Below are 57671 nucleotides of genomic sequence, written 5' to 3'. Positions count from 1 at the left end.
GCGGTTGTAGAGGCCTCATCGGGCGATGATGCGCTGGAAAAATGTCGTCATTGTGTACCCGACATGGTGCTGAGCGATTGGATGATGCCCGGTATTTCGGGGTTGGAGTTTTGCCGGGCTTTTCGCGCTCTGTCTCGGGACGAATACGGATATTTCATCCTGCTGACTTCCAAACAGGAAAAAGCCGAGGTTGCGAAGGGGTTGGACAGCGGCGCGGATGATTTTTTGACCAAACCTGTAGATCAGGATGAACTGCGTGCAAGACTCGCCGCGGGCGAGCGTATACTGGAGATGCAGCGGGAGCTTACTGAGAAAAACGAAATTATCTGGGACACGCTTGGAGAATTACAGCGTATTTATGATTCATTGGACCGGGACCTTATTGCGGCGGAAAAGTTGCAAAAATCCCTGATTAGTGACACTACCCGACAGTTCGCTACCGGGCGCTTGTCGTTGATGTTACAATCAAGCGGCCATGTCGGTGGCGATTTGGTCGGATTCTTTCCAGTAGGCGCAGATAAGCTTGGTTTGTTTGCGATGGACGTTTCCGGACACGGCATCAGCTCCGCCCTAATGACAGCACGTCTAGCAGGGTATCTATCCGCTTCGGCTCCAGATCAGAATATAGCGCTGCACCGGAGTGACGATGGCAGCTATCGAATGAATCCCCCCGATGAGGTTATCGTAAAGATAAACGAACTGTTGCTGAGCGAAATGGAAACGGAGCATTACCTGACGCTGTTGCTGGCGCAGATTGACCTCAACACCGGTAAAGCCATCATTTCGCAAGCTGGACACCCGCACCCGGTCGTGCAGCGAAAGGATGGCCGGATTGAACACTGCGGCACGGGTGGGTACCCGGTTGGACTGCTCGAAAACGCGACGTATGAGCAGTTTACAGTGCAGCTACACCCCGGTGACCGTTTGCTGATTCTGTCTGACGGCGTGACGGAATGTCCTGATAGTGACGGGAATATGTTGGTTGAAATCGGGTTAGATGACATGTTGTACGATCTTCATGACGTTGAAGGCCCTCGGATGTTTGATGTCATGTTGGAAAAGCTTGCCGATTTTTCGCGGAGCGAGAGTTTCCCGGACGATGTGTCGGGCATATTATTAGAGTTTCAAGGAGCACGGGAAATATAGCGCTTCAGAAAAAGCTTATCGCCGTCATTGCCAAGGCTTGCAAGCGCCTCTTGGGCCGAAAGCACAACGGTTGCATGGTCTGGTTCGGTTGGGTCAGCGATTTGGCGCACCGGGTGTGCGACGTAGACATGGCATAGTTTCTCGGCCCACAGGTCATATTCAGGCATATATACAAAACGCCGGAAGGCACCCAACCTTCGAGGGCGCGAAATCGACCACCCAATTTCTTCACGGACTTCTCTGAACAGGGCCTGTTGAGGGGATTCACCGGGATCGATCCCGCCTCCGGGAAGTTGGACGTCAACCCGTGGTGACAATTGCGCAGTCATCAAAAACCGCTGTTTCAGCGGTAGGATAGCATAGGCCCCAGGGCGCAAGACATAAGCTTTGCCTCGCAACGGTGGCTTCCCAATTCGCTGCAACATCTCTTACCCCCTTTTCGCGCGGCTTGTTGACCTTATATAGACGCGGTATGCCAACCGTCTGCCGGTAAGGAAAGTCCAATGACTCAAGGAACCAAAATCGCGTGGGACGACACCGTCCTTCCCTTTCAACTTGACGCTGCCGATATTCGCGGCCGCGTTGCTCGTCTTGACGGCGTGTTGGAGGGCATCTTGCGTCAGCATGATTACCCCGAAAAGGTTGAGGCACTGGTCGCAGAAATGGCGTTGTTGACCGCCTTGATCGGCCAAACAATAAAGTTGCGCTGGAAATTGCAGCTACAGGTGCAATCGAAGGGACCGGTGCGAATGATTGCCACCGACTACTATGGCCCGTCAAAGGAAGGTGAGCCGGCGCGTATCCGTGCCTATGCCAGCTATGACGCGGATCGCATCACCGATGGTTCTGCGTTTGATCAGGTCGGCGAAGGCTATTTTGCTGTAATGATCGATCAGGGTGAAGGTATGACGCCATATCAGGGGATAACTCCGCTTACCGGCAAATCGCTTTCCGCGTGTGCCGAAGCGTATTTTGCGCAGTCTGAACAGCTGCCGACCCGGTTCCAACTGAGCTTTGGGAAATCCACCATGTCGGATGAGCAAGAGCATTGGCGTGCAGGTGGTATCATGCTTCAGCACATGCCCAAAGCATCGCCCCTGGCCGCCAACACCGAAGGAAGCGGAGACCTCGTCAGTGCCGACGATTTGCTGAACGGTGACGATGGTGAAAACTGGCGTCGCGTCAACCTGTTGCTCGACACGGTTGATGAGCTTGAATTGATCGGACCAACATTGCCGCCGACCGGCTTGTTGACGCGATTGTTTCACGAAGAATCGCCTCGGGTTTTCGACGCGCAGGCAATCCGTTTTGGCTGCACCTGTTCAGAGGACCGGGTAAGACAGAGTCTTTCGATCTATTCGGCGAAGGATATTAAAACGATGACCACAGATGATGGTCGCGTTACGGCAGACTGTCAGTACTGTAGTGCGCACTATGATCTGGACCCCGAAACCGTCGGTTTTGAGGCCAAAACCTCTGACGAAGATTGATAGTGGAGCCTGAACATCTAGCGAATTTTCGGTCGGCATTGGCACAAACCGGTGTCACGTCTTCCGATTTCGATCTTAACAAGGGTATCGAACCCCCGGCTAATCGCAAATTGCGCCCTGCTGGGGTTCTTGCCCCGATCATATATAAAAATGGCCGATTGGAGCTAATCCTTACCAAACGGTCTTCGGCGCTACGACATCATCCGGGGCAGATTGCCTTTCCGGGGGGGAAGCAAGATGGTGATGATGTTGATGTGATCGCCGCCGCCCTACGCGAAGCCCGCGAGGAAATTGGACTGCCGACCGAATTGGTCGAGGTGCTGGGCACGCTGCCCGCGCACGAAACCGTGACGAATTTCAAGGTCACGCCCGTTATCGCCTTTGTGAAAGACAAATTCGATATCATTCCCGAGCCCGGTGAGGTTGACGAAGTGTTTACCGTGCCTTTGGACCACGTGTTGAATGCTGACAATTATCTGATTCAATCGCGGCGCTGGCAGGGACAGATGCGGCATTATTACGTTGTCCCTTACGGTCCCTATTACATTTGGGGCGCAACCGCGCGTATGCTGCGGGCATGGACCGAACGAATGAACTGACCCTTCCCGCCAGTACAAGCTGGCTTGCCGATGCAGATGCCCAAGCTGTTTGCGATGCGATTCGGCAGGGAGGGCATAACATCTACTTTGTCGGTGGGTGTGTTAGGAATGCGATCCTGGGGCTACCCGACAGTGACGTCGACATGTCCACTGACGCTATACCTGAAAAGGTAATGGACCTAGCAAAGGACGCTGGGCTCAAGGCCGTGCCCACAGGTATTGAACACGGCACTGTGACGATCGTGAGCGGTGGTAAGGGGTTCGAGGTCACGACCTTTCGCCGCGATGTGGAAACCGATGGTCGTCGTGCGGTTGTCGCATTTTCTGACAGTATGCGTGAAGATGCATTGCGGCGCGATTTTACAATGAACGCGCTTTACGCTGATGCCAGGGGTCGCGTTATCGACCCACTAGGTGGGTTACCCGATCTACTTGCGCGTCATGTGCGGTTCATTGACGATCCCCAGGCACGTATCCGCGAGGACTATTTACGGATACTGCGGTATTTTCGATTTTCTGCTTGGTACGCAGACCCCCATGCCGGTTTTGAACCAGAGGCATTGGCGGCGATCGCGTCAAATATAACCGGGTTAGAGACACTTTCCGCAGAGCGTATCGGTGCCGAGGTGAAAAAGCTGCTGGCAGCGCCTGATCCAGCCCCCGCACTCGCCGTCATGCGCCAGATCGGGGTACTGAACACCATACTTCCTGGATCGGATGACACGTGGTCAAGCATGGTGGTACATTTTGAAACACTGCTGGACGCCCCCCCGGATTGGCGGCTACGGTTGGCAGCCATAGGCGGGGCGGATGTCGCGCACCGTCTTCGCTTAGCCAAAGTAGACGCAAAGCATCTTGAGCTGCTGAAAGAATCCGCTTTTGGGTCACAAGCCATTGCCGAGGTGGCCTACCGCCATGGTTCCGATGTCGCGAGGGCAGTGGTGATATTGCGGGCATGTATGTCAGAGCAACCGCCCAGTTTAGCCGTGTTAGAGAGTATTCGTGAGGGAGCGGAAGCGCGGTTTCCTATTCGTGCTGTCGATCTGATGCCGCAGTATAGCGGTGCGGATCTTGGTCAACGACTGGCCTATCTAGAAAGGTTTTGGATAGATTCCGGGTTTAAGGCCGCACGCGACGCGCTACTAAGGCTGCCTGAACCCTAAACCGTAAGTTGTTATCCGGGTGTAAAGCTCTCTATAATGGCGCTTTCAATCCTTTACACTAGGTGCTTATGTTTCGATTTTTCGAAAATCTAGTAGATCCGTATGTGGAATACACCCAGCAAGACGCGCCGCCTAAGAAGCTTTGGCCGTTTTTTCGCGTGTATAGTGCACCATTTAAAAAGGTATTCATTCTGACAGCAATTATGTCAGTTGCCGTAGCCGCGATTGAAATCGGGTTAATCTATTACATGGGTCGGCTGGTCGATTTGCTTAACGGTTCCCCCGCAGAGGTGTGGCGGCTATATGGCATGGAGTTCACTCTCGTGGCGTTTGGGGTCTTGTTCCTGCGACCGGTTGTGCTCGCGCTGGATGTACTGCTGTTGAATAACGCGGTGTTGCCAAACTATGGAGCGTTGTTTCGGTGGCGGACGCATCGGCAGGTTTTGCGTCAGTCAGTTGGGTGGTTCGAGGATGATTTTGCCGGACGTATTGCAAACCGTATCATGCAGACTCCTCCCGCTGCGGGGGATGTGGTGTTTCAGGTTTTCGATGCCATTTCCTATTCCTTGGCATATTTGATCGGGGCCGCGATACTGCTCGCTACTGCTGATTGGCAGCTTATGCTGCCTCTTTTGCTATGGTTTGGATTATATGCCGCGTTGACCCGCTGGACCGTGCTGAAGGTAGCCGTCGCCTCAAAAGCGTCTTCCGACGCGCGGTCGCTGGTCACGGGTCGGGTGGTAGATACCTACACCAATATCCATTCGGTCAAGATGTTTGCCCACCATGATCGCGAAATGGAACACGCAAAGTCGGCGATCGAAAATGCCAGAGTGACATTTCAAAATGAAATGCGGATTTTCACGGTGATGGACGTGTGCCTGGTGACGCTGAATGGTTTCCTGATTGTCGGTATCGTAGGGTGGGCGTTCTTTTTGTGGTCCACCGGATTGGTGACGGTCGGTGCCGTGACAGCCGCGACAGCGCTGGCGTTGCGGTTAAATTCAATGACGGCCTGGATCATGTGGGCGCTGTCGACCTTCTTTCAGCAGCTTGGTGTCGTTGCCGAGGGGCTGGAAACCATTGCACAGCCGATAACCCTTGTGGATCCGCACGATGCCAAGCCATTGAAGCTGACGGACGGGCGTATTGAATTACGCGGGCTTACCCACCACTACGGGCGCGGTTCCGGCGGGCTGGACAATGTCGACATCACCGTTCAGCCGGGCGAGAAAATCGGTTTGATCGGGCGATCAGGCGCGGGAAAATCGACCCTAGTCAAGCTGCTTTTGCGGTTTTACGATCCTGAAGGCGGGTGTATCATGATTGATGGGCAGGATATCACCAAGGTTCGCCAGGACAGTTTGCGTAAAACCATCGGAATGGTTCAACAAGACAATTCATTGTTGCACCGTTCAATCCTTGAAAACATCCTTTATGGACGCCCATCCGCTTCCTTGGCAGAGGTAATTGCGGCTGCGAGACAGGCGCAAGCACATGATTTCATCACCGAACTGGCTGATGATGAAGGGCGGTCCGGCTATAATGCCCAGGTGGGGGAACGTGGTGTCAAACTTTCGGGTGGGCAGCGCCAGCGCATCGCATTGGCGCGCGTAATCCTCAAGGACGCGCCGATATTGGTTCTGGACGAGGCCACCAGTGCGTTGGACAGCGAGGTCGAAGCCGCAATCCAGCAAACTCTGTATGGGATGATGGAGGGCAAGACCGTAATTGCCATTGCACACCGCTTGTCCACCATCGCTGCGATGGACCGCATTTTGGTGATGGACAACGGGCGCATCGTCGAACAAGGCACCCACGAAGTGCTTTTGGCTAAGGGCGGGCTATATGCTGATCTTTGGGGTCGCCAATCTGGCGGATTTTTAAAGACTGACGAGGCGTGAATATGAGGCATATCCGATGGATCGATCCGTTTGCACCTGCGCACGGTGCCCCTCCGCGCACTGTCATGCCGTTCTTTCGCTGGGCGCTGAAAGGGTGCGGATGGGCTTTGGCAGTCGGCAGCGTCCTTTCGATCGGTGCCGGCGTGATCGAGGTAATGGCGGCGCTGGTTCTAGGCTGGGTCGTGGATGCCGCGCTATCGACGCAGCCCCAATCGGTATTCGACGACAATGTGGGTCTAATGCTGGCCAGTCTCGGGTTTTTCCTGATCTTGCGGCCGCTGCTGTTCGGGATCAGTTCCTATATGCAATCGGTCGTGGTGGTCCCGAACGTGTTCAATATCGTTCTGTCGCGTCTGCATCGGTATACCCTGGGACAGGCCGTCACATTTTTTGACAATGATTTCGCAGGGCGTATTTCACAAAAAGAAATGCAGACCAGCCGTGCCCTGACGGACGTCGTGGCAGAGATGATCCATACGGTGTTGTTTGCAGCGGCGTCGTTTGTCGGGGCCGTAATGCTGTTGGGAACAGTGAACTGGCGCATCGCCATCGGTCTATTGCTATGGATGGTCGGATACATCGTTCTGATCCGTCATTTCATGCCTCGCGTCCGAAAGCATTCTCGGGTGCGGGCAGGGGCACGCGCGATGGTAACGGGACAGGTCGTTGATACGATCACGAATATCAAGACTGTTAAACTGTTCGCACATTCTGAATTTGAGGACCGGGCCGCACTGGGTGCCATGCAGAAATTTTTGGATGCAAGCCTGGATTTTGGCCGGGTTAGTGTCTTGTTTCGGTTTTGGCTGATGGCCATCGCCGGGTTATTACCGGTGTTGTTAGTAGGGGGCGCGCTTTGGTATTGGTCGCTTGGTTCGGTGACCGCGGGCGACATTGCTGCCACGGGGGCGGTGTCTTTGCGTTTGGCGCAGATGACAGGTTGGGTCAGTTTTACACTCATGGCGCTCTACGCGAACATGGGCGAGGTCGAAGACGGTATCCGGACGCTGACTCCGCCACAACAGCTTCGCGATGTGGAAGGAGCGCAGGATCTTGTTGTCGATCGCGGGGCGGTTGCAATGGATGGTTTGCAGTTTACCTATGGGCATGAGAGCGGGGGGGTCGAAGACGTTTCCCTATCTATAAAACCCGGTGAAAAGCTGGGTATCGTAGGTGCGTCGGGGGCGGGTAAATCCACGCTCGTATCCTTGCTTTTGCGTCTCTATACCTTGGAAAAGGGACAGATTTTAATTGATGGCCAAGACATCTCGGACATCACCCAAGAAAGCTTGCGGCGTCAGATCGGCATGGTGACCCAGGAAACCGCGATGTTCAATCGGTCGGCGCTCGACAACATCCGTTATGGCAAGCCTGATGCCAGCGTAGACGAGGTGATTGAGGCCGCCATGCAAGCCGAAGCACACGAATTTATTCAAAACATGCACGACCACAAGGGTCGCCAGGGATACGATGCACATCTGGGAGAGCGTGGCGTCAAGCTTTCGGGTGGGCAACGTCAGCGCATTGCCTTGGCCCGCGCGATCCTGAAAGATGCCCCGATTTTAATCTTGGACGAAGCGACAAGCGCCCTGGACAGTGAGGTTGAGGCGGCCATCCAGACTGCTCTTGACCGTGTGATGGAGGGAAAGACAGTATTAGCCATTGCGCACCGACTATCGACATTGACCCAGATGGACCGGATCGCGGTAATGGATGCCGGGCGTATCGTCGAGATCGGTACTCATGAGGCTTTACTGTCCCAGGACGGGCTATATGCGCGGTATTGGCAAAGGCAATCAGGCGGATTCCTGGATCTGGAGGCCGCAGAATAGGGGCTTTTGCTGCTTCTAACTTCGCGGTATGCGCAAGGCATGACAGAATATAAAATCCTGCGACTTGGACATCTGGGCGACGGCATTGCCGCGGGCCCGTTTTTTGCACCTATGACCCTTCCGGGCGAAACGGTGACCGGCACACCTGAGGGTCAAACACTGACCGATATTCGTATCGTTACGCCATCAGCCGACCGCGTTACTGCGCCCTGTCGACATTTCAAAGCGTGCGGCGGCTGTCAGCTGCAACACGGATCAGATGGTTTGGTCGCTGACTTCAAGCTTGATGTGGTCAAATCATCGCTTGATGCACACGGCATAGAGACTGTTTTCCGACCTATCCAGACTTCACCCGCACAATCACGCCGCCGCGCGACATTCGCCGCAAAACGGACGAAAAAAGGTGCAATGGCCGGTTTTCATGCGCGCGGATCGGATACCGTACTGGAAATACCGGGCTGCCAACTTCTTGACCCCACAGTGATGAGCGCATTGCCCATTGCCGAAAAGCTGGCCGTTATGGGGACAAGCCGCAAAGCTGCGTTGGCCGTGACTGTAACCGCTTCGCCTGCGGGGCTGGATATCTCGGTTCAAAACGGGAAATCATTGGATGGTCCCCTGCGGCAGGAATTGGCGATCCTGTGCGACACGCTTGGCCTGGCACGCCTGACCTGGGACGGCGAAGTCGTCGCGGTGCGTACACCACCGATACAACGTTTCGGGACCGCAAAGGTGACGCCGCCGCCGGGTGCGTTCTTGCAAGCGACACCCCATGGCGAAGCGTCGTTGGTGGAGGCCGTAAACGAAGCAGTTGGTGAAGCGCGGCATGTCATGGATCTTTTCGCGGGCTGTGGCACGTTCAGCCTGCCGCTGGCCCAGAAATCCGAGGTACACGCGATTGAAGGTGACGCCGCAATGACCGCGGCGCTGGATCAGGGATGGCGCATGTCCAAAGGCCTCAAGCCTGTCACCACCGAAACGCGCGATCTTTTTCGCCGCCCTTTGCTGCCGGATGAAATGAGCAAGATCGATGCTGTCGTGCTAGACCCGCCGCGTGCCGGAGCCGAAGCGCAGGTGGCCGAGATTGCCAAAGCCATGCCGCCGGTCGTCGCTTATGTATCGTGCAACCCGGTGACATTTTCCCGCGACGCTGCGACCCTTGTCTCGGCTGGGTATTCATTGGACTGGATACAGGTGGTGGATCAGTTCCGTTGGTCTTCACACGTTGAACTTGTCGCCCGGTTTACCGCGCCCGAAGTTGCGCGAAAACGCCGATAAGCTTTCAGCGGCCCCTATGATCTTCTGCGCAGGACGGGTTGTCGGTATGCAATAGGTCGATAATTTTTCCTGGTAACACGTTTTTGACCACAGGATTTTATGGTACATGTTAGGGCATCTAATAACGGCCAAAAGGCCAGGGGCACTGGGGCAGTCATAGCATGAAGCGTAGAAATCTTATTTTGGGGGGAACGGCGCTCGTTGCACTTGGCGCTTGTAGCTCCAGTAAATTCAAACGGTATAACGGGCCGGAAGTCACTTACGTGGTGGTGAACAAGGGCGATCGCCGCGTGTTCCTGATGCACCGGGACAAAGTGTTAAAGTCGTATGACATGAAGCTGGGGTTTGCCCCGGTGGGACACAAGGTTTACGAAGGCGACGGACGCACCCCGGAAGGGCTGTATTGGATCGACCGGCGAAACCCGAACAGCAGCTATCACCTATCGCTGGGTATTTCATATCCAAATGAACGGGATCGTGCCGTCGCGGCCGAGTTAGGCAAAAGCCCCGGTGGGGATATTTTTATCCATGGCCAAAAGACCCCCAAGGAAAAGAATGTTTCTGATTGGACGTGGGGTTGTATCGCCGTGTCAAACAAGGACATCGAAGAAATGTATTCGATGGTAACGGATAATACTCCGATTGCTATAAGTCCTTGAAAACCGCATGAATTTCAGAGATCGGCCAAATGACAACCGGTCATTTGGCCATAACAAGCGTCCACCAGATTTTACCGCTTTTTTCCTGATGCCAGGCGAAACCCATAAACAGAGCATCCGAGGCCAAGAGTATGCGCCGGGTTTCAGGCTGATCAAGCCACGCTGCAAGGGTTTCCAACTCGGTCTCGTATGTCTCAGAGATCACTTCGCCGATAAGCGCACCGGGATATCCAACACGCTGGATCCGATCTACAGGAGATGACCCGTCAGAACCAAAGTGCCATGGCCGGTTCTGGACGGACATGTCGAGCGAATGGGTCGCGGCGGCAGCGTTCAGCTTGGCGTCAAGCTGAACCGGCGACAGACCCGAGGCACCCCGAAGCGCGTTAACTGCATCAAGCATGCGGAATTGTATCTGACCGGTGTCGCTGGAGCTTATACGGTATGCTTTGGGCAACGCCTTGCCATCGGATCCGATGGTTGACGGTGCCGGCGCACACGCAGACAGTGCTACAGCAAGCGTGACTAGGATAGAAAACAGACGTACCATGGCGCAGCTCCACGCAATTGATTTTCCGGTGCCATACATGGTGCAGCGTTGCAGATCAAACGCACATCGGCGTGACATCGCTTGTTAACGATGGTTTGAATTGAAACTGCGACTTTCGAGCCATATAGGAGAGAAACTTCGGTTTTTTCCTTCCTCAGGAGACATTCCCATGTCTGACACGAAATTTTCCCTTTCGTCGCGTCGCACGTTTCTTGCCGGTAGTGCGGCAATGCTGGCGTCCCCCGCCTTGGCTCAAAGCAGCTTACAAAGTGAAGCAACAACCGAGTTGGAGAAGGATCTGACGGAGTCTGTGCGCCGCAATGTATCCAGCTTTCGCACGCTAGATTGGCAGCCGTATTTCTCGAACACCAATAAAGGCGCGATCTTGGTCGATATTGATAGTCGCGCGGTGCATTTCTGGTCCGAAGATCAGTCGATTTACAAGCTATACCCATCAAGCGTGCCCCTTACCGAAGACCTGACACGCCGTGGCCGCACAAGCGTTACGCAAAAGGTTGTCGGCCCAACATGGCGTCCGACACCGTCGATGTTGAAGCGCAATCCTGAATGGCCAGCGGTGATTGGTCCCGGTCCGGATAATCCTTTGGGAACGCACGCCCTATACTTAAGCTGGACATATTATCGAATCCACGGCACACATGACACGCGGAAGATTGGGCGCCGTTCATCGAATGGTTGTATCGGCCTTTACAATGAACATATCGCTGAACTTTTTGGCATGACTCAGGTCGGCACTCAAGTGTTGCTAATTTGACGACATCTTGTTGATTATGATGTTGAAATGCTGAATCCGGGTTTGCAATTTCTCATTGATCCTGTTTAGAAAGTCTTACGAGGTAAGTCTTGGGCGCGTGCTATCACCAAGTGAGGTACGCCTTTTCTGGAGGTTATGTTATGAAGAAACTCGTTCTAGCCGCTGCATTCACAGCAGCTGCGTCAAATGTTTTTGCTGGTTCGCTGGCAGAGCCAATTATCGAAGCACCTGTAATCGTTGAAGAAGCCACAAGCTCTTCCTCGGGCGTTCTGGTTCCACTGCTGCTTTTGGCATTGGTAGCAGCTGCTGTCGCTTCGAACTAAGTTAAGCGACGTCTACAAAGAGAAAGACGGTGTTTTTAACACCGTCTTTTTTTTGCGAAACTCACATCGGCTAAACGCTAAGCTGGCGTCGCATTTACCAAGTGAATCCCTGTCAGGATAAATCGTTGTGAAGGGTGGTTGCCGCCATTGCGGCTTGCCCCATAGATCGGGAGACCTGATCAAGCCCGTCTGTAATATCCCCGACCGCATAGACCCCGCCGATATTGGTTCTTTGCTTGGTATCGGTGATGATGCAGCCATTCTCGGCAAGCTGTACGCCTAGTGGGGCCACGATATCCGACCGGGCTGTCGAACCGAGCGCAACATAAAGGGTATCGAACTGTTCCGTTTTGCCATTCTTGAGTTTAACCAATACGTGCGTTTCGGATAACTCAAGCTCGGTCATCGGTGAATCAAGTGCGCTGATTCCCTCTTGTGCCTGCGCTACCGTCCCATCCGCGGGAACAAGGGTCACCGTCGGCGAATAGGTGCGAATGAATTGCGCTTCGGCTAATCCGTGCTGGCCGCTGCCCAAAACCGCGATGCGCTTGTCGCGTACCTCGTACGCGTCGCAGACAGGGCAATACCGCAGCAATCCACGGCTTAGACCTTGATCATGGTCGGCGGCCAGCAAGGGGGGGCGATGGTTGAATACTCCGACGGCAAAGATCACACAGCGGGCCTGCTCCATCCCTTGGTCAGTGGTGACATAAAACACCCCGTCCACCTTTTCGACACGGCTTACTCTTTCATTCTTGATGGTTGCGCCGTAAATTTCGGCGTGAGAGCGCATTCGTTCCAGAAGATCCAGCCCAGAGATTCCATCGGGAAAGGGGGCCATGTTGTGGGTTTTCGGAATCATCCGTGCCCGACCTTCCTGTGCGTCAAAAACCGTGACAGATCTTAGGAACCGTGCAAGATACAGCGCTGCGGTCAGCCCCGCAGGACCGCCCCCCACGACAATACAATCTTTCATGTTAGGTTTCCCTTTTGGAAATGTAAGATGCGCACGAATATAGGACGGCCCGTAAGACTGAACAGGCACGGCAGAAAAGTTTATTGAACTGCGCAGTCGATTATCTATGGGCGGCCGACGGGCTGATCCAACCGTGCAGGTTTTCCTCGATCACGTTTGACAATGCCTTGATATGCAGAGCGTCATCGTTCAAGCAGGGGATATAGTGAAAGTCTTTGCCCCCCGCGTGCTCAAAGCTTTCCCTGATTTCCTCATTGATCTCTTCCAGGGTTTCGATGCAATCCGCCGAAAAAGCGGGCGCGCAGACAGCTATTTTCGTGTTGCCTGCTTTCGCCTGCCGCGCGACTTCTTCAACCGTATAGGGTTTCAGCCATTCTTCCGGCCCGAACTTTGATTGAAAGCTCGTCATGATTTCGCTGTCGTCCCACCCAAGTCTTTCCTTGAGTAGCCGGGTCGTTTTCTGACACTGGCAGTGATAGGGGTCGCCCTCTTTCAGATACCGTTCGGGTACCCCGTGATATGAACAAAGAAGCTTGTCAGGTCTGACATCCATCTTGGCGTATGCATTTTCGATAGAGGTGGCGAGCGCATCTATATAGTCGGGGCGATCGAAATAGGGTTCGACGGTACGGGCTGCGGGTTGCCATTTTTCTTTGCCAAGAGCGGCGAAAAAGGCGTCATTCGCTGTGGCAGATGTGGCACCGGCATATTGCGGGTAAAGCGGAAAGAACAAGATCTTTTGGCACCCGGCAGCTGTCATTTCCGCGACCTTGGATCGGGTCGACGGATTCCCGTAACGCATGCAGAAATCAACCATAACCGTGTCGCCGTAACGCTCTTCCAGAACGGCGTTTATCTTGGCGGTCTGCGCTTTGGTGATGGTCATCAGCGGGCTTTCCCCCGCATCTTCATTCCAGATCGATTTATAGGCGGCACCACTGGTAAAGGGCCGCTTCGTCAAGATCACCAGTTGCAATAGAGGTTGCCAAAGCCAGGGACTGTAATCGATGACCCGCCGGTCCGAGAGGAATTCACCCAGATATCTGCGCATCGACCAATAATCATAGTTATCCGGCGTGCCCAGGTTAGCCAGCAAAACCCCCACCTTTGGCGTAGGCAGGGCCGGGTGGTCAGTTTGGGTATGGGCTGGGCGCGTTAGCGACATCTGGCATTCCTTATTGCGTGGGTATTGGTCAGATAACCAGTTTAGCTGGCAGGTCAATCGGACAAGGGGGTTTCAGCGGTATTCAGGGCATCCGCCAGCCGGTGTTGCGCCGAACCGGGGCGCAAAGCTTTGGGTTGGCTGTCATCAGGGGCCCAGCCCATCAAAAAGACAAGTTCAAACGTGGCAACTATTCGACCATCAGCAGTCGCGTAATGATCCTGGTAAAGTTTCCCAGCCGCATCAAATACTGCGCGGGCGGTTGGGCGGCGCAGCCTGGCCGCCAATGCGTTGGCTTCGCCCATGGCGCGCAAGTCCCGCATCAGATGCCACATATCGGTATACTCAATCCGAAGCGTGGTTGTGTCCGCCACCGGCAAGGCAAACCCTGCACGCTGTAAAAGCCCCCCGATTTCGCGCAATTCCGCCATCGGCGCGACGCGGGGCGACAAGCCTCCGGTAACCGCTACCTCGGCCTGACCAAGGCAAGCGCGAAGTTCATGCAGTGTCTGGCCACCATAGCTAACGGACAGAAAAAGTCCGTCAGGTACCAATGCCCGCCGCGCCTGGATCATTTGGCCAACCGGGTCATTGGCCCAATGGAGGCCAAGTGCGTGTATTACCAGATCATGCGCGGCCTGATGCAGTGCAAGAGTATCGGCGTCGGGCACCATCCGCGCATCGGGGCGCAATGCGTTCCACACTTGGGGAAACCCGGTGACGATCGCAGCCGATTTAAAGCTTCTGTTAATTATATGCAGTCGATCATCAATATCTTCGAGCGCGGCGCGGTGCAGAAACAGCGCATCATCGCTGGTTCGCCGACGATTACTGGCCAGGGCTTGGATGTCAGTCAGGGCATTTTGCATATTCATACGAGGAATTATAAGCCCATGCTGGCCCAGTTACAAACCGCTGTCGGACTACTTTATCCACCGTCCTGCATGGGGTGCGCGCAATCTATCGCATCCCACGGGGGCCTTTGCGGAGCATGCTGGCGCGACACTCCTTTCATCGCAGGTCTTGTGTGTGACGGTTGCGGTGTTCCGCTGCCCGGCGGTACGCCGGACGAAGTTGCGCATTGCGATACATGCCTGATCAACCCGCCGTCCTGGGTGCAGGGTCGTTCCGCCCTGGTTTACCGCGACATGGGGCGAAAACTGGTGTTGGCGCTCAAACATGGGGACCGTCAGGATATCGCGAAACCCGCGGCCCACTGGATGGCGCGAAGCGTGGCCAATATCTTGCCGGCCAACACGTTGATTGCGCCCATTCCCTTGCACTGGCGTCGCATGATGAAACGACGGTTCAACCAGTCGGCATTGTTGGCCAGAGCGTTGTCGCAAGAAACCGGCCATCAATGCTGCCTTGATCTGTTGAAGCGCATTCGCCACACCCGTCCGCTGGAAGGGAAGAACCGTACCGAAAGATATTCTGTATTGCACGGGGCGATCAGGGTATCGACCGGCGCGCGTGCGACGATCAAGGGACGACCGATACTTCTGGTTGATGACGTTATGACATCCGGGGCGACGTTATCTTGTGCGACGCGGGCGTGTATTGACGCTGGTGCAGGTCCGATACGTGTCGTTACACTGGCAAGAGTGGCGAAAGAGACCTAAGTCTTTGTTCAAGCGATTTACTGGAAAGGAAATTAGCAAAATGAAACCCGTTGAGATTTATACCTCGCCACTCTGTGGTTACTGCCACGCCGCCAAGCGTCTATTGAATGAGAAAAACGTCAATTTTTCCGAGATTGACGTCTTGTCTCAGCCTGAACGCAAGGCCGAGATGATATCGCGCGCGAACGGACGTCGCACCGTACCACAAATCTTTGTCGGGGATACCCATGTCGGGGGGTTTGATGACCTGAACGCACTGGAACGTGCCGGCAAGCTGGACGCGTTATTGGCCGCCGAATGAAAGCCGCGCTTGTTCAGTTGAATGTCTCCGATGCTCCGGCGCGCAATCTGGCGGGCATTGTTGATATGGTGAATGATGCCGCGTCCGGGGGGGCAGAGTTTATCCTTACCCCCGAGGTTACCAACTGCGTTTCGACGAACCGGGACCATCAGCGGGACGTGCTGGCGCATGAAGATCATGACATGACTCTTGCGGCGCTGCGCGACGTCGCGCGGGAAAAGGGTGTTTGGCTTTTGATCGGGTCACTTGGCCTCAAGACTGACGATGCCGACGGACGTTTTGCCAACCGGTCATTCCTGATCGGTGCGGTTGGGGAAATTGTGGCACGTTACGACAAGATCCACATGTTCGACGTCGACATCGATGCAACAGAAAGTTATCGGGAATCACAAGGGTACCGCCCCGGCGAACAAGCGGTCGTTGCCGAGACACCGTTTGGTAAAATCGGGATGAGTATTTGTTATGATCTGAGGTTCCCGAAGCTGTATCAATCGCTAGCGGACGCAGGCGCTGATATTATTACCGTGCCCGCCGCGTTTTCGCCTGTCACGGGTGCCGCGCACTGGCATACGTTGCTAAGGGCGCGCGCTATTGAGACCGGGTGTTTTGTTCTCGCGCCGGCGCAGACTGGCGAACATGCCAGCAACAACCACAAGACGCGGAAAACCTATGGACACTCCCTGGTTGTGGCCCCGTGGGGCGAGGTGATATTGGATGCTGGCGAGGAACCCGGCGTTTATCCGTTCGAGATGGATATGAGCCGCATCGCTGACGCTCGAAGGCGCGTACCGAGCCTTGCCAATCGTCGCGCGTTCAGGGCACCGTCGTAAATGCCATATGACTGAAAATCGAAACTCTCTTGCGATTACTTTGATCAGCGAATTGCTGTCAGCGGATCAACGAATGCGTAACCGTCTGACACGGGTGCTTCCGAAAGGCATGGAAATTTCGCATTTTTCGGTGCTTAATAACCTAGCGTGGCATGACGGTGAAAAGACACCTGCACAACTGGCCGAAACCTTCAACGTCACACGCGGGGCAATGACCAATACGTTGAACAAGCTGGTATGGGCAGGGTATGTTCATATCCGGCCCGATTGGGATGATGCGCGTCGCAAGATGGTGGCCATCAGCCCCGCGGGTCGTAATGCCCGCGACGACGCCATTCGCGCGATTACTCCGTTAATCAGCAATGTCGCAGATGAACTGGGTGAAGAACAGGTCCGTGCGACACTGGAAACCTTGCGCGCATTACGCCGTCACGCCGAGGATTAGTATTATTCGGGTTTGAGGCTGGCGGTAACGTAGTTCACGCTCAAGTCGCGGTCCGACAGGCTCCAGGACCAGGTAATCGGGTTGAATACGAACCCCTTGCGGTCAACAGCCGTGAGGCCGGCGTCATGAAGCAGGGCGAACAATTCGTCGGGGGTAATGAATTTCGACCAGTCATGCGTACCCTTTGGCAACCAACGCATCACATGTTCCGCACCGATAATCGCCATCATGAACGATTTTGGGTTTCGGTTCAGCGTCGAACAGATATGCAGCCCTCCGGGTTTGAGCAGGGTTCGGCAGGCGATAAGATAGTTGATAGGTGACGCCACATGCTCCACCACCTCCATATTCAACACCACGTCGAACTGTTCGCCCGCTTCGGCCATGGCCTCTGCGGTGGTGTGACGGTAATCTATTATTAGCCCGGATTGTTCAGCGTGGACCCGAGCGACCGGGATATTGCCTGCCGCCGCATCCGCGCCAACGACTTCAGCGCCCAACCGAGCCATGGGTTCGGACAGCAAGCCGCCGCCGCAGCCGATATCCAGAATACGCAATCCCTGAAACGGATGTGAGGACTTCAGATCGCGGTCGAATTCGCCGGCAATTTGGCTGGTGATATAATCCAGACGGCAGGGATTAAGCATATGCAACGGCTTGAACTTGCCGTTCTCATCCCACCATTCGGCGGCCATGGCCTGAAACTTTTCAATCTCGGCCGGGTCAACGGTGCTTTGTGGCGCTTGCATTTTGATCTCTCTGTGCTCTTTTGGACTCAACAACTATATAGGGCTGTAATGGACAAATTCTCGGACCAAAAGCGAGCAGTGCAATATCTTTATCCGCCGATTGATCCTTTTGATCAGCGAATGATGGATGTGGGCGATGGTCACACAGTCTATTTCGAACAATGCGGCAACCCCAGGGGTATCCCCGTTATTGTGCTTCATGGTGGTCCGGGCGGCGGGTGCAGTCCGTCAATGCGGCGTTATTTTAACCCCGACAAATACCGCGTGATTCTGTTTGATCAACGCGGCTGCGGGAGATCAAAGCCTTTTGCTTCGGTCACCAATAACACCACATGGGATTTGGTCAGGGATATCGAACGGATCCGACAAGAGCTTGGCATCGACAGCTGGATCGCGTTTGGCGGAAGCTGGGGTGCGACACTGGCGTTAATATACGCCGAGACCCATCCCGAGCATGTGCGCAATATCATTCTGCGCGGCGTGTTCATGATGACCCAAGCTGAGCTGGATTGGTTTTACGGCGGTGGTGCGGGGAAATTCTGGCCCGAACTTTGGGCGCGGTTCAGCGATTTGATCCCTGAAAACGAACGCGGTGATATGATCGCTGCATATCATAAACGTTTGTTTTGCGGCGACCGCATGACCGAAGTCAAATATGGGAGGGCATGGGCTGCTTGGGAAAACGCGTTGGCGTCGATTCATTCATCCGGTGGGTCCCATGAGGGGCCCGGGGAATATTCGCGCACGTTCGCGCGGCTCGAGAATCACTATTTCATGAACGCAGGGTTTCTCGACTTTGACGGACAGATCCTTGCCAATGTGGACAGGATTGCCCATATTCCCGGGGTAATTGTGCAAGGTAGATATGATATGATTTGCCCACCGACCAGCGCTTATCACTTGGCGCAGGCTTGGCCGAACGCCGAACTGAAGATGGTGCGCAACGCGGGGCACGCTCTGTCCGAACCGGGCATCAGCGCGGAATTGGTGCGCGTGATGGACAGGATCGCCGCCGGATGACTCGTTCCCGTTCCTTGATGGATCGTCGTGCCTTGTTTGCGACCGGGGCTGCCGCTGCGTTGCTGGCGGCCACTGGGGTGTCTGCGGCTGTGGCACCCAAGACGGGCGGTCGCTTGCGTATGGCGCTGTCAGGCGCTTCGCGAAGCGACAGTTGGGATCGGGGCAACGGATTGTTCATGCAGGTTGCCCGGCAGGGGCTGATCTTTGACACGCTTACGGAAATCGCCGCTGATGGTACATTGCGCGGGGAATTGGCGACCAGCTGGCGTGGTTCTGCCGACGGGGGGGTGTGGGAATTCGACCTGCGCGAAGACGTGCAGTTCCATGACGGGTACCCTATGACCGCGAAGGACGTTGTTGCGTCGTTGATGTTGGAAGGACTTGTCGAAGCAGTCACGCCATATCTGGTACGTATCACCTTGGCCGTACCGTCGATGAATTTGCCGTTCACTTTGTCGGGACCTGACCATGTTATCGGTGCCGCGCACGCCCCCTTGTCCGGGGTCGGTACAGGTCTTTATCGGTTGCGTCGGTTTACACCGGGTCAGCAAGTTTTGGCCGAGCGTGTGAGCGACCACTACAAGGGAGCCAACGCAGGCTGGTTCGATGCAGTTGAACTGGTATCAATTCCTGCCGAAGCAGTCCGTGCGCAAGCAATGGCCGAATATATGGTGGATGTGGCGGACGTAAAAGACGCGGAATTCCTTGCAGGTTTGGACGATATCGTACTCATGCCATCAACGCGGGGCATGACGCATGCAGTATCGCGCAATGTGGCTATGCCCGGCAAAACCGGTCAATTTCGCCCCTTGGATAATCTGCGCGCCGCCGAAAGATGGTGGTTCGCCTAGCGACGGTTCGCAGGCCCGAACCAGACGGGGCTTGCGGTTTCGTATGGACGGGCGTATATGACGTTTCAACAGCGGCGCATCGGGGTCCACACCAAATGCTCCACCGATCTTGAACACGGGCCGCGCGCCCGTTTTTTTGTGCCTGCCGAAAACTGTAGGACGATAAGTGAGACTATGAATAACGACCTGATTGCAAAAGCCGCCATTGACCGTCGCATGGCCGAAATCATCACTCCGGTGATCGAGGATATGGGATTCGAGTTGGTGCGCGTCCGATTGATGTCGGGTAAACTGACAACATTGCAGATTATGGCCGATCGTCCCGATGGCGGTATAGAAGTTGATGAGCTTGCTTTGGTCAGTCAGGCCGTAAGCGCGGTTCTGGATGTCGAAGACCCCATTATCGAAGAATACACGCTCGAGGTATCGAGCCCTGGCATCGACCGCCCGCTGACAAGGCTCAAGGACTTCGAGATGTTCGAGGGATATGAAGCCAAAATCGAAACCGGCGAACTGATCGACGGTCGCCGCCGTTTCAAAGGCGAACTTGCGGGCGTCGAGGATGACGAGGTGCTGATCAACGTCGAGGAAGGCACCATCGGACTGAAATTCGACTGGCTTACTGACGCCAAACTGGTCCTGACCGACGATCTGATCAAAGAAATGCTGCGCCAACGCAAAGCGTCCGGTGCGATTGACGAAACCAAATTCGATGACATCGAGACCGAAGGGTCCACCGAGGGAGACGACTAAATGGCCATTACATCTGCCAACCAGCTGGAACTGCTGCAAACCGCCGAGGCTGTTGCCCGCGAAAAGATGATCGACCCTAACCTGGTGGTTGAAGCGATGGAAGAATCGCTCGCTCGGGCCGCCAAGTCGCGGTATGGCGCTGAGATGGACATTCGCGTTTCCATCGACCGCAAGACCGGTCGCGCGACCTTTACCCGTGTGCGCACGGTTGTGGCCGATGACGAGCTTGAGAACTATCAGGCTGAATTCACCGTAGAGCAGGCCAAGCAGTATATGGCGAACCCCGAAATCGGTCAGGAGTTTTCCGAAGAAGTCCCGCCCGTCGAAATGGGCCGTATCGCCGCGCAATCCGCCAAGCAGGTGATCTTGCAGAAGGTGCGCGAAGCCGAACGCGACCGCCAGTACGAAGAATTCAAGGACCGCGCCGGTACAATCATCAACGGTCTGGTCAAGCGCGAGGAATATGGCAACGTCATCGTCGATGTGGGCGCTGGCGAAGCGATTCTGCGTCGCAACGAGAAAATCGGCCGCGAAAGCTATCGCCCGAACGACCGTATCCGCGTGTACATCAAGGACGTGCGTCGCGAACAGCGTGGCCCGCAGATCTTCCTGAGCCGCACCGCGCCGGAATTCATGGCCGAACTGTTCAAGATGGAAGTGCCTGAAATCTATGACGGCATCATCGAGATCAAGGCCGTTGCCCGTGACCCCGGTTCGCGCGCGAAAATCGCTGTCATCTCTTATGATGGCTCCATCGACCCTGTGGGGGCCTGCGTTGGTATGCGCGGCAGCCGTGTTCAGGCCGTTGTGAACGAGCTTCAGGGCGAAAAGATCGACATTATCCCGTGGAACGAAGACCAGCCCACGTTCCTTGTGAACGCGCTTCAGCCTGCTGAAGTCTCCAAGGTTGTTCTGGACGAGGAAGCCGGCAAGATCGAAGTCGTCGTTCCCGAAGAACAACTGTCGCTGGCGATTGGCCGCCGTGGCCAGAACGTGCGTCTGGCCTCGCAGCTGACCGGTCTGGACATCGACATCATGACCGAAGAGCAGGAAAGCGCCCGCCGTCAGGCCGAGTTCGAGCTGCGCACCAAGCTGTTCATGGATAATCTGGATCTGGACGAATTCTTTGCCCAGCTTCTGGTCTCCGAAGGGTTCACAAACCTCGAAGAAGTCGCCTATGTCGAAGTGGACGAGTTGCTGGTCATTGACGGTGTTGACGAAGACACGGCCAGCGAATTGCAGGCCCGTGCCCGTGATGTGTTGGAAGCGCAGAACAAAGCGGCCTTGGATGCGGCCCGTGCGCTGGGTGTGGACGACACGCTTATTGAATTTGAAGGCCTGACACCCCAGATGATTGAAGCACTCGCAAAGGACGACGTTAAAACGCTCGAAGATTTTGCGACGTGTGCAGATTGGGAACTGGCTGGTGGGTGGACCACTGTTAATGGCGAACGTACCAAGGACGATGGTACGTTGGAACCCTTTGATATGTCTTTGGAGGAAGCCCAAAAGCTGATCATGACAGCGCGTGTTCTACTGGGCTGGGTTGACCCGACCGAGCTTGAAGCAGACAACGTCGATGAGGATGATTTAACAGACGACGAGGCCGAGGCCTGAGCGCAGGTCGAGGAGGGATAATATGGGGCGCGGTGACATTTCGAAAGAACGGGACGGTAGCCCTGAACGGAAGTGCATTGCCACAGGCGAATCACAACCGAAAAACGGGTTGATCCGCTTTGTCGTCGGCCCTGACATGCTGGTTTTCCCGGATATTCTGGGAAAGCTGCCAGGGCGGGGCATGTATGTTTCGGCGGATCGTGCCGCCTTGGAAACCGCGGCGAAAAAAGGGCTCTTTGCCCGGTCCGCAAAGCAACCTGTCAAGGTTGATGGGAATTTGGTAGACGAAGTTGAAAAGCAGCTTGTCCGCCGTGTAGTCGATCTGATCTCGCTTCAGCGCAAGGCCGGTAAGGCAGTTGCTGGCTATGAGAAAGTCAAAGGTTGGCTGCAAATGGAAGAGGCCGAGGTTCTGATCCAAGCGGTTGATGGGTCCGGGCGCGGAAAATCGAAACTTAGTACACCGCATTTCGGTCATTATATTGGCTGGCTGACGGCAGACGAATTGGGTTTGGCATTCGGTCGCCAAACTGTGATACATGGGGCGCTCGCCTCTGGTGGACTCACCTCTCGTGTTGTAGAGGAAGCTCAGCGGTTAAAAGGCGTGCGCATAAACGAGGGTGGCAACGGTCACCCGAAAGGATAGACGAGCTTCATGAGCGATAGTGACGGCAAAAAGACATTGGGCCTTCGGGGTGCACCTTCGCGCCCGGGTAACGTAAAGCAAAGCTTTAGCCACGGACGTACCAAAAACGTCGTGGTCGAGACCAAGCGCAAGCGCGTTGTGGTGCCCAAACCTGCTGGCGCAAAGCCCGGCAGCGGTAATAATCCATCGCTTGGGGATCCCTCAAAGCGTCCCGCAGGTATTACAGACTCGGAAATGGAGCGCCGGCTAAAGGCGGTTCAGGCTGCCCGTGCCCGTGAGGCGGAAGAAGCCGAAGCGCGTGAAGCCGAAGAAAAAGCGCGTGCAGAAGACCGCGAGCGCCGTCGTGCAGAGATCGAAGCCAAAGAGGCTGAAGAGCGTGAACGCGAAGAGAGTCTGAAGGCAAAAGCCGAGGAAGACGAGCGTCGCAAGCAGGAAGCGGAAGCCGCTGCCGTTGTTGCAGCAACCCCTGCCGCGCCCGCAGCGCCGCGCACGCCCAACATCAAAAGTGGCGCACCGACACCAGCGGCTCGCAAGAAAGAAAGCGACCGCGAGGAAACCAGCAAGCGCAACAAGGGTGGCGACGACAGCCGTCGTTCCGGAAAGCTGACGCTTAACCAGGCTTTGACTGGGGGCGAAGGCGGGCGTCAACGCTCCATGGCGCAGATGAAGCGCAAGCAGGAACGCCAACGTCAAAAGGCGATGGGTGGGTCGGTTGAGCGCGAAAAAGTCGTGCGCAATGTGAATCTGCCGCCGGCGATCATGGTGTCCGAACTGGCGAACCGTATGGCCGAACGTGTCGGTGCCGTCGTAAAAGCGCTGATGAACAACGGAATGATGGTAACGCAAAACGAAACCATTGATGCCGATACTGCGGAATTGATCATCGAAGAATTCGGTCACAAAGTCGTGCGGGTTTCCGATGCGGATGTTGAAGACGTGATCAAGGAAGCCGAAGACGATCCGAAAGATTTGGTTACGCGTCCTCCGGTCATCACGATCATGGGTCACGTTGACCACGGTAAGACATCGCTTCTGGATGCGATCCGCAAAGCCAAGGTTCAATCCGGCGAAGCGGGCGGTATCACCCAGCACATCGGTGCCTATCAGGTGACAACCGACAGCGGTCAGGTCCTTAGCTTTCTGGACACGCCCGGTCACGCGGCATTCACGTCGATGCGTTCTCGTGGGGCTCAGGTCACGGATATCGTGGTTCTAGTGGTTGCGGCAGACGATGCTGTCATGCCGCAGACGATCGAAGCGATCAACCACGCGAAAGCGGCCAAGGTGCCGATGATCGTGGCGATCAACAAGATCGACAAATACGAAGCCAACCCTGACAAAGTCCGTACGGACCTTCTTCAGCACGAGGTCATCGTTGAGAAGATGTCCGGTGAAACACAGGACGTCGAAGTATCGGCGACCACGGGTCAAGGTCTGGACGAACTGCTGGAAGCCATCGCACTGCAAGCGGAACTGCTGGAACTGAAAGCCAACCCCAACCGTCCTGCTATTGGTGCTGTCATCGAAGCGCAGCTTGACGTTGGCCGGGGTCCGGTCGCGACCGTTCTGATTCAGAACGGTACGTTGCGGCAAGGTGATATCTTTGTTGTCGGCGAGCAGTACGGTAAGGTCCGTGCGCTGATCAACGACCAAGGCGAGCGTATCAAGGAAGCGGGGCCATCTGTTCCGGTCGAAGTTCTTGGTCTGAACGGGACACCCGGAGCAGGCGACGTTCTGAACGTGACTGGTACCGAAGCCCAAGCACGCGAAATCGCACAATATCGCGCCAACGCGGCCAAGGACAAGCGGGCTGCTGCGGGTGCCGCGACCACTCTCGAGCAGCTGATGGCGAACGCCAAGGCGAACGAAACCGTAAGCGAGCTGCCATTGTTGATCAAAGCGGACGTTCAAGGTTCTGCAGAAGCGATCGTTCAGGCGATGGAGAAGATCGGCAACGAGGAAGTTCGGGTTCGGGTTCTGCATTCCGGCGTTGGTGCCATCACTGACACTGATGTGGGGCTGGCAGAAGCGTCCAATGCACCGATCATCGGCTTTAACGTGCGGGCCAATGCGTCGGCGCGTGCCACAGCGAACCAAAAGGGTGTCGAGATCCGCTATTACTCGGTCATCTATGACATGGTTGACGACGTGAAAGCGGCTGCAAGCGGCCTGCTCAGCAACGAAATCCGCGAACACTTCATCGGCTATGCGACGATCAAAGAGGTGTTCAAGGTCACCGGTGTCGGCAAAGTTGCCGGTTGTTTGGTTACTGAAGGCAAGGCAAGCCGCGCAGCGGGCGTGCGTTTGTTGCGGGATGACGTCGTGATCCACGAAGGCACTTTGAAAACACTGAAGCGGTTCAAGGATGAAGTCGCCGAAGTGCCATCGGGCCAGGAATGCGGTATGGCGTTCGAAAACTACGAAGATATCCGCCCAGGCGATGTTATCGAAATCTTCACACGGGAAGAAGTGGTTCGCACGCTGGCGTGATTGTCGTCAGTCAGAAATGATTTCGGAGGCCCGGTTGAATTGCCGGGCTTCTGCCGCTTCAAACAGCCGAGAATCTTCGTTAAAGCCGTAGCGTTCTATGGTGATATGATCGTCTGAAATATCTATCACGTTGAAATCATTCGGTTCGCCCCGCACTCGTGAAGACAGGCTGGTCCCGGCATGAAGCTGTACTGCTTTGGTACCATGGGACTTGACCGTAAAGTTCCCGGCGTGCCATGTGTGCAGATGACCTGATAAGATCAGGTTCGCCCCGCACGTCAAAAGTTTCTCAAGCGCTTTTCTAGCGCCCGGAATCGGTTTTTTCTTGGTCTCAGCAGGGTGTTCCAGCGGGTGATGAACGACAAGAATCCGTGCTTTGCCATGCGGCGCATTCGACATTGCGGTACAGGCATGTTTGATACGGCTCGGTGAAAGGCGACCGGTCTGCCAGGAAAAACGATCAACTGAATTAACGCCCACGACGATCATGGTGTCATTCTCGAACTGGGGGGTCAGATCAGGGTTGATCCACTTCTTGTAGCCGCGCCACGGTAAAAAAAACCGCCTGAATGGCCGGTCCAACAATACGTCGTGATTACCAGGCACGCCCAATACCGGCGCTTCTATCATTGAGATGAAGTTATGGGCTTCCTCGAATTGCCGGTCCCGCGCCCGTTGGGTAAAATCGCCGGATATCGCAACAAGGTCGGGACAAAGTTCATTCACACAGCTAACGAGGGGGTCCAGAAGGTCCGGCCGATCCTTACCAAAGTGTAGGTCGGATAGATGAACAAGCTTGCTCATCGTACAGGCTCGTCGAACGATTCCGGGACGATCAGATTCAACGCATTGGGCTGCATACTCAGCTTGAACGGTCCCTTCATGCGGGCCAGTTCTCCGTCACGGGCGACGGCCCGGGATTTATACGACATTTCCAACGTGAACTCTGTGCTACAATGCATTTGATAATCCGTTTGACGTTTAGCCATCCCCAATGCCAGCGCTGCGGCATGTTTAAACAGCCCCCAGCGGTTGGTATCGGGTGCGATAAGCAAAACCATTCCGCCGTTGGCGATGCAGTCTTCGCCACTCAACCCCATCTGATTGAGCTGGAAGGCGTTGCTGATCGCGAAAACAATGGGCGTGCGGTGGCTAAAGGATTTCCCATCATAGGTAACGGTTAGCTTTAGCGGCGCGCGCAAGGTCGCCAACGCCTTTACCACCGACCAATAGGCGGCCACGCGGCTGCGCCCCCATCTTTTGTATATGCCCTCTCGGGTTTGCAGGATGGCCGCATATGCACCGATGCTGGCGTTGTTCAGGAATACCTTGTCGTTGATCATTGCAATGCCGGTGGGGCGAATTTTGCCGCGTGCAATGACATCAATTGCCTCTTCCACCGTCTCGGGCAGATTCAATGACCTGGCGAAGTAATTAAAAGTACCCGAGGCAATGATCCCAAACTGGTTGGGAAGTCCTGCCAGACCTGCGGCAACACCGCTTATTGTCCCATCGCCGCCAGAGGCTACTATTGTAGAATTGGGGGATTTAGCCGCCGTGTCGCGGGCGGTTTTTTCAAGATCAGCACCGGGGTCAAAGGTCACAAATGAGGCGGGGATCCCGTGGTGTTTAAACCGGTCGGCGATCTTGGCCTTGCGTTCGGGACCATCTTCAAGCCCTGAACCGTTGTTCAATATTATTATTACGTGTTCGGGCTTCATCTGCATCCTACCTATATTGCTATAGGCAAACGCCCAAGAATGACGTTGGTTCAGATGAGGCCAAGCAAGAAAGCTCTAATTTTTTTGGCTGATCGGTTTGCCCGAGAACACTTCGCTGTCAACTTGGACAGCGATACGTCCATTAGGAAGATCGCGTACGAACACTCCCTGAATAGATACCGTCGAACCGATTGTGATCGTGCGAAGCATGAATTCCTCCCGAAAGGTAATTATCAAACAAATACAAGGAGGGAGTTTATTCTGTCTAGCAACATTGCATGAATTTTAATCAAATTTGCGAGACTGCGGCAACAATGACTCGGTCGATCAGAGCCAGTCACGCAAAATTGAAATCAGAGGAATATCAGCCGCAGGCATTGGATAGTCTTTCAATGCGTTGGGTCTGACCCACTTCAGCGCCTGACCTTCATTCGATTGCGGCGTCCCTTGCCATTTTCGACAGGCGAAAAGTGGCATCAGCAAGTGGAAATCTTCGTAAGCGTGGCTGGCAAAGGTAAGAGGAGCAAGACAGGACGCCCAGGTATCGATCCCGAGCTCTTCGTGCAATTCTCTTATCAACGCGGCTTCGGGCGTTTCGCCGGCTTCGACTTTTCCGCCGGGAAACTCCCAAAGACCCGCCATGGGCTTTCCGGGCGGGCGCTGTGCCAAAAGCACCCGCCCGTCCACGTCGATCAAAGCGACGGCCGAGACCACCACCATGGTCACGAACGGTAATCTGCGTTGATGTCGATGTAACCGTGGGTCAGATCACAGGTCCACACAGTGGCCTTGCCTTCACCGATCCCCAAATCCACGCCGATAACGATGTTCTGACCTTTCATATGGGCAGCAGCCGCTTCTTCTGAATAGTTCGGGCTACGCCAGCCTTCCTTGGCTACTTCGATATCACCAAAACGGATCGACAGCCGGTCACGATCGGCAGCAGCCCCAGATTTACCGATGGCCATGACCACGCGGCCCCAATTCGGGTCCTGCCCTGCGATCGCGGTCTTGATCAGGGGAGAGTTGGCGATAGCCATACCGTGTATCTTGGCATCTTCATCTGTCGCCGCACCGGTGACAGCAATTTCAACGAATTTGGTAGCACCTTCCCCATCCTGGACGACTTGATGCGCCAAGTTCAGCATAACGCGGTATAATGCATCTGAAAACGCGCCGCTTTCACTTGCATCGACGCCAGATGCACCCGTCGCCGCCAAAATAAGACTGTCCGAAGTCGACGTGTCACTATCTACGGTAATGCAATTGAACGTTGTTTCGGTGTGTCGTGACAACATCTTTTGCAAGGCGCTTTGACTGACAATCGCGTCCGTGAAGATATAGACCAACATGGTCGCCATATCAGGTGCGATCATCCCGGAGCCCTTAGCGATCCCTGCAATAGAGACTGCTTTACCGTCTATTTCGATCTCTTCTCTCGCCCCTTTGGGAAAGGTATCGGTGGTCATGATCGCCTTGGCAGCATCAGAGATGCCTTCGGGGTCGAGCTTGCTTTGAAGCTGGGGCAGCACGGCGGTCACACGTTCATGCGGCAAGGGTTCGCCGATCACGCCCGTAGACGATGTGAAAACACGAGACTGCGATATGCCGCAAACCTCCGCCACTGCGGCGGTGATTGCCTCAACGGCGGCCACACCGTTCTTTCCGGTAAAGGCATTGGCATTCCCGGAGTTCACCAGAATAGCGGCACCGTCTTCAGAAACGCCGCCGATCTTTGCCTGACAATCCAGAACCGGTGCCGCGCGGGTGGCAGATTTTGTAAACGCACCTGCCACCGTCGACCCCGGTGCCAAGACCGCAAGCATCACGTCGGTGCGGCCCTGGTACCGCACCCCCGCCGCAATGGTTGCAAAACGCACTCCCTCAATCACTGGTAGTTGTGGAAAGTGATCAGGGGCTAGCGGGGATACGGCCGAGACTTTGCCCATAATTACTCCAGAAGGCCAATGTTGGTAAGAACAGTCGGGTCGATGCCTTCTGCGGCGGTGCGGTCAACTGTCGCAGCAGCAGTCAGCTCTTCGATCATGGCTTGTGCCTTGATCTGACGCACCTGCGTTTCAAGTTCAGCTTTGACTTCTTCCAGAGCAGGAGCTTCTTTGCTGCGTTTGTCTTCCAGCTTGATGATGTGCCAGCCGAATTGCGTTTTCACAGGCGCAGAAATGTCACCAACTTCAAGTTCCGCTACTGCTGTTTCGAAGGCCGGGACCATCATGCCTGGACCAAACCATCCCAACGAACCACCAGATGGGCCGGACGGACCTGTCGACTTTTCCTTGGCGACCTCGGCAAAATCGGCACCGCCTTCGATCTCGGCTTTGACCGCCAAAGCATCTTCCTCGGTCTCTACCAAGATATGCGACGCGTTATATTCCTGCGTAGGCTCGGCATTCGCATAGGTTTCGTCATAAGCTGCCTGAAGCTCTTCAGGGGTGATTTCCTTGGCCATCGACTTTTCAATGACTTCACCCGCGATCAGCTGACGCCGTTCGTTTTCAAGCGCAAGCGTGACGCGCTTGGGGAGGTCATCCTTATACGCCTGAGAGATCGCGGTTTGTTGCACCAGCTGGTCCAGAATACCTTTGAACAGGACTTCTGGTGGTAACTGTTGATACTGCTCGGGCAGTGTGGCGCGCGCAATTATCATGTTCCCGATGGTGATATCCGTGCCATTCACTGTGGCTACAACTGTGTCCGCCTTTACTTCCTCTTGCGCGGAGACAGGCAGAGCAAGCGATGCGGCGATCGCAAATGGTGCCAGAAAAGTGAGAGTTTTTTGCATTTATCTGTCCTAAGGTTTGAGCGCCACAACGGCTGCTACATTGACACGGTTTAGTACGACCCTTACATCGCCCTATGGGCGCGGCTTGACGTACGTTCAGTCCTGTATCTAGGGGCTGTATGGCGGCTCGGCAAGCAGATGACGCCTCGCAACATAACTTCGGCAGGAGATTGCATGCTGGGCATCGGAACACTCGCCAAAAAAGTCTTTGGGACACCCAACGACCGTAAAATCAAGGCGACACGCCCGCTGGTTGAACAAATCAACGCGCTGGAAGACGAATTTCAAGCTTTGTCAGATGACGGGCTGAAGCAGAAAACAGAAGAGCTTCGCAAGAGGGCGAACGACGGCGAAAGCCTTGATGATTTGTTGCCGGAAGCTTTTGCCAACTGCCGGGAAGGTGCGCGTCGCACCTTGGGGTTGCGCGCTTTTGACACACAGCTGATGTCTGCGATATTCCTGCATCAAGGAAATATCTCGGAGCAGAAGACCGGTGAAGGCAAAACACTGACAGCGACCTTGGCCGCATATTTGAATGCGCTGACGGGGAAGGGCGTTCATATTGTAACGGTCAATGAATATCTGGTGCAGCGTGACGCTGACTGGATGGGGAAGGTGTTTGCTTCTCTTGGACTGACCACGGGTGCCGCTGTGTCGGGCATGACCGAAGACGACAAACGCGCCGCTTATAGTTGCGATGTCACCTATGCCACCAACAATGAGCTTGGGTTTGATTATTTACGCGACAACATGAAGTCTGAGCTGAGCCAGATTTTTCAAAAACACCACAATTTCGCTATTGTTGACGAAGTTGACAGTATCTTGATCGACGAAGCACGGACGCCTCTGATTATCTCCGGTCCATCACAGGACCGTTCCGAGATGTATAAAACCGTCGATAAGCTCATTCCGCTTTTGCAGGAATCTCATTACGATCTGGATGAAAAAACACGTAATGTCACGTTTACCGAGGATGGTAACGAATTCCTTGAGCAAGAGTTGCGCAAGCAAGGACTGCTTGAGGAAGGGTTGACGATGTATGACCCTGAAAGCACGACGCTGGTACATCACATAAACCAGGGGTTGCGTGCGCATAAGCTGTTCCAACGGGACAAGGACTATATTGTTCGCGATGGCGAAGTAATGTTAATTGACGAATTTACTGGCCGTATGATGGCTGGGCGCCGTTTGTCCGAAGGGCTGCACCAAGCGATCGAAGCCAAGGAAGGGTGTCAGATCCAGCCGGAAAACGTGACCCTCGCTTCGGTGACTTTCCAGAATTATTTCCGCTTGTATGACAAGCTGGCGGGTATGACGGGCACTGCCGATACCGAGGCCGAAGAATTCGCCGAGATTTACGGGCTGGGGGTCGTTGTTGTCCCGACCAACGTGCCGGTTGCCAGGGTGGACGAAGACGATCAGGTCTATCGTTCGGCCCTAGAGAAATATCAGGCGATGATCGAAAAGGTCAAAGAAGCCAATAAAATTGGCCAGCCTGTACTGGTTGGGACCACCTCGATCGAAAAATCCGAAATGTTGAGCAACATGCTGAACGAAGCGGGCATCACTCATAATGTGCTGAACGCCCGGCAGCACGAACAGGAAGCGCAGATCGTCGCGGATGCCGGTAAATTGGGTGCGGTGACCATTGCGACCAACATGGCCGGACGCGGCACCGATATTCAGCTTGGTGGTAACGTCGAGCTGAAGGTGATCGAGGCGCTGGATGCTGACCCGGAAGCTGACCCCGTCGCAATTCGCGCCAAGATCGAGGCTGAACACGCGGACGAAAAGAAAAAGGTGCTCGACGCTGGGGGCCTGTATGTTCTGGCGTCCGAGCGTCATGAAAGCCGTCGGATCGACAACCAGCTGCGCGGACGTTCCGGTCGTCAGGGTGACCCTGGCCGTTCGTCATTCTATCTTTCCTTGGAAGACGACCTTATGCGGATTTTCGGGTCTGAACGGTTGGAAAAAGTGTTGACGACGCTTGGCCTGAAAGAGGGCGAAGCGATTGTGCACCCTTGGGTCAACAAGTCGCTGGAGCGCGCACAGGCCAAGGTCGAAGGTCGCAACTTTGATATTCGTAAGCAGTTGTTGAAATTCGATGATGTGATGAACCAGCAGCGCAAGGTTATTTTTGGTCAACGCCGTGACATCATGGAGGCAGCCGACCTTTATGAAATTACCGCTGACATGCGCGAACAGGTTATCGACGATCTGATCGAAGAATTCATGCCTGCCAAGACATATGCGGACCAGTGGGATGCCCAAGGCTTTCAGGCAGCCGTTGCGGAACGGTTAAATTTGGATGTTCCGGTCGCGAAATGGTGCGAAGAAGAGGGCGTTGATGACGAGGTTATTCGCGAACGCCTTGTCGGTGCCAGTGACGAGATGATGTCTGAAAAAACCGAAGCGTTCGGCGCAGAGAATATGCGCAATATTGAAAAGCAGGTTCTTTTACAGACCATTGACGGAAAATGGCGTGATCACCTGTTGACGTTGGAGCACCTGCGTTCAGTTGTTGGATTCCGCGGGTACGCGCAACGTGATCCCTTGAATGAATACAAGAATGAATCTTTCCAGTTGTTCGAGACTATGCTGGATAGCTTGCGGACTGAGGTCACACAAAAGCTTGCTCAGATACGTCCAATGACCGAAGAAGAACAGCAGCAGATCATGTCTCAGTTGCAAGGACAGCAACAGGTCGCCGAGAAGGAGTCTCCGGTGTCGGCACCAGAGCAGGAATCTAAACCAGCAGATTCAGCCTTTGATGAAAGCGATACTTCAACTTGGGGAACGCCGGCAAGGAATGAGCCATGCCCATGTGGGTCTGGTAAGAAGTTCAAGCATTGCCACGGTAAGGTTGAGTAACCAAAGGCTTATAGTTTTCGCTTTCGGTATGAATTGCTGTGAATCACACGCCACTCTGGCGGGCACCGCCCGGGTGGTTAATACTCGATAAATCTACTTGATGGATCGTGCATTCTCCCATTTACGGAGAATGATATGCCATTGATTGATAACTTCAGCGATTACAGCTCTGGTCTAAGCGGGCCGATTTGTGGTGGCTTTGACATTACTCCCAGCGACGCTGATGAGATTTCGCAGGTCACGCGCGCGATTATGGTTTCGCAATCCGGCGATCTGTCTGTGGAGCTGAAAAGCGGGGACGCGATCGTGCTGAAAAATCTGATCCCCGGGGCCGTTTATCCGTTCCGTATCAGCAAGGTTTTATCTACTGGAACGACCGCGACCGGAATTACGGGCCTGGTTTAATTACAAAGCCGCTCGGAATGATCCTTGGATCTTTTCGAGCGCGCTTATTGCCCTGTGGCCCTGAACACAGCCGCTATCGTGCGAAACAGCAATACCAGATCCCCAAACATCGATATGTTGTGAATATATTGCAGGTCCAGACGAACGCGGTGTTTGAAGCTGACCTTGCCCCGACCGCTTACCTGCCAAAGCCCGGTAATTCCGGGACGCAGGCTCAGATAATCGTTGGCGGCATCTCCGTAGCGCGACAGTTCGCCAAGAGTTACCGGGCGTGGCCCGACAAATGACATATCCCCTCTGAAGACGTTCCAGATTTGTGGTAACTCATCCATGCTGGTGGCGCGGAGAAACCGACCAAATCTTAACACTCTGGGATCATTCTTCAGTTTTTGACTGTGACGCCATTCGTGGGCGAATTCAGCGTTTATCTCGAGTGCGTTATTAAAGATGGCGTCAGCCGCAGGCTCCATCGTGCGGATTTTCAGACAGTTAAACGTCTTGCCATACCTGCCCACCCGCGGATGCGCGTAGAATCCCCTATTTCCATTTGCAGTCGAAATAACCCAAAGCATTGCGATCAATGGCACCGCAAGGGGTATCAACGCGAGACAGAGGATGACGTCAAAAAGTCGCTTGCCGCAATTTGAATATTGAAAAACGTCTGCCGAACCGTAGCGTCTGGGGGAAATATCCAGAAAAGCCATTTAATCACCTTTGCAAGTAGAGACAGATGAGGACTGTCGCCACTTAAGCAAGAGGGCACTAAATAATGATTAAATGACCTGATCTTCCTGGGTCAAGCGTAGGCGAAATCCACCTCGCCTTCGTGGATGGTCGCCGCAGTTAGCTTACCCGTGGCATAGGCACCTGTGTCAATCGATACAACGCCTCGGTTAATTCTGGGAGAATCGAAAATGGTATGCCCATGAACGACCCACATCCCATCGGTTCTGGCAACACGGCCAAAGTCTTTGTGGCCCCAAAGTAAAGTACGATTGTCTTGCTGTTCGATGGGCAAAGACGGGTCGGCTGCTGCGTGTAGAAAGACCACATTGCCCGACACCCAATATTTGGGAAGGTTGGTCAGCCAATCAAGCAAATCTTGCCCCATCGCAGCGAAAAGTGCATCCCGCGCGCCCTCCAGGTCCTCACCCGTTGAGGTTTGTGAGACGCCGGTAACTGCAAAGCTTTCCAAGGTCTGCAATCCGCCGTTTCGCAACCAGCGTGGCCCGTTGTCCAATGGGTTTTGCAGGAAATTCAACATCATTTCCTCGTGATTCCCCATCAAGGTAATCACGTTTGTCGCCTTGCACATGTGGCGCAACACCTGTGCGCTTTCCTCTCCGCGATCGATCATATCGCCCAGACAGACCATCTGAACGCCTGACTTGGCCTCCGGTATTTTTTTTAGCAAATCGTAACGTCCGTGAATATCACCTATCGCAACGACCGGTTGGTCAGGACTGATCGGGGCGAACTGCGGCTCGGTATCTTTGGGTCGCTTAAACCATCGTTGAAACATTTGTTTCCCATCGTTTGTGTGTTGCAAAACTGGCGCAACGACTTGGTAAGTTCGAAAAACCGGAAGTCCGCAAAGTGAACTCCATTTTAATATTCTATACAGTCTCGATATTAACAACAATTAGTAAGTAGGTCCGCAGATGCAAGGGCGTCCGATTAACAGAGCTTCTGCAACCCTTATTGCGGCTATTGGAGCGCTTGCCGCGCCGCAAGCTTCAGCGCAATCGTTGACGACATACGGTACCCCCGGCCTGATCGAGATGCCAACCGCCGAGGTCATGCAAGACGGGGATTTGGCATTTACCGCCAGCGTATTTGGGCCAAACTTTAGATACACCGGCGCATTCCAGGTGTTGCCACGGGTTTACGGCGGTTTCAGATATTCGCAGATCAAGAACATCAACGGCGCTACAGGCTATTTAGGGGGCGACACGTTCGACCGAAGCTTTGATATGCATTATCAAATCTTCGATGAAACCTCACGCCGTCCTGCGGTTGCAATCGGACTGCGCGACTTTCTGGGAACCGGTATTTTAAGCGGTGAGTACTTTGTCGCAACCAAAAGCTTTGGGTCCAAGCTGGAAGTGACCGGCGGTCTAGGATGGGGCCGGTTAGCTGGAAGAAATTCTTTTTCTAACCCGCTTGGTGCCATCTCTGACCGCTTTAAAACCCGACCAGCAGGCTTCACGGGTAGGGGAGGGCAGATCGAAGCGGGCAACTGGTTCCGCGGCCCTACTTCGCCATTTGCCGGGGTGAAATGGAAATTCAGTAATCAGACAACTCTGTTTGCTGAGTATTCCCCGGACTTGTATGTGCGTGAATCTGTGAATACCGGTATTAACGTCTCCTCTCCGCTCAACTTCGGTATCGAATATCGCTTTAAGAACGGTCCGAAGCTTAAGGGATACCTGATAGGGGGACATGAAATAGGTGCCCAGCTTAGCTATGTGATCAATCCGAAGCGACCTCGGATTTCGGGCGGATTGGAAACCTCGCCAAGAGTTGTTGGAACCCGGGATCGCCTTGCCATAGCGGATTGGAATAATTCGGCCAAAGGGGGCGGCAAGGCCGCAGTTCAACGCGTTGTCGCCGCTCGCCTGTCAGAAGATGGGATGAAGCTTCAGGGTTTCACCATGAGCGGAAACAAAGCGACCGTACGGGTCGAGAATAACCGATGGATCAACGAATCCCAAGCAGCGGGGCGGGCGGCTCGTGTTATGGCAACGACTTTACCCCCCGAGATAGAACAGTTTACCGTGGTCTTCCACGAGCGCGGCGTTCCGATAAGCCGTGTCGTAACTCAGCGGTCAGACCTGGAGGAGCTTCAGTTTGACTATGACGGCGCGTGGCGTACGTTGGCGCGTACCGATATTGCCGATGCGTATGACCAAGGCCGTGTGGGTGAGCTGGATGACGTCTATCCGGTGATCGAAACCTCGTTTGGTCCGTATCTTGCGACCTCGTTTTTCGACCCTAACAGCCCCATCCGTGCCGATTTTGGTGCCCAGCTCAAAGCAGCATACCGGCCCGCGCCCGGGCTGACGTTTTCGGGAAGGTTTCGGTATCCGCTGATCGGCAATATCGACAAATCTTTCCGCGGTTCAAATTCGGTTTTGGAGCCTGTCCGAACCAACGCAGTAAAATATGCCAAGGAATCCAATCTCGAAATCAACACGCTATCCGCAGAATATATTTTCCGCCCTGGTAAGGACCTGTTCGGCCGGGTGTCTTTTGGTTACCTCGAAAGCATGTTTGGTGGGATATCGGCCGAACTGTTATGGTATCCCATTGCCAGCCGATTGGCATTGGGTGTCGAGTTGAATTATGTCAAACAACGTGATTTCGACATGCTGCTCGGCTTTCAGGACTATGGAGTCACGAGCGGACATGCCTCGGCATATTACGATTTCGGCAACGGCTTCACGACGCAGGTTGATGTCGGTCGATATCTGGCCGGCGACTACGGCGCGACCTTGGGCATCGACCGCGAATTCAACAACGGCTTCAAGGTTGGGGGGTTCTTTACGCTCACCAACGTATCGTTTGCTGATTTCGGAGAGGGATCATTTGATAAAGGCCTAAGGTTTGAAGTCCCGGTATCGTGGTTGACCGGGCGCCCGTCACGGAAAACAATCAAACAAACCATCAAACCAATTACCCGTGATGGGGGTGCAAGGTTGGCGGTGACAAACCGACTGTATGGATTTGTGACAGATTACCGGGGCGCGGAATTGCGTGATGGCTGGGGGAGATACCTGAGATGATCATACGTGCAACCATCTTGGGCCTGTTATTTCTAAGTGTCGCGGCCTGTAGCAATAGTCAGGGCCTGCTGAACCGAGGGGTCGCTCTTGTCGTGAATGACAAAACGACCGCGGTGAGTCCGGCAGGGCAGTTTCCGCCCCGTTTTGCGGCGCTGGTAGCGGATACGTCGGTCCCGGCGATGATAATGACTGTGGAACGTCGTTCGCAATCGGGCCGTCTGCTGCGTGAGGCAAAGGTTAACGGAATAGAAACCTGGGTCAGTTCAGATTTGACAGCAGTGATGTTGGAAAACGGTATGTTGCAAGGAACACGTGGGTTGGGGTCTGAATTATTTGCGGCTGAGCTATCCGAGCCGATGGCCCTGATCCTATCTGGCAAGACAGGCTATTCCAGCCGGCTACACAGCAACCTGAAAGGCGACAACCGAATTGTCACCAGAACGTTCAACTGTTTGGTCGAAGCGAGCGGTACCGAAGCCGTAACCCTTGAGATCGGTACAATTCCAACACGTATAATGACGGAAGACTGTAAAAGTCTGGACCAAGCATTTCGAAATACCTATTGGGTAAGTAGAAAAGGCGGCACAATCGTGCAAGCGCGACAATGGGCTGGCGACGAAATAGGGTATATCAAGACCCAAACTGCAACCCGCGAAATGAGAGTGGCACCAGAATCCGAAGTCGGGGTGGTGATAAGTGAGTGAATGGGAGAGTTTCTAGTGCGATACCTTTTGCTGGCCGTTTTAGGGCTGAGCCTTGCCGGTTGCGGTTCTGTTTACCGGGCACCTAAAGTGGTGGATGGGGACGCCCGCGGGACCAATGTTCGAGTAATGGCACTAACCGCCGAAACAGTTGTTCAGGCGAACAAATCGGCATATGCACCCCAGACCCTCCCTGCGGTGTTTTCCCAGACCACAGGGACCGGCGCGGGTCTTAGAGGCACAGGTGCGTTACCTTCCCCGACCTTTGAGAGTCAAAACCGCCCCAATGCGCTCGAGCTACGTTTGCCGCCACCGTCCGATCCGGGACCATACCAGATCGGAGTAGGCGATGTGGTTCTGCTTGCCACACCAAGATCCGCGACTTCGGTCGAGCAGCTTTCCGGGCTACTGGCCGCGCAAAATGCGCGACAGGGCTATACTGTTCAAGATGACGGTTCGATAAACATCCCGGATGTGGGACGTGTGCGTATCGCAGGTCTGACGATCGAAGACGCAGAAGCGGCGCTTTTTCAGAAGCTGGTCGAAAACCAGATTGATCCGACGTTCAGCCTTGAAATTGCCGAGTTTAATTCTCGCAGAGTGTCCATTGGCGGTGCGGTGAGCAAACCCACCGTAGTCCCGGTAACCCTTACACCATTATACTTGGAAGAGGCTTTGGCCGCTGCCGGCGGTATCACTGTCGCGGATCAGGATTACGCTTCGATCCGCCTCTATCGTGACGGTGCATTGTATCAAATTCCATTGATGGAGCTTTATTCCCGCGTCGGCCTGAAGAAGACTCGACTGCTTCCCGGGGATTCTATTTTCGTGGATACGGAATATTGGCTGAACCGCGCTCAAGAGTACTTCTCTCAGCAAATCGCATTGACGCAGGCGCGTCAACAATCAAGACAAGTTGCTTTGCAGCAGCTTCAGGTAGAGGTTGCGTTGCGGCGCGCTGATCTTGAGGAAGCACGAACCAATTATCAAACCCGTATCGATTTGGGCGCAGACAACCGACAGTATGTATATCTGACCGGCGAGGTCGAGAAACAATCCCGGTTCGCGCTGCCTTTCGAGCGAAAAGCCAACTTGGCCGATGCCCTGTATGACGCTGGGGGAATTGCTTCGGCGACCGGGGATATCTCGCAGGTATATGTATTACGGTCGTCATCTGACCCTCGCGAACTTGGGGCAGTAACAGCTTGGCATTTAGACGCGAGAAATGCTGCTAATCTTGCTCTGCTTCCGCATTTCGAGCTTCGCCCCGATGACATTATCTTTGTAGCACAACAGCCTGTTACGCGTTGGAGCCGCGCAGTCACACAGATCGTGCCGCAAATTATCAACGCTGGCGCTATACTGACGCGGCGGTAAATACGCTGGTTGGTGATCGGTCAAAGGTCGGGCCTTGGTCCGGCCTTTATCGTGCTGAATATGCGCTGTCTCGGATTGTCGCGCTAATAAAAACAATCCTGTCCCTTAATTGAACCAACAGTTGCCCAATTTCGGCCACATCGCCCGATTATGTTTTGAAAGGTCAGTAATCGTGGCGGAGCCCCGTAATGTATCTTTCAGTTGTCATTCCTTGCATGAACGAAGAATCGTCTATTCCCGGACTGGTCGCGCGTCTGACGCAAGCGATTGGACCATGGAGGGACCGTGCTGAAATTATTTTGGTCGATGATGGATCGACCGATGCGACCTGGCAGGCGATCGAAGCGGCAAGAGCCGTTTGCCCGCAGGTGGTCGGATTAAAGCTTTCGGGAAACCGAGGTCATCAAATTGCGCTGACAGCCGGATTGGAAGCGGCGCAGGGCGATAGAATCTTTATGTTGGACGCGGATCTTCAGGACCCACCAGAGTTGTTGACCGATATGATGTTCATGATGGATCGGGGCTTTGACGTAGTTTATGGGCGCCGCAGCGAACGTCGAGGCGAAACGCTGTTCAAAAAGGTCAGCGCGCATCTGTTTTACCGCTTCCTGAATGTGATGTCCGACGTACCGATCCCGCAGGATACGGGCGATTTTCGCCTGGTTAACCGTCGGTCACTGGATGCCGTTCTGGCGATGCCGGAAAGGGCGAGGTTTATCCGGGGCATGTTTGCCTGGGCCGGGTTTAAACAGGTAGGAATTGAATATATTCGCAGCCCTCGTGAGATGGGAGAGACCAAGTATCCGCTACGTGCGATGGTCCGTTTTGCGATTGATGCCATGACGGCATTCTCAACCAAACCGCTGAGGCTGGCCACGCGACTATCCTTTGTAAGCCTGCTAATGGCGGCGCTGATCGGCGTATATGTTGTCTATTCACTTATCATTTATCAGACAGCACCGGGCTGGGCCTCTGTGGTGTTGGCAATCAGCTTTTTTTCCGGCGTGCAGTTACTGACGCTTGGTATTTTGGGTGAATACATCGGGCGATTGTATGTCGAAGCAAAAAACCGGCCTTTGTACTTTGTAAGCGAGGAAGCGCGCGACATTGCGCCCGTCGCCCAACGGTTGCGCGCCTGATGCCCGTATTTCGCCAAAAACTGGTGCGGTTTTCCTTGGCCGGTCTTGCTACAGCAGCAGTCTACACGTTGCTTTACTTAGGTTTACTGACGCTTGGGCTGTCACAGGTTATCGCCAACGGCACCGCGTTCTTGATCGCGGTCATATTCCAATATCTCTGTCAGGCGGCTTTCACTTTCGAACGCAAGCTGTGCGACGCAAATCAGATCATTCGATTCGGTGTCATGGTTTGGTTCGGATTTCTGACATCGACCCTAATCACCGGACCAATGGCGGCGCTGTTCGATCTCGCTGACTGGACGGCCGCGGTGCTGGTGATCGCGCTCCTGCCCCTCCAAAACTTCGCTATTTTGACTCTCTGGGTTTTTGCATCGACCTCTTCCAAAACGGAAATGACATCATGAGCCATATTTATAATGAAACGTTCTTTGATTACATCAACGCAAGTGCCCGCGCCTCTGCAAAGCCGTTGGTTGCGCTGTTGTTTCCGAAGCTGAAGCCGTCGAGTGTGATTGACCTGGGCAGTGGGCGTGGCGTGTGGCTGGAACAATGGCAAAGCGCTGGCGTTGATACGGTTTTGGCTGTCGATGGTGACTATGTGAACCGTGATCAGTTGGCAGTGGCCCCAAGCGATTTTCTGGCTGCCGATCTGACTGCACCCGTCACGACCCCACACCGCTATGATCTTGCTCAAAGTCTTGAGGTCGGTGAACATTTGCCTACAGAGGCCTCTGAGACGCTGGTGGACAGCCTGACGAAAGCGTCAGACCGGGTGTTGTTTTCCGCAGCGGTGACGGGACAGGGTGGCGAATTTCACATCAACGAACAGCCGTTGTCCTTCTGGCAGGATCTGTTCGCTGCACGGGGATACGTCGCCTTTGACTGCGTCAGACCTCATTTGAAAACCGCGAAGGGCGTGGCACCCTGGTACCGCTATAATTCGATCCTGTATGTTAACGCAGCGGGGCGCGAGGGCTTGCCGATGGATGTGCTGGCAACCGAGATTCCCAAAGGGACACGGGTCAAAAATGCGGGGAATCTTGGCTGGCGGTTACGGTTGGCTGTCGTCAGAATTCTCCCTCGCGCGGTGGTGACATCTATCGCGCAGCTACGCGCAACCGTTTTAGCAATGCTTGCACGACGCTCAAAATCTACTGCGCGCCTGTCCGCATGACATTGGCAGAAAAACTATCGCACGAATACCCGAGCCGGTCTCAGCATCTTGCGTTGGGATCGACCTTTCTGGTGATACTGGTGAGCGTCATGATTATGTCGGGCCTCAATCTGGCTGATCCGATGATCCGCCATGATGACTATCCTGCGCTTTTTGCTGACGCCCCTGCATTTTGGAACAAGACTCTGCATGAAGGACGATGGCTGAATTATATCTGGCACCTGCGTGAAGCCATAACCCCGGCTTGGTTGAATTTTGCAGTTTATCAAACCTTTTGGGCTTTATTCGTTGCCGCGCTTGCAGTTGTATTTACAGGCCCCAAGGGTGCGAACTGGTTCACTGTGGTATTGGCGTTACTGATGATGGTATCGCCGTCCGCCATGTTGATTTCAATGTGGTTCAATACGTTGATGCCAGGACTTGCGATTGTCGCCCTGTTTGCAATGCTGGCATGTCGTGTCTCGGGCAGAACATTACGCGTTCTACTGCCGGGTTTCGTGATTATCAGCTTCATGGCCTACACCACGTATCCGCTTCTATTGTTGGCAGTATGCATTGCCAAAACCGAAGATCGGTCGGCGCGAGATCTGTTCGGGTTGATGCTGCTGTTTTGTGCCAGCTTTGCCCTGGCAGTGGTGACTGTTTATGCGATCAATTGGCAGGTTCACGGTGTTTTCGGAGTTCCGGTCGCCAACTGGCGCGAGCCAACCGCCGCCCACGGCCTTGGCGGTATAGTCGCAAACCTGCCCAAACTTGGGGAAACTTTCCAAATCGTGTTTCACAGGAATGGGTTTGGTTTTGCACCGCTGATCGGGTTCATTCCGGCAATGCTGGCGGCAGCATTTGTCGTCTTTTACAAATATGCGAGGCTTGAGGGGCTGTATCTGATGGCGGGCCTGTCAGTGGGAATTGCATTGGTCGTGGTTCAGGTTCTCAAGCTTGGGGTCATCGTGCCCCCGCGTGCGTTCATCTTTGCATGGGTATTTGCTGCAATGGCCATGGTGCGTGCCGTAGAAATTTTAAGTCAAACCGAAGGGTGGGCGGGACGCATGGGCCGCAATGCGATCCTTTTGATTGTCGGCGTATACTTTATTGAAATCTTTATGTTTTACGGACAACACAACGATTGGCGGGCAGATACCAAACACCTTGCGCAGGAAATTTCGAAAACCGATGGCGACGTCTTCATATACGGCGATTCGTCGCAAATTGCCTCTGCCAAGAAATCAGGTATCCAATCGTCGAAGGCGCTTCCGTTTCGATTGCAACAACTCACAGGCCGTCAGGCGATCAATTGCCTGGAAACGCCGGACAAATGCCCACAACAGCCCCAGCTGATCAATGCAGGCACCGGTGAAATTCATGTGCGGCGGACCAGTAGGGGTCTATTTATGATATTCACGCCGTCAGACGATACCAATCTAGCTGAGCCCTTGTGAAAGTTCTGCCAGCACCGGTGGATTTGCGCCTGGCCGGGATACCGTTATGGATGCAACTTCGCTACCGAAACGGAGCGCGGCAAGCATATCGTCAGCATCCAGCGAGCCTATTGCTTCTTTTGTCAAAAGGCCCAGTTGGGATAGTTTGGCTAAAACGCCAGCGTTGAACGTGTCTCCCGCGCCTACAGTGTCGACGACTGAAACCTTGTGAGCGGCGGCCTCGACGCTTTTATCATCGGATAAGTAGGCCACTGATCCTTCACTGCCTTTGGTCACGATCACGACTTTCGGACCTAGGGCGCGTATAGCTAACGCTTTTTCCTTCAGTGTAGCGTTACCGGAGACGATCCAGTGCAGGTCGTCGTCCGAAACTTTCAGTATGTCGCAACAAGCGATCATCTGGTTCAGCCTCTCTCGGTAAATTTCGGGTTCTGTAACGAACAATGGACGAATATTTGGATCCATCATGATCACCCGAGCCGACGCCTCTCGCTTTGCAAGAGCAGAGTAGAAATCAGCAGCTGGCAGACCGATCAGGCTGATGCCACCGAAATACATGGCTGAAATATTTGCGGGGATAGCCGGTAGAGAGGATTTATCCAACGAACGGCCAGCGGTGTTTTCATCATAAAACATGTAACTGGCGTTTCCGTTGACCAGCCGCACAAAGGCGAGCGTCGTCGGACGGTCAGAAAACATCACATGCGACGTATCGACGTGACTCGCCTGTAAGCCTTCGCGCAATAGGGTGCCAAAAACGTCGTTCGACAGGCCAGAGAGAAATCCGACGGATCTTTCCAGCCGACCCAATGCGATGGCAGTATTGTAAACCGCTCCGCCTGGGTGTGGCGTATAGGCACCTTGGGCTTCAATCATGTCGATCAATGCTTCGCCGCAGCACAGTATCATAACTAGCCTCGTTTTATAGCGTCTAATGACATTTAGGCTAGTTAGCGCTAACGGTCCACACCGAACTTATGCAGTTGTTTCGAAAATGCCCCCGGTTAAGATGCCGCTATTCAGGATGCGGCCTGTCGGGGGACAAAAATGGAATTTGATTATATCATCGTGGGCGGCGGTACGGCTGGATGTGTCTTGGCAAACAGGTTGTCGGCCAACCCCAAGGTAAGTGTGCTGCTGCTTGAGGCAGGAAAAAGCGACAATTATCACTGGGTGCATGTGCCCATCGGCTATCTTTATTGCATCGGCAACCCCCGTACCGACTGGATGATGAAAACTGCGCCGGAACCGGGTTTGAATGGCCGCACTCTAAGCTATCCGCGCGGGAAACTGTTGGGAGGCTGTTCGTCCGTAAACGGTATGATCTACATGCGGGGTCAGGCCGCGGACTATGACGGATGGCGACAAATGGGTAACGCGGGGTGGGGCTGGGACGATGTGCTGCCGTATTTTCTAAAAAGTGAAGATCATCATGATCCTGACCAACCGCATCATCGCGCGGGCGGTGAATGGAAAGTCGCGCGTCAACGGTTGCGTTGGGAGGTGCTCGAAACTGTACAGCAAGGCGCGAAAGAGTTCGGAATAGAGCCTACTGCCGATTTTAATGGGGGCACGAATGAGGGGTCTGGTTTTTTTGAAGTGAACCAGAAAAACGGGGTGCGCTGGAACACCACAAAAGCGTTCTTGAGACCGGCCATGAAGCGCAAAAACCTGAAGGTGATGACCGGAGCATATTCCCGTCGGATAATGATCGAAGGCAAGCGCGCGGTGGGGGTCGAGTTTGAGCGTGATACACAGATTTTGCAGGCGAAGGCGCGCGCCGAAGTCATTTTGGCGGCAGGAGCGATAAATTCGCCAAAGCTGCTTGAACTATCGGGTATCGGGCAAGCGGATCGATTAGCAAATTTAGGTGTACCAGTTTATCACGAGCTGAAAGGGGTGGGGGAGAACCTCCAGGACCATTTGCAGATACGTACTGTTTACAAAGTCAGCGGCACCAAGACCCTAAATGAAACGGTAAATAGTCTCTGGGGCAAGATTAGAATTGGTCTGGAGTACGCTACGACCCAAAGCGGCCCACTCTCCATGGCTCCGAGCCAATTCGGAATGTTCACCAAAAGCGACCCCAGCCTTGAAACTCCCGATCTTGAATATCACGTTCAACCGCTTTCCACCGATAAGCTGGGAGATCCGCTTCACCCCTTTCCGGCGATTACGGTGTCAGTCTGTAACCTGAGACCTGAATCGGTGGGCCACACCCATATTAATGACCGGGATGTGACCCTACAGCCTGATATCCGGCTGAATTATCTTAGCACAGAGCGTGACAGAATGGTGGCGGTGCAATCCATCAAACAAGCGCGGCAATTGATGACCGCAAAGGCGTTGAGAAGATACGCGCCCGAGGAAATGTTGCCCGGTACCCACATTGCGAGCGACGAGGATCTGCTGCGAGAGGCCGGAAACATCGCCACGACGATTTTTCATCCAGTCGGTACATGCAAGATGGGCAGTGACGATAAGGCAGTGGTCGATGCGCAGCTTAAAGTACACGGGATCGAGGGGCTAAGAGTGGTGGACGCGTCAATCATGCCTAAAATCGTTTCCGGCAACACTGCTTCGCCGGTTATAATGATCGCCGAAAAAGCCTCAGACATGATCCTTTCCGACGCGCGGTGAGCGCTGATTTCAGATAGCAGACGTAAAAATACTTTTCATATGTTCGTCGAGGTAAATTCGAAGCCAAGGTGTGAAACGCTCGGGGTGTTCACGAGTCTGGCGGGCCAGATCATCCAGATCCACCCAAGCAGTTTCCATTACCTCGGTCGGGTCGGGCACGATGGCCGTCAAGGCGGTTGCTTCGCCCACATAAATATCGACCAGTTCGTGTTCGATCAAACCGCCGCCCACATCGGCGCGATATTCGACCCTATCGCGGTGATGTAGGTGCAGACCGATAATCCCGAGCTCTTCTTGCAGTCGCCGCTGGGCGGTCGCCAGTGCGGGTTCGTCCCAATGAGGATGGGTGCAACACGCGTTGGCCCAAAGGCCGGGTGTGTGATACTTTTCCAACGCGCGCCGTTGGATTAGAGTTTCATTGTTTCGCATCACGAACACAGAAACCGCTTTATGTCGCAGGCCGCGCTGGTGAACCTCTAGCTTTTCTACGGGGGTAAGCGCTTCGTTTACCCAAGCGGGGATCAATACCGTCATAGAGCTGTGCCTTTTTTATGCTTTTGGCAGATACGTCACATCATCGACCCTGATTCAGGTGGATGGTCAGGCTACCCTCGGTAAAGCCATTGTACCCGCTTAAGGCCGAAATGTCAGCCGCTGATATAGTATACGCATGTGCCTATTTACCCTAAGATAAGCTTCCATCGGCAAGGGTGCATTGTATCCGGCCTTCATCGTATCCGACACCAGCCCGATCTGCGCCGCATGAATATAGCCGTCAGACATGACAGGCACGCGCATGAACAATGTTGAATAGGGGCTGATTGGATAACGTCGTCATACCGCACGAACGTATTGCGTAACAGATCCTGTATATGCTCCGAGGCTTCGGACAGAGACAGGACCGGAGCATAGCAAGCGTCCTTACCGACCATAAGTGCACCGCAATCAGCACGGGTGTTTATCATAATGACTGCTGCAAGCTTCTCTCGCATCAAATCCCGATGCCGGGGATCGATTTGAGGGTAGACTTCCTTAGCGTCTGCATGTTCTGCAACGGCAAGCAGTTGAACATAGACCCGTGATTCTATTGCCCCAATAGAGCCGAAATTTTTCGTCCTTGGTTTCAGCGACGTTACAAAAATGCACCTCGGAATCCAACTTTCCTATCAGTGGAGTAGGATTTTCACCTTTTGCGGCCAAAAGCATGCAATGCCCTGCTGAGCGCGATGTCATTTATATCGTGGCTGGCCCTCTGCGCATAAGGCCCTGTCTGGCCACATCCTGTCATTCGGCCATAGAAATGGTTGGGGTCAATGCACACCACATCATCGGGGCCTGAGCCTAACCGTGCCATCACGTCCTGTCGGAACCCTTGCACCAACCGATCAGCGGTCGCGATCAGGTCACGTAACGCCGATATGCCCTTTTCCGATTTCAGGCCGACAGCGATGCGTGTGCGAGACCGCAGCAAGATATCCAATGCTGCGTAACCCCACTCAGGGGCCGGCCATGAATATTTCCTCAGTCAAAATTCGCTTTTCGCTTTTCAAGAAAGGCCGCTACACCTTCTGCAAAGTGCGGATGCCGGCCCGCGGCGCTTTGGGCGCTACTTTCTGCGGCGAGCTGAGTTTCAAAACTGGCATCGCCCGCGGCCCATAGCAGCTTGCGCATCAGCCCCAACGCATGGGTCGGACCCTTGGCAAGGCGTTTCGCATATTCTTGCGCGGTGGACATAACGGCAGCGTCTTCTACAACCCGTGTTATCATTCCCCAGTCAAATGCTTGCTGCGCCGGGAGTTTTTCCCCCAACAAGGCAAGTTCGGCGGCACGCACGCGGCCCACATTCTGCACCAGCATCCAAGTCGCGCCGCCATCGGGTACCAAACCGATATGACAGAAAGCTTCGAGAAAATAACTGTTTTGTCCCGCAATAACGATATCACCCGCCATTGCGATCGAGGCACCAATACCCGCGGCGGGACCAGAAATGGCGGTAATCAGCGGTATGTTCAGATTGCGAATGGTCAACATAAGCGGGTTGTATGCGTGATCCAGTGCAGAACCCGCATCAGAGTTCTGCAAATTGCTATCCCCGTCACCTTGTAAATTTGCACCCGAGCAAAATGCACGCGATGATCCGGTCAGTATCACCACGCGGCTGCTTGTTTCAGCGCTGGTCAGAGCATCCGCAAGCGCTTTTGCCAACGTTGGTGTCAATGCGTTCAGTGTACCGGGGTCGTCGAGCGTAATCGTGGTGATTTGATCCGAGGTTTCTATTTTCAGGCCGTGCGTCATTTTGGGGTCTCCTGTTTGCCGGCAGCAAAGCATTGATTGGAGGCCCAGGCAAACGCCAGATGATCGACCGGCGTTATAACAGGTGGTTAACTCCTTTGGCTCAGCTTCGGAATTTGCGGATAACCAACTGACGGAGCCAGATTGTGACCGATACCTCGCCCATTTTAAAGATGCCCTACATACAGCCCTCGCAAGCCCAAAAGCATGTCACCCATAATGAAGCGTTACGGTTGCTGGATGCCATTGTTCAGCTTGTGGTGCTGACTCATGATCAGAATTCGCCCCCGGCCACGCCCGAAGAAGGGGGCAGTTATCTGGTTGCTGAAAATGGCCAAGCTGCCTGGGCAGGGCAGGACCAAAACATCGCGGTATTCAGCGACGCTGCTTGGCGATTTATCGTACCGAAAAAGGGATGGGTCGCGCAGGTGGCGGGAAAGAACAACGAGGTGGTGTTTGACGGGTCGGTGTGGAAAGCACGTAGGCTGGGCAACGTTGAGGGTCTGGGAATAGGGGCGGACTACGATGCGTATAATCGGATGGTCGTGTCTTCGGATGCGGTACTTTTGAACAACGCCGGGGCAAGTCATCAGGTCAAGGTTAACAAAGCGACCGCAGCCGATACAGCCAGTCTGGTATTTCAAACCGGGTTTAGCGGGCGGGCTGAGCTTGGATTGGTGAATGATGACGACTTCGCATTGAAGGTCAGCAGTGACGGCGTGGTCTGGACAGAAGCATTGCGGGTCGATGGAGCAACGGGACAGGTTACAACAGGCGTGGCAGGCTGGCGCGAGGTGCTGACCGGGCCGCGCAGCTTCTTTGTCGATGCCATACAAGGCAGTGACACCGGAAGCGGGATGGGGCAAGCCTCGGATGCGTTCGCGTCATTGTCCAGAGCACTGGCCGCGGCTCTTGGTCTAGATACCGGAGGCCACGATATTACCATTGAGATTGCGCCGGGCACCTATGCTTTGGCAGAGGTTTTAAGTGTTGGAACGGGATTAATAGGCGGTGGTAAGTTAATTATTCAGGGAAACAGCGCCGACCCGGACGCAGCAACGATCGAAGCGACCGAGAGGGCAATCGTCGTATCGTCAGGTCAAGTGTTGTTACGGCGGGTGCGACTGCAAAATTCGAGTACCGCAGACGCCGTGGTAACCGTTGCAAGACATGGCGAGGTTATTCTTGATGAGGTAACTTTCGGGCCCGCAGGCGGACATATGGACATTGCAGGTGGCCGGGTCGTTCTTGGGGGCGGTTATGCAATCAAGGGAGGTGCTGCCTATCACCTGCGTGTCTCCGAAGGCGGACTGTACGATGGATCAGCTCAACCCGTCACACTGCAAGACATCCCATCATTCAGCGACGCATACATCAACTGTTCAGAAGGAAGTGTCGCGCGAATTTCCGGACAGGGTTTTACCGGAAATGCGACGGGTAAGCGATACGATCTCTCGACCAACGGTGTCATTGTTGCTGGTGGGAATACTCTGCCGGGCGATATGGCAGGCACGACCCAGACGGGAGGGCAATATGCGTGAGAATGTTCACGATTGAATTAGATTGTTCACAGACGCATTGGTTTTACCCTAAAACTGGAAGCGCGCGTTAATTCTTTTGCCTCAATGTCATTTCTGAACTGGAAATAAAGGAATGACATTGATGGAATTTGACCATCAGGGCACGTTACCCGAACGTACGGATCAGTTTCTAACCGGCGTTACTGACATCGTCGTTGCTGAATCGTCGCTCGGGTCAGTTCTGTATACGACATCTCGCTACGGCGGCGGGGACCTTCTGGCCTATCGGATTGAAGCTGACGGCGGATTGATGTTCCTCGACAGTCGCCCGATTGCCGGGCAGGCCCAGGTGGGGACGGAAAACACGCTTAAATTCGTGGATGGCAAGCTGTATCTCACTGGTGCGGAAAACGCCGCTCTTACGCAGATCGGTATCGCGGACGATGGCACGTTTCTTGCTGTTTCCGAAGTTACTGGTGCACCATTGCCCGCTCAACTGCTCGCGACCGCCTCTATCGAGGTGAATGGGCTGACGTTCATGTATGGGATCACACGTGGGTCAGATACGGTAGGCGTTTGGCAGATGGACGGTGCCGGCGAGGCCTCTGTGATAGAAGGGGGCGATCCTGGTGATGCGTCGCAGTCAGCATTAACCGGGATGACGGTGGCCTATGCCGGGGGGGCACCTTTCTTGCTGGTGGCGTCAGATGCGGATAACGCCTTGATCTCAATGTCGGTCGGGTCAGACGGTCGACCACGAGAAGTTTCCCGAATCTCAAGCGAGGATGGTATCGGGATCGCATCCCCAACGGCGACCGCATTTGTCGAAGTCGGCGGGCAATCCTTTGGAGTGATGGCTGCGGCTGATAGTTCAACTTTAAGCGTCGTGCGATTAGGGTCTGACGGATCGTTGCGATTGACAGATCACATAATCGACACACGCGACACCCGCTTTGATGGCGTGCACACGATCGACACCGCCAGTTATAATGGCCGGGGGTATGTGGCAGCAGCGGGCGGGGATGACGGCGTTTCAATTTTCGAGCTGCTTGAAGATGGCCGCTTGCTTCACTTGACCTCGATTGCCGATGGAACAGGAACAACGATGAGCGGGGTTTCGGCGCTTAGCTTAACGTTACAGGGCTCTGCACTGCATCTTGCAGTAGCGTCGGGTGCCGAGGCTGGATTGAGCGTGTTTACCCTCGATATCGCATCAAGAGGTCCCATCATCGGCGGGACGACTGCTGCGGATCTGTTGAATGGCGCTACAGGTGATGACTATCTATACGGTGGAACCGGCAATGATGAGATCGTAGGGCAAGCGGGTGATGATATAATTCGCGACGGTGCCGGGGTCGACGTACTGACCGGGGGTGAGGGACGAGACCTGTTTGTGCTTAGCAATGATGGCACGATTGATACCATTACCGACTTCGACCTCAACAAAGACCGGATAGATCTTTCGGGCTGGTCGTTCTTGCGCAGTAATTCACAGGTTGCATTTCAAAGCACAGCCGATGGGGGTGTCATTTCATTCGGTGCTGAGACACTGGAGCTGAAAACTGCGGATGGCAGCCCCTTGACCACTGATCAGATACAAACACTTGATCTTGTCGGCCAATCGCGGTTCATGCCTGACTGGGTGCTGCCGGATCAGCCGGACTCTTACACTGCACCCGCTGCTGCTGCCCCTCTCTCCCTAATTGGAACTCCGCAGGCAGATATACTGTCGGGCGGGGACGCAGACGATTTAATTGAGGGTCGTGAGGACAATGACGAGCTTTCGGGCGGCGGCGGCGGTGATCTGATCAAGGGCGGGGCAGGCGATGACGCGATTTACGGCAATGCCGGTAATGACGTAGCCGAAGGCGGGGAAGGTGCCGATCGCATATGGGGCGGAATAGGCTGGGACACGATCCGCGGGAGCGCGGGGGATGACGTGATTGTTGCAGGCGACGGGTTCGACGCTGCAGGCGGAGGGGATGGCGATGATATTCTATCGGGCAATAATGGCGCAGATAAGCTTTATGGCGACGCAGGCAACGACCGTCTAACGGGTGGTCTGAACGCCGACAGCCTATGGGGAGGAACAGGCGAAGATCAATTGCGAGGCAGCGCTGGCAGTGATGCTTTGTTCGGCGGCGGAGGTAATGACCAGCTTTTTGGGAACGCTGGAGCGGATAAGATGGAAGGCGACGGCGGAAACGACAGGCTGGCGGGTGGTATAAACAACGACACGTTGAACGGCGGATCTGGTCGTGACACATTGCAAGGCGATAACGGGTCGGACGTCCTGATCGGGGGTGCAGGCAACGATTTGTTAAAGGGTAACGCAGGCCACGATGTATTGGACGGTGGCGCAGGCGACGATATCTTGGCAGGGGGAATTGGCGCCGATCGTTTCATTTATGGCGTTGGCAATGACACGATACTAAATTTTCAGGATGGAATTGATAAGCTGGTCTTGGAATCAGGGTTATGGGGAGGAGGGGCAATTTCAGCGTCTCAACTTGATACCTATGTGAGAGAAGCACAAACCGAATACATTACGTTGGATTTCGGTAACGGTAATAGCCTCAGTATATTGAATGTCGAAGCGATTAGCACGTTCGATGGAGATTTTGACATTTCATGAGTGTAAGCGGTGTTGATCAGCTAACTCAAGATTTTTAGAGCTCCAATAAATCGTTGTGGTAGCGGTGTAACAGAAGTTGACCAGATAGAATAAGCCCTAATGAGACTGAAAAAACATAAATTGGCGATACATATACGGCGTCATAGCTGTTATAAAAACCCGCGCGAAGACTGCCTATTACATGCACAAGCGGGTTGAACCAAAGCCAATCACGGTAGGGTTGCGGCACAGTTTCTAACGTGAATATGACAGCGGAAACAAGCAATAACGGCCGCGTGATTATGCCGTAGATTCTTTGCCATACCGGAAAGTATGAAAGTAAGAAGCAATTTAATGTACCGACACCAAGCGCAAGAACACTTACCATTGCAATAGCAAGCAGAATAGGACCCGCTTCCATGGAAGTGTGGGTTTCAAATACAGAGGTTATGCCAACCAGAACAACGAACCCAATTACAAGCTGGGTAGTGAAGTTCAAGAGAAAACGGGCAACGATGGCATCTACAAAAGTGACGCAGGGATAGGTAAGCAATTGGCGTGAATAATTTATTGACTGCGCAACCTTGGTGCTGACGTCATTAAATGTCAGAAATGGAATAAGCCCAGTCGCATAAAACATCGGAAAGTTTGTACCTAACTGCGGGGTGCGGAACCCGATAGAGAATATCACCGAAAGTAATACTATACCCAAGACGGGCTCAGCCAACGCCCAGATATAACCACCCCGCGACCGGCCATACATAGTGGACATTTCGCGTAGCATAAGCGCTGAGATAACGCGTGTTGTGGCCAAGCTTAATGTAATCATGGCATTCACGTTTCCAATTTACGGAGCATCTTTCACGAGTTTATCGCATCGGCTTTGAACGAAAGGCAGGGTTCAAGCGCTTTGCACCATGACGGTGGAAGGGTGGCCCCAAATTTTTCACGGCAATAAGTATACTGTGGTTGCAGAGCTTGTTTAAACTCTAGTCTCAAGTCTTCGGGAAGTACGGCTTCGATACCGACATTTTGGCGCGTTTCAAACTGAGCAAAAAGAGCAGGCACACCGATAAATTCGCAAATGTCAAAAATAGTGTTCTCTGAGAACAAGTTTTCATAAAAAATGTATTTAATGCGGTCCAAGGGTATTGCTGATTCCAGCTCCTCAATGGTTCGTTGATAATTCCCGCGCTCGATGTTGGCTAAACGATTGATTGCAATCAACTGCCTGGCTCGTTGCTCACAAGCGTGTTGGAATGATTCGGCTTGATGGTTTTGGGACCCGACTGCCATACGGATTTGAGACCACATTCGATCCACTGGATCACGCAGTATGAAGATGAACTTGGCACAACCGATGCGCCCCATTTCTGTGAATCCGGCGCGATCAAGTATCGCATACGCCGGTGTAATATCCGCAATTACGTCTTGATCAGAATGGTCATTTAATAAGTAGGAAACATAGGCTTGGTGGTCACCATCATGGTTGGAGTATATTCTTAGTAATTGCGACAAATCTATCAGGGCGTCTAGATGATTGTCGTTGTACGCGCCAATTTCGTTGCCGAGCTTATGTGCCAACATTTTTACCGCGTTAATCCTCGCTTCATGCAATTGGTTTGCTTTGCCATAGATAACGTCAAAGTAATGCAGCTCTTTGTTTTTCGTGAAGTGAATGTGCTTGCTTTGGCGAAGAAGGTGGAAAAGCCATGTTGTCCCGGCTTTTTGAGCACCAATGCAGAACAACATTTTAACATCGTCAGGAAACTGTTTGTCTTTCACGAAACTTCTTTCTGCATGTTTCACGCTTGCATGTTGTACTTGTGAAGCTCTATTGCTTCGTTAACATCGTCAAAATATCTTAGCTCCCCCCTCTCGATTACCGCACCCGCGGTGCACATCTGGCGAACAAGCTCGTCGGAGTGACTGACGAAAACGAAGCCCGCCACTTTCATGCGCTCGTTAAACACTTCCCGGCTTTTTCTTTTAAATGCCGCGTCACCGACAGCGGTAATTTCGTCAATCAAATACGTGTTGAATTTCAGGCCCATCGAAACGCCGAAGGCTAAGCGGGATCTCATACCAGATGAGTAAGACCTATATGGCGCGTGAAATTGCGATCCTAGCTCTGTAAAATCTTGAACATAATCAACTAATGCGTCCGTATCAGCACCATAAATCCTTGCGATAAATCGTGTATTTTGTGTTCCGGTCAGGTCCGGATGAAACGAACCTGAGAATCCAACAGGATAAGAGATCGTTCCTTGCCGTATTATCTTGCCGGAGGTGGGCTTGGAGGTACCGGCCATAAGCTTAAGTAATGTCGACTTTCCGGCCCCATTTCGGCCCAGCAAGCCCACAGACGCACCGGTGGGGAAAATAACATTGACGCTTTCCGCGATTACCTTTTTATGACCCCGCAAATAAAAATATTTGGTCATGTCTTTAAGCGTTATCATGAACTCAACGTCTGTCCCTTATAGAGTAACCAAGCGATACCATGATCGACCAGGTCACCAGGCTGAATGTAACCGTAAAGGCCAGCCACATCGGCCGATTCGGAACCAGCGATGCCTCCGGTAGTGTTGGGTTGATATGAGTTGCCAGGTATCTTGTTTTTCGACGTGATTCAGATAAAGCACTGTTATATGCCGCTAGCGCCAAGGCATATGCCTGCTCCGCAATCTGTAAACCAACAGTTAGATTTTCGTACTCTCCTACGATGTCGGCAAAAACACCAGGATTCCTGGTCGCTCTATTTCCGGCCCCAAGTTTTAACCGTTCCTGTACGAGCCTCTTCTCTATTATTGCTCGCCGCCGCGTCGCTTGCTTGTATCGAGGGTCATTTGCAGTCGTAATCTGCTTTAGCATATCAATTTCGACCAATACGTCAGCTAGAGCTGTTTCCAGCGTAGTGAGTACGCCACTTTGAATTTGCAATGGAGCATCCGGATAAATGATTTGATGCTTGTTACGGAACTGAGAAACAGCATCACGAGCCACATTCAGATGTTTTGTAGCAGACCTTAGCTCCTCTCTTGCATTGCGTGTGGTATCATCATGGGCAATATCCGACAGTCTGTTAATTAAATCGGAACTTTCATGGGAAATTGCCAATGCGATGGCTCGGGCATCGGCAGGATTAAATGCTTGTACTTCAAGGTCAATCAGACCCGTACTGCTGTCTTTGTAGACTGTAACCATCCGGCTCCAAAAATCAGTCAAATCCTCGATGGTGCCGGGCGGGTGATAGCTGAATATAGGGTCTTTATCCGGCTCGCCCTTCGCCCATATCTGACGGAGGTCTATTGCTGCATCGACTTTCTCCACGATCTCGGGGCTTTGAATAAATTTTTGAAGGATATCTTCGTCTGAAGAACCCGAACCAGAAAGTTTTGCAATACCTCCCAGCATTTCCACGGCAGAGCTAACATCTTCTGTGTGAACAGAGAATCCTGCAACCGATATAAATCGATCAGCTGCGCGTTCCCACAGATACCAGGCTGAAAAAAGATTAGGTACCGCAACCCATGCGAAAAAACTAATAAAAACAAGGCGATGGCGTAATTTAATTCGTGCGCGTAGTGCGGGGGGTGCCACAGGTTCTGGGGCGGCGCGAATTGGTTGCGTCGGAAGAGGGAGAACCTGCCCTTGTTTTTCTGTTGGGTGCAAAGCCCCAGGCTTTGTCAACATCCGCTGCTCGCGGACGCGCTTCAATGCCTCTTCGCGTTCGCGAATTTTTTGGACCTTGCGGATTGTATGCGTGACATTTGCACCGGTCAATGTTGAGTGTTTTTTATTCATGGTAGATGTACCATTTCAAATGTTCACTCACATAATGTTAATTCCAGTGCGCATATTTTGCGGATGTCACCTAATCAAATTGGTTAACATAATGCCTTTACTACCGCATATCCACATATTGCTGTGTACCAAGGATGGTGAGGCTTGGATATCTGAACAGTTGAACTCCATTCTGAATCAAACCTACCGCAAGTGGAGCCTCTGGATCAGCGATGACGGGTCAAGCGATGCCACGTTGCGGATAGTATCGGACGTAATATCGGATAATCCTGAGCGGTATATTCGCTTATTTCACGGCCCGCAAAAAGGTTGCGCGCAAAATTTTCTGTCATTGCTGATTCGACCCGAACTTGCAGGATCCTGGATTGCATTTGCAGATCAGGATGACATTTGGATGCCGCACAAGCTGCACCGTGCTATTGAGATGATCGGACGTGGAACCGGTGCTCAAATATATGCGGGCCGTTGCGTTTATATCAATTCTATCGGGAAACCAGTTGGTGTCTCACCGCTTCATCATCGCTCGTATGATTTTGGAAATGCTCTTGTTCAAAACGTTTTACGAGGAAACATCCTGGTAATGCCTCCGGCTATCTCATGTTACCTTCAAACTGTTTTTGCTCTAACAAGAGAACTGGATTTGCCCTTCCACGATTGGTGTATTTATCTTGCGGTTACCGGCATTGGATTTGACATTATTCATGACGAAAAACCCGGGGTTTTTTATCGGCAGCATTCGAATAATGTGCTCGGCGCATCCAGGTCCAACGTGGTTAGGAGAGCGAAGTTAATTTACCGACGCCATTATTCTGATTGGATAGACCGAAACGTAAATTTTTTAGGTCATATTTCGCCGTTCCTAGACGAGAGTAATCTCACTTTACTTGATAAATTTGTTGAGTTTCGCAAGCGCCGGGGACCACTTTCTTGCAGTGCACTACGGCGTCTCGGTATACATCGACAAACGCGCACCGGTGACTACATACTCCAAGCAATGTCATGGTGCGGAAGAATATAAACCAGATCAGTGAGGTGCCCCTACTTTCCTAGACACCTGCATTTTCTAGTTTGAGCTGTCTTTGTTCGAAGTCAACGGGCGACAGCATGCCGTTGTTCGTGTGCTTGCGCTTCGGGTTGTAGAACAGCTCGATGTATTCAAAGACGTCTCGCCGTGCTTCGTCACGTGTCCGATATTTCCGGCGTCGGACCTTTTCTCGCTTCAGGAGCTGAAAGAAACTCTCGGCCATTGCGTTGTCTTGGCAATTGCCCCGGCGGCTCATCGAGTGCTCCAGATTGTGTTCGCGCAGGAACGCGGCCCATTCACGACTTGTGAATTGTGCGCCCTGATCAGAGTGAATCAACAAACCTGGACCGGGCTTGCGTCGCCAGATCGCCATGAGCAAAGCCTGAACTGCGAGTTCCGAGGTTTGTCGTGACTGGATAGCCCAACCGACGACACGTCTTGAGAACAGGTCGATGACCACGCAAAGATACGCAAAGCCCTCATGCGTCTGTAGATAGGTGATGTCCGTTACCCAAACTCGATCTGGCGCATCGATGGCGAACTGCAGATCCAATGTGTTGTCCACGACGATAGATGGCTTGCCGCCATAGACGCCGGGCTTCTTCTTGTAACCAATCTGCGCTCGAATGCCTGCAAGACGGGCTAAACGCGCAACACGGTTCTCTGAGACGGCCTCTCCCATGTCGATCAGGTCGTCATAGATTTTGCGATAGCCGTAAATCTTGCCACTCTCGTTCCAGCCGTCTTTGACCAGCTTGGTTTGACGTTCATCCTCCAACGCACGCTGGCTTAACGGTTCTTTAACCCATGCATAGAAGCCGCTTGGATGAACGCCCAGCATCCCGCACATCGGTCGGGTACTAAACTGATCCTGATTGGCGGCAATGAAGGCGTACTTTACCTTGCATCCTTCGCGAAGTACGCCGCCGCTTTTTTTAGGATGTTCCGCTCCTCCGTCACGCGGGCCAGCTCCTTCTTGAGCCGCCTGACCTCAGCCTCCTGATCGCTCACGCGCTGCGGCTTCGAGAATTTGGCCATCCAAGTGGAGATATTGGCAAAAGTTGGTGACGCCTGATCAGGCGGCGGTTTGAAGTTGGCGGATCCCGTCTCGGAACTCAATCCCTTGGATGATCTCGGGCAGGCGATTTTGCCCGTCGAGCTTTCGCCATTTTTTCTGCGCCGAC

At 53.7% G+C, this 57671-nt stretch carries 54 protein-coding genes and 1 pseudogene (1 of these 55 running past the window's edge); 33 read left to right on the top strand and 22 right to left on the bottom strand.

What is annotated here, in order from left to right; all coding sequences use genetic code 11:
* Positions 1 to 1146, top strand: the 3' portion of a protein-coding gene (locus AC13DE_RS13645) for a PP2C family protein-serine/threonine phosphatase (RefSeq protein WP_483048137.1). The gene continues 135 nt to the left of window position 1, outside the view; only the last 1146 of its 1281 coding nucleotides appear in the window; the start codon falls outside the window, past its left edge; it ends in the stop codon at positions 1144 to 1146.
* On the opposite strand, the gene AC13DE_RS13640 is transcribed toward AC13DE_RS13645, so the two are convergent.
* Positions 1125 to 1571, bottom strand: coding sequence for an NUDIX domain-containing protein (locus tag AC13DE_RS13640; RefSeq protein WP_483048136.1), 447 nt, complete (start codon positions 1569 to 1571; stop codon positions 1125 to 1127). The genes AC13DE_RS13645 and AC13DE_RS13640 overlap by 22 nt on opposite strands.
* A 78-nt stretch (positions 1572 to 1649) precedes the next feature.
* Between AC13DE_RS13640 and hslO the strand changes: the two genes are divergently transcribed.
* From hslO to AC13DE_RS13605, 7 genes are all read left to right on the top strand, one after another.
* Entirely contained in the window at positions 1650 to 2636 is a 987-nt protein-coding gene (hslO, locus tag AC13DE_RS13635) for an Hsp33 family molecular chaperone HslO (RefSeq protein WP_483048135.1), read from the top strand.
* A gap of 2 nt (positions 2637 to 2638) precedes the next feature.
* A complete protein-coding gene (locus tag AC13DE_RS13630; protein WP_446296367.1) occupies positions 2639 to 3235 on the top strand; it encodes a CoA pyrophosphatase in 597 nt (198 codons plus the stop codon).
* Positions 3214 to 4398, top strand: a complete 1185-nt coding sequence (locus AC13DE_RS13625) for a CCA tRNA nucleotidyltransferase (protein WP_446313591.1) — start codon at positions 3214 to 3216, stop codon at positions 4396 to 4398. Before AC13DE_RS13630 ends, AC13DE_RS13625 begins: the two co-directional genes overlap by 22 nt.
* A gap of 68 nt (positions 4399 to 4466) precedes the next feature.
* Positions 4467 to 6302, top strand: coding sequence for an ABC transporter ATP-binding protein (locus AC13DE_RS13620; RefSeq protein ID WP_483048134.1), 1836 nt, complete (start codon positions 4467 to 4469; stop codon positions 6300 to 6302).
* A gap of 2 nt (positions 6303 to 6304) precedes the next feature.
* Positions 6305 to 8134 (top strand): ABC transporter ATP-binding protein, encoded by a 1830-nt coding sequence (locus AC13DE_RS13615; protein WP_483048133.1) that lies wholly within the window; start codon positions 6305 to 6307, stop codon positions 8132 to 8134.
* Between the two features lie 39 nt (positions 8135 to 8173).
* The gene (locus AC13DE_RS13610) at positions 8174 to 9412 is read left to right on the top strand and encodes a class I SAM-dependent RNA methyltransferase (protein WP_446297470.1); all 1239 of its coding nucleotides are present in this window, start codon (positions 8174 to 8176) and stop codon (positions 9410 to 9412) included.
* 161 nt (positions 9413 to 9573) lie between these two features.
* On the top strand, positions 9574 to 10071 hold the full coding sequence (locus AC13DE_RS13605; protein WP_483048132.1) for a L,D-transpeptidase family protein: 498 nt from the start codon (positions 9574 to 9576) through the stop codon (positions 10069 to 10071).
* Between the two features lie 40 nt (positions 10072 to 10111).
* On the opposite strand, the gene dalA is transcribed toward AC13DE_RS13605, so the two are convergent.
* The gene (gene dalA, locus AC13DE_RS13600; RefSeq protein ID WP_446297472.1) at positions 10112 to 10621 is read right to left on the bottom strand and encodes a divisome-associated lipoprotein DalA; all 510 of its coding nucleotides are present in this window, start codon (positions 10619 to 10621) and stop codon (positions 10112 to 10114) included.
* 169 nt (positions 10622 to 10790) lie between these two features.
* Between dalA and AC13DE_RS13595 the strand changes: the two genes are divergently transcribed.
* Positions 10791 to 11396, top strand: coding sequence for a L,D-transpeptidase (locus AC13DE_RS13595; RefSeq protein ID WP_446297473.1), 606 nt, complete (start codon positions 10791 to 10793; stop codon positions 11394 to 11396).
* Positions 11397 to 11536: 140 nt separating this feature from the next.
* Positions 11537 to 11719 (top strand): hypothetical protein, encoded by a 183-nt coding sequence (locus tag AC13DE_RS13590; protein WP_446297474.1) that lies wholly within the window; start codon positions 11537 to 11539, stop codon positions 11717 to 11719.
* A 112-nt stretch (positions 11720 to 11831) separates the two neighbouring features.
* Here the strand turns inward: AC13DE_RS13590 and AC13DE_RS13585 are convergent, their stop codons facing one another.
* From AC13DE_RS13585 to AC13DE_RS13575, 3 genes are all read right to left on the bottom strand, one after another.
* Positions 11832 to 12695 carry an NAD(P)/FAD-dependent oxidoreductase gene (locus AC13DE_RS13585; protein ID WP_483048131.1) on the bottom strand — a complete coding sequence of 288 codons (864 nt, stop codon included), beginning with the start codon at positions 12693 to 12695 and terminating at the stop codon, positions 11832 to 11834.
* A gap of 100 nt (positions 12696 to 12795) precedes the next feature.
* Positions 12796 to 13860 carry a ferrochelatase gene (gene hemH, locus AC13DE_RS13580; RefSeq protein ID WP_483048130.1) on the bottom strand — a complete coding sequence of 355 codons (1065 nt, stop codon included), beginning with the start codon at positions 13858 to 13860 and terminating at the stop codon, positions 12796 to 12798.
* 53 nt (positions 13861 to 13913) lie between these two features.
* A complete protein-coding gene (locus AC13DE_RS13575) occupies positions 13914 to 14732 on the bottom strand; it encodes a methyltransferase domain-containing protein (RefSeq protein ID WP_483048129.1) in 819 nt (272 codons plus the stop codon).
* 18 nt (positions 14733 to 14750) lie between these two features.
* Here AC13DE_RS13575 and AC13DE_RS13570 point away from each other — a divergent pair, with 18 nt between their 5' ends.
* Genes AC13DE_RS13570 through AC13DE_RS13555 form a run of 4 tightly spaced genes read left to right on the top strand, consistent with a single transcriptional unit; the run spans position 14751 to position 17055 of the window.
* Positions 14751 to 15479, top strand: a complete 729-nt coding sequence (locus AC13DE_RS13570; protein WP_446297478.1) for a ComF family protein — start codon at positions 14751 to 14753, stop codon at positions 15477 to 15479.
* A 40-nt stretch (positions 15480 to 15519) separates the two neighbouring features.
* Positions 15520 to 15780: a glutaredoxin 3 gene (gene grxC / locus AC13DE_RS13565; RefSeq protein WP_446297479.1), complete on the top strand. Its 261-nt coding sequence runs from the start codon at positions 15520 to 15522 to the stop codon at positions 15778 to 15780.
* The gene (locus tag AC13DE_RS13560) at positions 15777 to 16610 is read left to right on the top strand and encodes a carbon-nitrogen hydrolase family protein (protein ID WP_483048128.1); all 834 of its coding nucleotides are present in this window, start codon (positions 15777 to 15779) and stop codon (positions 16608 to 16610) included. The genes grxC and AC13DE_RS13560 overlap by 4 nt, the downstream gene beginning before the upstream one ends.
* Positions 16611 to 16617: 7 nt before the next feature.
* Complete coding sequence (locus AC13DE_RS13555) at positions 16618 to 17055, top strand: MarR family winged helix-turn-helix transcriptional regulator (protein WP_446297481.1); 438 nt, start codon at positions 16618 to 16620, stop codon at positions 17053 to 17055.
* A gap of 2 nt (positions 17056 to 17057) precedes the next feature.
* On the opposite strand, the gene ubiG is transcribed toward AC13DE_RS13555, so the two are convergent.
* Positions 17058 to 17804, bottom strand: a complete 747-nt coding sequence (ubiG, locus tag AC13DE_RS13550) for a bifunctional 2-polyprenyl-6-hydroxyphenol methylase/3-demethylubiquinol 3-O-methyltransferase UbiG (RefSeq protein ID WP_446313584.1) — start codon at positions 17802 to 17804, stop codon at positions 17058 to 17060.
* 48 nt (positions 17805 to 17852) lie between these two features.
* Here ubiG and pip point away from each other — a divergent pair, with 48 nt between their 5' ends.
* The 6 genes from pip (at position 17853) to infB (ending at position 25178) form a co-directional block, all read left to right on the top strand.
* Entirely contained in the window at positions 17853 to 18824 is a 972-nt protein-coding gene (gene pip / locus AC13DE_RS13545) for a prolyl aminopeptidase (protein ID WP_483048127.1), read from the top strand.
* Positions 18821 to 19675 (top strand): ABC transporter substrate-binding protein, encoded by an 855-nt coding sequence (locus AC13DE_RS13540; protein ID WP_483048126.1) that lies wholly within the window; start codon positions 18821 to 18823, stop codon positions 19673 to 19675. The genes pip and AC13DE_RS13540 overlap by 4 nt, the downstream gene beginning before the upstream one ends.
* 174 nt (positions 19676 to 19849) lie before the next feature.
* Complete coding sequence (gene rimP, locus AC13DE_RS13535) at positions 19850 to 20428, top strand: ribosome maturation factor RimP (protein ID WP_446297485.1); 579 nt, start codon at positions 19850 to 19852, stop codon at positions 20426 to 20428.
* A complete protein-coding gene (gene nusA / locus AC13DE_RS13530) occupies positions 20429 to 22045 on the top strand; it encodes a transcription termination factor NusA (protein WP_446297486.1) in 1617 nt (538 codons plus the stop codon).
* Positions 22046 to 22067: 22 nt separating this feature from the next.
* Positions 22068 to 22688 carry an RNA-binding protein gene (locus AC13DE_RS13525; RefSeq protein WP_413851657.1) on the top strand — a complete coding sequence of 207 codons (621 nt, stop codon included), beginning with the start codon at positions 22068 to 22070 and terminating at the stop codon, positions 22686 to 22688.
* Positions 22689 to 22697: 9 nt separating this feature from the next.
* The gene (gene infB, locus AC13DE_RS13520; protein ID WP_446297487.1) at positions 22698 to 25178 is read left to right on the top strand and encodes a translation initiation factor IF-2; all 2481 of its coding nucleotides are present in this window, start codon (positions 22698 to 22700) and stop codon (positions 25176 to 25178) included.
* A gap of 6 nt (positions 25179 to 25184) precedes the next feature.
* On the opposite strand, the gene AC13DE_RS13515 is transcribed toward infB, so the two are convergent.
* The 5 genes from AC13DE_RS13515 to AC13DE_RS13495 form a co-directional block, all read right to left on the bottom strand.
* Positions 25185 to 25982, bottom strand: coding sequence for a metallophosphoesterase family protein (locus AC13DE_RS13515; protein ID WP_483048125.1), 798 nt, complete (start codon positions 25980 to 25982; stop codon positions 25185 to 25187).
* The gene (locus AC13DE_RS13510) at positions 25979 to 26899 is read right to left on the bottom strand and encodes a diacylglycerol/lipid kinase family protein (protein WP_483048124.1); all 921 of its coding nucleotides are present in this window, start codon (positions 26897 to 26899) and stop codon (positions 25979 to 25981) included. The genes AC13DE_RS13515 and AC13DE_RS13510 overlap by 4 nt, the downstream gene beginning before the upstream one ends.
* Positions 26900 to 27226: 327 nt before the next feature.
* Positions 27227 to 27625 carry a (deoxy)nucleoside triphosphate pyrophosphohydrolase gene (locus AC13DE_RS13505; protein WP_483048123.1) on the bottom strand — a complete coding sequence of 133 codons (399 nt, stop codon included), beginning with the start codon at positions 27623 to 27625 and terminating at the stop codon, positions 27227 to 27229.
* The gene (argJ, locus tag AC13DE_RS13500) at positions 27622 to 28848 is read right to left on the bottom strand and encodes a bifunctional glutamate N-acetyltransferase/amino-acid acetyltransferase ArgJ (protein WP_483048122.1); all 1227 of its coding nucleotides are present in this window, start codon (positions 28846 to 28848) and stop codon (positions 27622 to 27624) included. Before argJ ends, AC13DE_RS13505 begins: the two co-directional genes overlap by 4 nt.
* 2 nt (positions 28849 to 28850) lie before the next feature.
* Positions 28851 to 29699 (bottom strand): foldase protein PrsA, encoded by an 849-nt coding sequence (locus AC13DE_RS13495; RefSeq protein ID WP_446297492.1) that lies wholly within the window; start codon positions 29697 to 29699, stop codon positions 28851 to 28853.
* A 174-nt stretch (positions 29700 to 29873) separates the two neighbouring features.
* Between AC13DE_RS13495 and secA the strand changes: the two genes are divergently transcribed.
* On the top strand, positions 29874 to 32570 hold the full coding sequence (gene secA / locus AC13DE_RS13490) for a preprotein translocase subunit SecA (protein ID WP_483048121.1): 2697 nt from the start codon (positions 29874 to 29876) through the stop codon (positions 32568 to 32570).
* Between the two features lie 135 nt (positions 32571 to 32705).
* Positions 32706 to 32975: a spike base protein, RCAP_Rcc01079 family gene (locus tag AC13DE_RS13485; RefSeq protein ID WP_446297494.1), complete on the top strand. Its 270-nt coding sequence runs from the start codon at positions 32706 to 32708 to the stop codon at positions 32973 to 32975.
* Positions 32976 to 33019: 44 nt separating this feature from the next.
* Here AC13DE_RS13485 and AC13DE_RS13480 read toward each other — a convergent pair whose 3' ends face one another.
* Both AC13DE_RS13480 and AC13DE_RS13475 read right to left on the bottom strand, forming a co-directional pair.
* A complete protein-coding gene (locus AC13DE_RS13480; RefSeq protein ID WP_483048120.1) occupies positions 33020 to 33679 on the bottom strand; it encodes a sugar transferase in 660 nt (219 codons plus the stop codon).
* A 92-nt stretch (positions 33680 to 33771) separates the two neighbouring features.
* Entirely contained in the window at positions 33772 to 34497 is a 726-nt protein-coding gene (locus AC13DE_RS13475; RefSeq protein ID WP_483048119.1) for a metallophosphoesterase, read from the bottom strand.
* 139 nt (positions 34498 to 34636) lie between these two features.
* Between AC13DE_RS13475 and AC13DE_RS13470 the strand changes: the two genes are divergently transcribed.
* The 7 genes from AC13DE_RS13470 (at position 34637) to AC13DE_RS13440 (ending at position 42590) form a co-directional block, all read left to right on the top strand.
* Positions 34637 to 36760: a YjbH domain-containing protein gene (locus AC13DE_RS13470; RefSeq protein WP_483048118.1), complete on the top strand. Its 2124-nt coding sequence runs from the start codon at positions 34637 to 34639 to the stop codon at positions 36758 to 36760.
* Positions 36757 to 37464 carry a YjbF family lipoprotein gene (locus tag AC13DE_RS13465; RefSeq protein WP_483048117.1) on the top strand — a complete coding sequence of 236 codons (708 nt, stop codon included), beginning with the start codon at positions 36757 to 36759 and terminating at the stop codon, positions 37462 to 37464. The genes AC13DE_RS13470 and AC13DE_RS13465 overlap by 4 nt, the downstream gene beginning before the upstream one ends.
* Positions 37465 to 38838 carry a polysaccharide biosynthesis/export family protein gene (locus tag AC13DE_RS13460; RefSeq protein WP_483048116.1) on the top strand — a complete coding sequence of 458 codons (1374 nt, stop codon included), beginning with the start codon at positions 37465 to 37467 and terminating at the stop codon, positions 38836 to 38838.
* A 188-nt stretch (positions 38839 to 39026) separates the two neighbouring features.
* Positions 39027 to 39977: a glycosyltransferase family 2 protein gene (locus AC13DE_RS13455; RefSeq protein ID WP_446297500.1), complete on the top strand. Its 951-nt coding sequence runs from the start codon at positions 39027 to 39029 to the stop codon at positions 39975 to 39977.
* Positions 39977 to 40381, top strand: coding sequence for a GtrA family protein (locus AC13DE_RS13450; protein ID WP_483048115.1), 405 nt, complete (start codon positions 39977 to 39979; stop codon positions 40379 to 40381). The genes AC13DE_RS13455 and AC13DE_RS13450 overlap by 1 nt, the downstream gene beginning before the upstream one ends.
* Positions 40378 to 41151 carry a class I SAM-dependent methyltransferase gene (locus AC13DE_RS13445; RefSeq protein WP_483048114.1) on the top strand — a complete coding sequence of 258 codons (774 nt, stop codon included), beginning with the start codon at positions 40378 to 40380 and terminating at the stop codon, positions 41149 to 41151. Before AC13DE_RS13450 ends, AC13DE_RS13445 begins: the two co-directional genes overlap by 4 nt.
* Complete coding sequence (locus AC13DE_RS13440) at positions 41148 to 42590, top strand: hypothetical protein (protein WP_483048113.1); 1443 nt, start codon at positions 41148 to 41150, stop codon at positions 42588 to 42590. The genes AC13DE_RS13445 and AC13DE_RS13440 overlap by 4 nt, the downstream gene beginning before the upstream one ends.
* Here AC13DE_RS13440 and AC13DE_RS13435 read toward each other — a convergent pair.
* Positions 42573 to 43499, bottom strand: coding sequence for a carbohydrate kinase family protein (locus AC13DE_RS13435; RefSeq protein ID WP_446313955.1), 927 nt, complete (start codon positions 43497 to 43499; stop codon positions 42573 to 42575). The two genes, AC13DE_RS13440 and AC13DE_RS13435, sit on opposite strands and share 18 nt — an antisense overlap.
* Before the next feature lie 138 nt (positions 43500 to 43637).
* Here AC13DE_RS13435 and AC13DE_RS13430 point away from each other — a divergent pair, with 138 nt between their 5' ends.
* Positions 43638 to 45230 (top strand): GMC family oxidoreductase, encoded by a 1593-nt coding sequence (locus AC13DE_RS13430; RefSeq protein ID WP_483048112.1) that lies wholly within the window; start codon positions 43638 to 43640, stop codon positions 45228 to 45230.
* A gap of 9 nt (positions 45231 to 45239) precedes the next feature.
* On the opposite strand, the gene idi is transcribed toward AC13DE_RS13430, so the two are convergent.
* From idi to AC13DE_RS13415, 3 genes are all read right to left on the bottom strand, one after another.
* On the bottom strand, positions 45240 to 45764 hold the full coding sequence (gene idi, locus AC13DE_RS13425) for an isopentenyl-diphosphate Delta-isomerase (RefSeq protein WP_483048111.1): 525 nt from the start codon (positions 45762 to 45764) through the stop codon (positions 45240 to 45242).
* Between the two features lie 649 nt (positions 45765 to 46413).
* Positions 46414 to 46710: a CoA transferase gene (locus AC13DE_RS13420; RefSeq protein ID WP_483048110.1), complete on the bottom strand. Its 297-nt coding sequence runs from the start codon at positions 46708 to 46710 to the stop codon at positions 46414 to 46416.
* A gap of 41 nt (positions 46711 to 46751) precedes the next feature.
* Positions 46752 to 47525 carry an enoyl-CoA hydratase-related protein gene (locus tag AC13DE_RS13415; protein ID WP_483048109.1) on the bottom strand — a complete coding sequence of 258 codons (774 nt, stop codon included), beginning with the start codon at positions 47523 to 47525 and terminating at the stop codon, positions 46752 to 46754.
* 143 nt (positions 47526 to 47668) lie between these two features.
* Here AC13DE_RS13415 and AC13DE_RS13410 point away from each other — a divergent pair, with 143 nt between their 5' ends.
* Both AC13DE_RS13410 and AC13DE_RS13405 read left to right on the top strand, forming a co-directional pair.
* Complete coding sequence (locus AC13DE_RS13410) at positions 47669 to 49063, top strand: DUF2793 domain-containing protein (protein WP_483048108.1); 1395 nt, start codon at positions 47669 to 47671, stop codon at positions 49061 to 49063.
* Between the two features lie 121 nt (positions 49064 to 49184).
* Complete coding sequence (locus AC13DE_RS13405; protein ID WP_483048107.1) at positions 49185 to 51677, top strand: calcium-binding protein; 2493 nt, start codon at positions 49185 to 49187, stop codon at positions 51675 to 51677.
* 34 nt (positions 51678 to 51711) lie between these two features.
* Here AC13DE_RS13405 and AC13DE_RS13400 read toward each other — a convergent pair whose 3' ends face one another.
* From AC13DE_RS13400 to AC13DE_RS13385, 4 genes are read right to left on the bottom strand one after another with little or no spacing between them, the layout of a single operon-like run.
* On the bottom strand, positions 51712 to 52485 hold the full coding sequence (locus tag AC13DE_RS13400) for an ABC transporter permease (protein WP_483048106.1): 774 nt from the start codon (positions 52483 to 52485) through the stop codon (positions 51712 to 51714).
* A gap of 32 nt (positions 52486 to 52517) precedes the next feature.
* A complete protein-coding gene (locus AC13DE_RS13395; protein ID WP_483048105.1) occupies positions 52518 to 53441 on the bottom strand; it encodes a sulfotransferase in 924 nt (307 codons plus the stop codon).
* Positions 53442 to 53461: 20 nt separating this feature from the next.
* Positions 53462 to 54118, bottom strand: coding sequence for an ABC transporter ATP-binding protein (locus AC13DE_RS13390; protein ID WP_483048104.1), 657 nt, complete (start codon positions 54116 to 54118; stop codon positions 53462 to 53464).
* A gap of 4 nt (positions 54119 to 54122) precedes the next feature.
* Positions 54123 to 55463, bottom strand: coding sequence for a KpsE/RkpR family capsule polysaccharide export protein (locus tag AC13DE_RS13385; RefSeq protein WP_483048103.1), 1341 nt, complete (start codon positions 55461 to 55463; stop codon positions 54123 to 54125).
* A 91-nt stretch (positions 55464 to 55554) separates the two neighbouring features.
* On the opposite strand from AC13DE_RS13385, the gene AC13DE_RS13380 reads away from it, so the two are divergent.
* Positions 55555 to 56481: a glycosyltransferase gene (locus tag AC13DE_RS13380; RefSeq protein ID WP_483048102.1), complete on the top strand. Its 927-nt coding sequence runs from the start codon at positions 55555 to 55557 to the stop codon at positions 56479 to 56481.
* Positions 56482 to 56509: 28 nt separating this feature from the next.
* Here the strand turns inward: AC13DE_RS13380 and AC13DE_RS13375 are convergent.
* Positions 56510 to 57492, bottom strand: a pseudogene (locus AC13DE_RS13375) (IS3 family transposase); the annotation flags it as partial.
* Positions 57493 to 57671: the final 179 nt, after the last annotated feature.

Source organism: Sulfitobacter sp. L-8 (genome assembly GCF_056859255.1).
Note: the sequence above shows the minus strand (reverse complement) of the source record. Positions and strands in the feature narration are given on the sequence as shown.

Bases quoted from the DNA above. Each gene is read 5' to 3' on its own strand.
- AC13DE_RS13640 (WP_483048136.1), bottom strand. From the start codon at position 1,571: ATGTTGCAGCGAATTGGGAAGCCACCGTTGCGAGGCAAAGCTTATGTC.
- hslO (WP_483048135.1), top strand. From the start codon at position 1,650: ATGACTCAAGGAACCAAAATCGCGTGGGACGACACCGTCCTTCCCTTT.
- AC13DE_RS13625 (WP_446313591.1), top strand. From the start codon at position 3,214: ATGGACCGAACGAATGAACTGACCCTTCCCGCCAGTACAAGCTGGCTT.
- AC13DE_RS13620 (WP_483048134.1), top strand. From the start codon at position 4,467: ATGTTTCGATTTTTCGAAAATCTAGTAGATCCGTATGTGGAATACACC.
- AC13DE_RS13615 (WP_483048133.1), top strand. From the start codon at position 6,305: ATGAGGCATATCCGATGGATCGATCCGTTTGCACCTGCGCACGGTGCC.
- AC13DE_RS13610 (WP_446297470.1), top strand. From the start codon at position 8,174: ATGACAGAATATAAAATCCTGCGACTTGGACATCTGGGCGACGGCATT.
- AC13DE_RS13605 (WP_483048132.1), top strand. From the start codon at position 9,574: ATGAAGCGTAGAAATCTTATTTTGGGGGGAACGGCGCTCGTTGCACTT.
- dalA (WP_446297472.1), bottom strand. From the start codon at position 10,621: ATGGTACGTCTGTTTTCTATCCTAGTCACGCTTGCTGTAGCACTGTCT.
- AC13DE_RS13595 (WP_446297473.1), top strand. From the start codon at position 10,791: ATGTCTGACACGAAATTTTCCCTTTCGTCGCGTCGCACGTTTCTTGCC.
- AC13DE_RS13590 (WP_446297474.1), top strand. From the start codon at position 11,537: ATGAAGAAACTCGTTCTAGCCGCTGCATTCACAGCAGCTGCGTCAAAT.
- AC13DE_RS13585 (WP_483048131.1), bottom strand. From the start codon at position 12,695: ATGAAAGATTGTATTGTCGTGGGGGGCGGTCCTGCGGGGCTGACCGCA.
- hemH (WP_483048130.1), bottom strand. From the start codon at position 13,860: ATGTCGCTAACGCGCCCAGCCCATACCCAAACTGACCACCCGGCCCTG.
- AC13DE_RS13575 (WP_483048129.1), bottom strand. From the start codon at position 14,732: ATGAATATGCAAAATGCCCTGACTGACATCCAAGCCCTGGCCAGTAAT.
- AC13DE_RS13570 (WP_446297478.1), top strand. From the start codon at position 14,751: ATGCTGGCCCAGTTACAAACCGCTGTCGGACTACTTTATCCACCGTCC.
- grxC (WP_446297479.1), top strand. From the start codon at position 15,520: ATGAAACCCGTTGAGATTTATACCTCGCCACTCTGTGGTTACTGCCAC.
- AC13DE_RS13560 (WP_483048128.1), top strand. From the start codon at position 15,777: ATGAAAGCCGCGCTTGTTCAGTTGAATGTCTCCGATGCTCCGGCGCGC.
- AC13DE_RS13555 (WP_446297481.1), top strand. From the start codon at position 16,618: ATGACTGAAAATCGAAACTCTCTTGCGATTACTTTGATCAGCGAATTG.
- ubiG (WP_446313584.1), bottom strand. From the start codon at position 17,804: ATGCAAGCGCCACAAAGCACCGTTGACCCGGCCGAGATTGAAAAGTTT.
- pip (WP_483048127.1), top strand. From the start codon at position 17,853: ATGGACAAATTCTCGGACCAAAAGCGAGCAGTGCAATATCTTTATCCG.
- AC13DE_RS13540 (WP_483048126.1), top strand. From the start codon at position 18,821: ATGACTCGTTCCCGTTCCTTGATGGATCGTCGTGCCTTGTTTGCGACC.
- rimP (WP_446297485.1), top strand. From the start codon at position 19,850: ATGAATAACGACCTGATTGCAAAAGCCGCCATTGACCGTCGCATGGCC.
- nusA (WP_446297486.1), top strand. From the start codon at position 20,429: ATGGCCATTACATCTGCCAACCAGCTGGAACTGCTGCAAACCGCCGAG.
- AC13DE_RS13525 (WP_413851657.1), top strand. From the start codon at position 22,068: ATGGGGCGCGGTGACATTTCGAAAGAACGGGACGGTAGCCCTGAACGG.
- infB (WP_446297487.1), top strand. From the start codon at position 22,698: ATGAGCGATAGTGACGGCAAAAAGACATTGGGCCTTCGGGGTGCACCT.
- AC13DE_RS13515 (WP_483048125.1), bottom strand. From the start codon at position 25,982: ATGAGCAAGCTTGTTCATCTATCCGACCTACACTTTGGTAAGGATCGG.
- AC13DE_RS13510 (WP_483048124.1), bottom strand. From the start codon at position 26,899: ATGAAGCCCGAACACGTAATAATAATATTGAACAACGGTTCAGGGCTT.
- argJ (WP_483048122.1), bottom strand. From the start codon at position 28,848: ATGGGCAAAGTCTCGGCCGTATCCCCGCTAGCCCCTGATCACTTTCCA.
- AC13DE_RS13495 (WP_446297492.1), bottom strand. From the start codon at position 29,699: ATGCAAAAAACTCTCACTTTTCTGGCACCATTTGCGATCGCCGCATCG.
- secA (WP_483048121.1), top strand. From the start codon at position 29,874: ATGCTGGGCATCGGAACACTCGCCAAAAAAGTCTTTGGGACACCCAAC.
- AC13DE_RS13485 (WP_446297494.1), top strand. From the start codon at position 32,706: ATGCCATTGATTGATAACTTCAGCGATTACAGCTCTGGTCTAAGCGGG.
- AC13DE_RS13480 (WP_483048120.1), bottom strand. From the start codon at position 33,679: ATGGCTTTTCTGGATATTTCCCCCAGACGCTACGGTTCGGCAGACGTT.
- AC13DE_RS13475 (WP_483048119.1), bottom strand. From the start codon at position 34,497: ATGTTTCAACGATGGTTTAAGCGACCCAAAGATACCGAGCCGCAGTTC.
- AC13DE_RS13470 (WP_483048118.1), top strand. From the start codon at position 34,637: ATGCAAGGGCGTCCGATTAACAGAGCTTCTGCAACCCTTATTGCGGCT.
- AC13DE_RS13465 (WP_483048117.1), top strand. From the start codon at position 36,757: ATGATCATACGTGCAACCATCTTGGGCCTGTTATTTCTAAGTGTCGCG.
- AC13DE_RS13460 (WP_483048116.1), top strand. From the start codon at position 37,465: ATGGGAGAGTTTCTAGTGCGATACCTTTTGCTGGCCGTTTTAGGGCTG.
- AC13DE_RS13455 (WP_446297500.1), top strand. From the start codon at position 39,027: ATGTATCTTTCAGTTGTCATTCCTTGCATGAACGAAGAATCGTCTATT.
- AC13DE_RS13450 (WP_483048115.1), top strand. From the start codon at position 39,977: ATGCCCGTATTTCGCCAAAAACTGGTGCGGTTTTCCTTGGCCGGTCTT.
- AC13DE_RS13445 (WP_483048114.1), top strand. From the start codon at position 40,378: ATGAGCCATATTTATAATGAAACGTTCTTTGATTACATCAACGCAAGT.
- AC13DE_RS13440 (WP_483048113.1), top strand. From the start codon at position 41,148: ATGACATTGGCAGAAAAACTATCGCACGAATACCCGAGCCGGTCTCAG.
- AC13DE_RS13435 (WP_446313955.1), bottom strand. From the start codon at position 43,499: ATGATACTGTGCTGCGGCGAAGCATTGATCGACATGATTGAAGCCCAA.
- AC13DE_RS13430 (WP_483048112.1), top strand. From the start codon at position 43,638: ATGGAATTTGATTATATCATCGTGGGCGGCGGTACGGCTGGATGTGTC.
- idi (WP_483048111.1), bottom strand. From the start codon at position 45,764: ATGACGGTATTGATCCCCGCTTGGGTAAACGAAGCGCTTACCCCCGTA.
- AC13DE_RS13415 (WP_483048109.1), bottom strand. From the start codon at position 47,525: ATGACGCACGGCCTGAAAATAGAAACCTCGGATCAAATCACCACGATT.
- AC13DE_RS13405 (WP_483048107.1), top strand. From the start codon at position 49,185: ATGGAATTTGACCATCAGGGCACGTTACCCGAACGTACGGATCAGTTT.
- AC13DE_RS13400 (WP_483048106.1), bottom strand. From the start codon at position 52,485: ATGATTACATTAAGCTTGGCCACAACACGCGTTATCTCAGCGCTTATG.
- AC13DE_RS13390 (WP_483048104.1), bottom strand. From the start codon at position 54,118: ATGATAACGCTTAAAGACATGACCAAATATTTTTATTTGCGGGGTCAT.
- AC13DE_RS13385 (WP_483048103.1), bottom strand. From the start codon at position 55,463: ATGAATAAAAAACACTCAACATTGACCGGTGCAAATGTCACGCATACA.
- AC13DE_RS13380 (WP_483048102.1), top strand. From the start codon at position 55,555: ATGCCTTTACTACCGCATATCCACATATTGCTGTGTACCAAGGATGGT.